The 57,671-nt window shown below is 63.7% G+C and carries 44 protein-coding genes and 1 pseudogene (1 of these 45 running past the window's edge); 28 read left to right on the forward strand and 17 right to left on the reverse strand.

Annotated elements, in window-relative coordinates; genetic code table 11:
* The 17 genes and pseudogenes from QM716_RS23050 to QM716_RS23130 form a co-directional block, all read left to right on the forward strand.
* A pseudogene (locus QM716_RS23050) lies at window positions 1-378 on the forward strand (amino acid transporter); the annotation flags it as partial.
* Between the two features lie 90 nt (window positions 379-468).
* Entirely contained in the window at window positions 469-1,650 is a 1,182-nt protein-coding gene (locus QM716_RS23055) for a thiolase family protein (protein WP_007731825.1), read from the forward strand.
* Window positions 1,651-1,653: 3 nt separating this feature from the next.
* Entirely contained in the window at window positions 1,654-2,805 is a 1,152-nt protein-coding gene (locus tag QM716_RS23060; protein ID WP_283306458.1) for an acyl-CoA dehydrogenase family protein, read from the forward strand.
* Window positions 2,806-2,917: 112 nt separating this feature from the next.
* Entirely contained in the window at window positions 2,918-3,841 is a 924-nt protein-coding gene (locus QM716_RS23065) for an MBL fold metallo-hydrolase (protein ID WP_283306459.1), read from the forward strand.
* A gap of 69 nt (window positions 3,842-3,910) precedes the next feature.
* A complete protein-coding gene (gene glf, locus QM716_RS23070; RefSeq protein WP_283306460.1) occupies window positions 3,911-5,125 on the forward strand; it encodes a UDP-galactopyranose mutase in 1,215 nt (404 codons plus the stop codon).
* Window positions 5,122-7,035 (forward strand): glycosyltransferase, encoded by a 1,914-nt coding sequence (locus QM716_RS23075; protein WP_283306461.1) that lies wholly within the window; start codon window positions 5,122-5,124, stop codon window positions 7,033-7,035. The genes glf and QM716_RS23075 overlap by 4 nt, the downstream gene beginning before the upstream one ends.
* On the forward strand, window positions 7,016-7,549 hold the full coding sequence (locus QM716_RS23080) for a phosphatase PAP2 family protein (protein WP_283306462.1): 534 nt from the start codon (window positions 7,016-7,018) through the stop codon (window positions 7,547-7,549). The genes QM716_RS23075 and QM716_RS23080 overlap by 20 nt, the downstream gene beginning before the upstream one ends.
* The gene (locus QM716_RS23085) at window positions 7,546-8,451 is read left to right on the forward strand and encodes a decaprenyl-phosphate phosphoribosyltransferase (protein WP_283306463.1); all 906 of its coding nucleotides are present in this window, start codon (window positions 7,546-7,548) and stop codon (window positions 8,449-8,451) included. The genes QM716_RS23080 and QM716_RS23085 overlap by 4 nt, the downstream gene beginning before the upstream one ends.
* Window positions 8,429-10,348, forward strand: coding sequence for an arabinofuranosyltransferase AftB family protein (locus QM716_RS23090; protein ID WP_283306464.1), 1,920 nt, complete (start codon window positions 8,429-8,431; stop codon window positions 10,346-10,348). The genes QM716_RS23085 and QM716_RS23090 overlap by 23 nt, the downstream gene beginning before the upstream one ends.
* A gap of 331 nt (window positions 10,349-10,679) precedes the next feature.
* Window positions 10,680-11,690 (forward strand): alpha/beta hydrolase, encoded by a 1,011-nt coding sequence (locus QM716_RS23095; RefSeq protein WP_283306465.1) that lies wholly within the window; start codon window positions 10,680-10,682, stop codon window positions 11,688-11,690.
* Between the two features lie 252 nt (window positions 11,691-11,942).
* Window positions 11,943-13,826 carry an alpha/beta hydrolase-fold protein gene (locus QM716_RS23100; protein ID WP_283306466.1) on the forward strand — a complete coding sequence of 628 codons (1,884 nt, stop codon included), beginning with the start codon at window positions 11,943-11,945 and terminating at the stop codon, window positions 13,824-13,826.
* A gap of 106 nt (window positions 13,827-13,932) precedes the next feature.
* The gene (locus QM716_RS23105) at window positions 13,933-14,484 is read left to right on the forward strand and encodes a DUF732 domain-containing protein (protein WP_283306468.1); all 552 of its coding nucleotides are present in this window, start codon (window positions 13,933-13,935) and stop codon (window positions 14,482-14,484) included.
* 9 nt (window positions 14,485-14,493) lie between these two features.
* A complete protein-coding gene (locus tag QM716_RS23110) occupies window positions 14,494-15,447 on the forward strand; it encodes a cutinase family protein (RefSeq protein ID WP_283306470.1) in 954 nt (317 codons plus the stop codon).
* Window positions 15,448-15,652: 205 nt separating this feature from the next.
* Entirely contained in the window at window positions 15,653-16,648 is a 996-nt protein-coding gene (locus QM716_RS23115; protein ID WP_283306471.1) for an LLM class F420-dependent oxidoreductase, read from the forward strand.
* A gap of 182 nt (window positions 16,649-16,830) precedes the next feature.
* Entirely contained in the window at window positions 16,831-18,720 is a 1,890-nt protein-coding gene (gene fadD32 / locus QM716_RS23120) for a long-chain-fatty-acid--AMP ligase FadD32 (RefSeq protein ID WP_283306473.1), read from the forward strand.
* Window positions 18,721-18,757: 37 nt separating this feature from the next.
* Complete coding sequence (gene pks13, locus QM716_RS23125) at window positions 18,758-23,692, forward strand: polyketide synthase Pks13 (protein WP_283306474.1); 4,935 nt, start codon at window positions 18,758-18,760, stop codon at window positions 23,690-23,692.
* Window positions 23,689-25,230, forward strand: a complete 1,542-nt coding sequence (locus QM716_RS23130) for an acyl-CoA carboxylase subunit beta (RefSeq protein ID WP_283306475.1) — start codon at window positions 23,689-23,691, stop codon at window positions 25,228-25,230. The genes pks13 and QM716_RS23130 overlap by 4 nt, the downstream gene beginning before the upstream one ends.
* On the opposite strand, the gene QM716_RS23135 is transcribed toward QM716_RS23130, so the two are convergent.
* The gene (locus QM716_RS23135) at window positions 25,227-26,138 is read right to left on the reverse strand and encodes a LysR family transcriptional regulator (RefSeq protein ID WP_283306476.1); all 912 of its coding nucleotides are present in this window, start codon (window positions 26,136-26,138) and stop codon (window positions 25,227-25,229) included. The genes QM716_RS23130 and QM716_RS23135 overlap by 4 nt on opposite strands.
* 73 nt (window positions 26,139-26,211) lie before the next feature.
* Here QM716_RS23135 and QM716_RS23140 point away from each other — a divergent pair, with 73 nt between their 5' ends.
* Window positions 26,212-27,150: a DMT family transporter gene (locus QM716_RS23140; protein ID WP_283306477.1), complete on the forward strand. Its 939-nt coding sequence runs from the start codon at window positions 26,212-26,214 to the stop codon at window positions 27,148-27,150.
* Here the strand turns inward: QM716_RS23140 and QM716_RS23145 are convergent.
* The 3 genes from QM716_RS23145 to QM716_RS23155 all read right to left on the reverse strand — a co-directional run bounded on the left by QM716_RS23145 (window position 27,147) and on the right by QM716_RS23155 (window position 34,129).
* Window positions 27,147-30,449, reverse strand: a complete 3,303-nt coding sequence (locus QM716_RS23145; RefSeq protein WP_283306478.1) for an arabinosyltransferase domain-containing protein — start codon at window positions 30,447-30,449, stop codon at window positions 27,147-27,149. The two genes, QM716_RS23140 and QM716_RS23145, sit on opposite strands and share 4 nt — an antisense overlap.
* Window positions 30,450-30,522: 73 nt before the next feature.
* Window positions 30,523-33,777, reverse strand: coding sequence for an arabinosyltransferase domain-containing protein (locus QM716_RS23150; protein ID WP_283306693.1), 3,255 nt, complete (start codon window positions 33,775-33,777; stop codon window positions 30,523-30,525).
* 82 nt (window positions 33,778-33,859) lie between these two features.
* The gene (locus QM716_RS23155) at window positions 33,860-34,129 is read right to left on the reverse strand and encodes a helix-turn-helix domain-containing protein (RefSeq protein WP_003943854.1); all 270 of its coding nucleotides are present in this window, start codon (window positions 34,127-34,129) and stop codon (window positions 33,860-33,862) included.
* A gap of 49 nt (window positions 34,130-34,178) precedes the next feature.
* On the opposite strand from QM716_RS23155, the gene map reads away from it, so the two are divergent.
* On the forward strand, window positions 34,179-34,943 hold the full coding sequence (map, locus tag QM716_RS23160) for a type I methionyl aminopeptidase (protein ID WP_283306479.1): 765 nt from the start codon (window positions 34,179-34,181) through the stop codon (window positions 34,941-34,943).
* Window positions 34,944-34,952: 9 nt separating this feature from the next.
* Here the strand turns inward: map and QM716_RS23165 are convergent, their stop codons facing one another.
* Window positions 34,953-36,785 (reverse strand): glycosyl transferase, encoded by a 1,833-nt coding sequence (locus QM716_RS23165; protein WP_283306480.1) that lies wholly within the window; start codon window positions 36,783-36,785, stop codon window positions 34,953-34,955.
* Window positions 36,786-37,118: 333 nt separating this feature from the next.
* Here QM716_RS23165 and QM716_RS23170 point away from each other — a divergent pair, with 333 nt between their 5' ends.
* Window positions 37,119-37,790: an MspA family porin gene (locus tag QM716_RS23170; protein WP_283306481.1), complete on the forward strand. Its 672-nt coding sequence runs from the start codon at window positions 37,119-37,121 to the stop codon at window positions 37,788-37,790.
* A gap of 21 nt (window positions 37,791-37,811) precedes the next feature.
* Here QM716_RS23170 and QM716_RS23175 read toward each other — a convergent pair whose 3' ends face one another.
* From QM716_RS23175 to dprE1, 5 genes are all read right to left on the reverse strand, one after another.
* Window positions 37,812-38,444, reverse strand: a complete 633-nt coding sequence (locus QM716_RS23175) for a hypothetical protein (RefSeq protein WP_283306482.1) — start codon at window positions 38,442-38,444, stop codon at window positions 37,812-37,814.
* A 99-nt stretch (window positions 38,445-38,543) separates the two neighbouring features.
* Complete coding sequence (locus QM716_RS23180; RefSeq protein ID WP_283306483.1) at window positions 38,544-39,152, reverse strand: TetR family transcriptional regulator; 609 nt, start codon at window positions 39,150-39,152, stop codon at window positions 38,544-38,546.
* 73 nt (window positions 39,153-39,225) lie between these two features.
* Window positions 39,226-41,079, reverse strand: coding sequence for a galactan 5-O-arabinofuranosyltransferase (locus QM716_RS23185; RefSeq protein ID WP_283306694.1), 1,854 nt, complete (start codon window positions 41,077-41,079; stop codon window positions 39,226-39,228).
* 90 nt (window positions 41,080-41,169) lie between these two features.
* On the reverse strand, window positions 41,170-41,931 hold the full coding sequence (dprE2, locus tag QM716_RS23190; protein WP_019746424.1) for a decaprenylphospho-beta-D-erythro-pentofuranosid-2-ulose 2-reductase: 762 nt from the start codon (window positions 41,929-41,931) through the stop codon (window positions 41,170-41,172).
* Window positions 41,928-43,361, reverse strand: coding sequence for a decaprenylphosphoryl-beta-D-ribose oxidase (dprE1, locus tag QM716_RS23195; protein WP_283306484.1), 1,434 nt, complete (start codon window positions 43,359-43,361; stop codon window positions 41,928-41,930). Before dprE1 ends, dprE2 begins: the two co-directional genes overlap by 4 nt.
* Window positions 43,362-43,424: 63 nt before the next feature.
* On the opposite strand from dprE1, the gene QM716_RS23200 reads away from it, so the two are divergent.
* The 3 genes from QM716_RS23200 to QM716_RS23210 are packed head-to-tail and all read left to right on the forward strand — an operon-like array spanning window position 43,425 to window position 45,852.
* Window positions 43,425-43,898: a GtrA family protein gene (locus QM716_RS23200; protein WP_283306485.1), complete on the forward strand. Its 474-nt coding sequence runs from the start codon at window positions 43,425-43,427 to the stop codon at window positions 43,896-43,898.
* A 54-nt stretch (window positions 43,899-43,952) separates the two neighbouring features.
* Entirely contained in the window at window positions 43,953-44,864 is a 912-nt protein-coding gene (locus tag QM716_RS23205) for a PIN domain-containing protein (RefSeq protein WP_283306486.1), read from the forward strand.
* A gap of 19 nt (window positions 44,865-44,883) precedes the next feature.
* Window positions 44,884-45,852: an alpha/beta hydrolase gene (locus QM716_RS23210; protein WP_283306487.1), complete on the forward strand. Its 969-nt coding sequence runs from the start codon at window positions 44,884-44,886 to the stop codon at window positions 45,850-45,852.
* On the opposite strand, the gene QM716_RS23215 is transcribed toward QM716_RS23210, so the two are convergent.
* Genes QM716_RS23215 through rfbA form a run of 4 tightly spaced genes read right to left on the reverse strand, consistent with a single transcriptional unit; the run spans window position 45,841 to window position 49,372 of the window.
* A complete protein-coding gene (locus tag QM716_RS23215) occupies window positions 45,841-46,713 on the reverse strand; it encodes an ATP-grasp domain-containing protein (RefSeq protein WP_283306488.1) in 873 nt (290 codons plus the stop codon). The two genes, QM716_RS23210 and QM716_RS23215, sit on opposite strands and share 12 nt — an antisense overlap.
* A 34-nt stretch (window positions 46,714-46,747) precedes the next feature.
* On the reverse strand, window positions 46,748-47,839 hold the full coding sequence (locus QM716_RS23220; RefSeq protein WP_283306489.1) for a S1C family serine protease: 1,092 nt from the start codon (window positions 47,837-47,839) through the stop codon (window positions 46,748-46,750).
* Window positions 47,840-47,889: 50 nt separating this feature from the next.
* On the reverse strand, window positions 47,890-48,495 hold the full coding sequence (locus QM716_RS23225) for a dTDP-4-dehydrorhamnose 3,5-epimerase family protein (protein WP_283306490.1): 606 nt from the start codon (window positions 48,493-48,495) through the stop codon (window positions 47,890-47,892).
* Window position 48,496: 1 nt separating this feature from the next.
* Entirely contained in the window at window positions 48,497-49,372 is an 876-nt protein-coding gene (gene rfbA, locus QM716_RS23230; RefSeq protein ID WP_283306491.1) for a glucose-1-phosphate thymidylyltransferase RfbA, read from the reverse strand.
* A gap of 98 nt (window positions 49,373-49,470) precedes the next feature.
* Between rfbA and rfbB the strand changes: the two genes are divergently transcribed.
* Window positions 49,471-50,475 carry a dTDP-glucose 4,6-dehydratase gene (gene rfbB, locus QM716_RS23235; protein ID WP_283306492.1) on the forward strand — a complete coding sequence of 335 codons (1,005 nt, stop codon included), beginning with the start codon at window positions 49,471-49,473 and terminating at the stop codon, window positions 50,473-50,475.
* A 3-nt stretch (window positions 50,476-50,478) separates the two neighbouring features.
* Here the strand turns inward: rfbB and QM716_RS23240 are convergent, their stop codons facing one another.
* Both QM716_RS23240 and QM716_RS23245 read right to left on the reverse strand, forming a co-directional pair.
* A complete protein-coding gene (locus tag QM716_RS23240) occupies window positions 50,479-51,432 on the reverse strand; it encodes a lysylphosphatidylglycerol synthase transmembrane domain-containing protein (protein WP_349307364.1) in 954 nt (317 codons plus the stop codon).
* 124 nt (window positions 51,433-51,556) lie between these two features.
* Window positions 51,557-52,273, reverse strand: coding sequence for a DapH/DapD/GlmU-related protein (locus QM716_RS23245; RefSeq protein ID WP_283306495.1), 717 nt, complete (start codon window positions 52,271-52,273; stop codon window positions 51,557-51,559).
* 110 nt (window positions 52,274-52,383) lie between these two features.
* Between QM716_RS23245 and QM716_RS23250 the strand changes: the two genes are divergently transcribed.
* Window positions 52,384-53,484 (forward strand): DegT/DnrJ/EryC1/StrS family aminotransferase, encoded by a 1,101-nt coding sequence (locus tag QM716_RS23250; RefSeq protein WP_283306497.1) that lies wholly within the window; start codon window positions 52,384-52,386, stop codon window positions 53,482-53,484.
* Window positions 53,485-53,486: 2 nt separating this feature from the next.
* Window positions 53,487-54,467: a Gfo/Idh/MocA family protein gene (locus tag QM716_RS23255; RefSeq protein ID WP_019746438.1), complete on the forward strand. Its 981-nt coding sequence runs from the start codon at window positions 53,487-53,489 to the stop codon at window positions 54,465-54,467.
* On the opposite strand, the gene QM716_RS23260 is transcribed toward QM716_RS23255, so the two are convergent.
* Window positions 54,422-56,632, reverse strand: coding sequence for a putative glycosyltransferase family protein (locus QM716_RS23260; protein ID WP_283306499.1), 2,211 nt, complete (start codon window positions 56,630-56,632; stop codon window positions 54,422-54,424). The genes QM716_RS23255 and QM716_RS23260 overlap by 46 nt on opposite strands.
* 144 nt (window positions 56,633-56,776) lie before the next feature.
* Between QM716_RS23260 and QM716_RS23265 the strand changes: the two genes are divergently transcribed.
* Window positions 56,777-57,586 (forward strand): glycosyltransferase, encoded by an 810-nt coding sequence (locus QM716_RS23265; protein ID WP_283306500.1) that lies wholly within the window; start codon window positions 56,777-56,779, stop codon window positions 57,584-57,586.
* A 59-nt stretch (window positions 57,587-57,645) separates the two neighbouring features.
* Window positions 57,646-57,671, forward strand: the start of a protein-coding gene (locus QM716_RS23270) for a glycosyltransferase (protein WP_283306501.1). It continues 1,849 nt past the right edge of the window; the window shows 26 of its 1,875 coding nt (coding positions 1-26); it begins with the start codon at window positions 57,646-57,648; its stop codon lies off the right edge, out of view.

The raw sequence follows: 57,671 nt of genomic DNA on the forward strand, positions 1-57,671 counted from the left end.
ATGAACTACCTCTCCCCGGACAAGGTCTTCCTGTTCCTGGTCAACTCCTCCGGTGCGATCGCGCTGTTCGTCTGGCTCGTCATCTCGGTCTCCCAGCTGCGCACTCGCCGCAAGCTCGAAGCGTCGGGCCAGGAGCTGGAGCTGAAGATGTGGTTCTTCCCGTACCTGACCTACGCCACGATCGCCGCAATCATCGCGCTCTGCATCGGAATGCTCACTCTGGACTCGACTCGCAGTCAGATGTTCGTGTCTCTGGGACTCGCAGCGGTCCTCGTGGGTATCGGGCTCTACCGCTACCGGAACGACAAAGACACCGAAGCCTCCGGAGACACCGAAGCCGAGGTCGTACCGGCGGCCGAGGGCGCTCCCACACCCTGACGCCAATGTCCCCATCTGCGAGATACTTCGATGTCCTAGTATCGGCCACGGACGAAGAAATCGACGTGAGCACAGCAGATGGGGACAATCATGACCACACCCGAACCGATCGTCATTGTCGACGGGGCCAGGACCCCCGTCGGTAGCTTCGGCGGCGTCTTCAAGGACGTCCCCGCACACGAGCTGGGCGCCGCAGCAGCCAAAGCCGCGCTGAGCCGCGCCGGCGTTGCACCCGAAGACATCGACGAGGTCGTCATGGGCTGCATCGGCCAGGTCGGCCCCGACGCCTACAACGCACGCCGCGTGGGGATCGCCGCCGGGCTTCCCGAGAACGTCCCCGCCTACACCGTCAACCGCCTCTGTGGCAGCGGCCTGCAGGCCGTGTGGTCTGCGGCGATGCAGATGCGTTGGGGCGCAGCTGCCATTACGCTCGCCGGCGGCGACGAGAGCATGTCCCGCATGCCGTTCTACGACTTCGCTGCCCGCTCCGGCTACAAGCTCGGCGATCGCAGCCTCGTCGACGGCACCGTCGCCATGCTCACCGACCCGTTCAGCAAAGCCCACATGGGCCGCACCGCCGAAGCCGTCGCCCGCAAGTACGGCGTCAGCCGCGAGCAGCAGGACGAGTTCGCCGTCGAATCGCAGCGCCGCGCCGCTACCGACGCAGCGAAGGCAGCGTTCGCCGAGGAAATCACTCCCGTCGAGACCGGTGGCCGACGCTCGGTCACCGTCACCGAGGACGAGCACCCCAAGCCCGGAACCACCGTCGAAACCCTCGCCAAGCTGCGCCCCGCCTTCGAAGAGGGCGGATCCGTCACTGCCGGTAACGCGTCGGGCATCAACGACGGCGCAGGCGCACTCGTCCTCGCGACGGGCACCGAGGCCGCCAAGCGCGGCCTCACCGGACTCGTCACGCTCGAAACCGTCACGACGGCAGCAATGGAGCCCGGTCTGATGGGCTACGCTCCCGTGCTCGCCCTCGAAAAGCTCTTTGCGCAAACAGGATTGAAGCCGTCCGACATCGGCACCGCCGAGGTCAACGAGGCGTTCGCTTCGCAGGCCATCGCCGTCATCCGCGACAGCGGCCTGGATCCGGAGAAGACCAACCCGTACGGCGGAGCCATCGCCCTCGGACACCCGGTCGGAGCCACCGGAGCCATCCTGACCCTGCGCGCGGCCCGCGACATGGTCCGTCGCGACCTCGAATTCGGCATCGTCACCATGTGCATCGGCGGCGGACAGGCACTCGCTGCCCTGCTGAAGCGAGTATGAATCATGGCGACCAAGCGTAAGCCGTCGTGGCACGACGACGAGATCACCGCAGTAGCCGAACTGGCCCGCGGTTTCTTCGATCGTGAACTGATCGCCAAGCGTGAGCAGTGGGACGCTCAGCATCGCGTCGACCGATCCGTGTGGCTCGAAGCCGGCAAGCTCGGCCTGCTGTGCTGCTCGATTCCCGAGGAATACGGCGGGGGCGGTGGAACTTTCGCACACGATCTCGCTGTCTTCGAGGCGCAGGGCTACTGCGGTGACTACGCGCTCGGAAACTCGGTGCACAGTGGCATCGTCGCCCACTACGTGCTCGAGTACGGCAACGAAGAGCAGAAGAAGGCCTGGCTGCCTGGCATGGCGACGGGCGAAATCCTAGGCGCCATCGGAATGACCGAGCCCGGAACAGGTTCCGACCTCAAGGCCATCACCACCTCCGCGATCCGCGACGGTGACCACTACGTCGTGAACGGGTCGAAGACCTTCATCACCAACGGTGGCAGCGCCGACATGATCGTGCTCGCCGTCAAGACCGATCCCAAGGCCGGGGCCAAGGGAGTCTCGCTCTTGATCGTGGATCTTCGTGACTGCGAAGGCTTTGCCGTCGGCCGCGTGCTGGACAAGGTCGGTCAGCACGGCGCCGATACGTCCGAGCTGTCCTTCACCGACGTTCGCGTTCCGGTGTCGAATCTCCTCGGCGAGTCCGAGGGTCTCGGTTTCGGTCAGCTGATGGCGCAACTGGTGCAGGAACGCCTCATCATCGGCGCGCAGGCCATCGGCACCATCGAGCGTGCAGTCGAGGAGACCGTCGCATACACAAAGGCGCGTCAAGCGTTCGGGCACAGTCTCTTCGAGTTCCAGAACACCGCCTTCGAGCTGGCCGAGTGCCAGACGATCGCACGCACCTGCCGCGTGTTCCTCGACAATTGCATCGAGGATCACCTCAACGGCGAGCTGGACGGCGCCGACGCCGCCATGGTCAAGTACTGGCTCACCGAGCAGCAATGCGCCGTCGTCGACCGGTGCGTGCAGCTTTACGGCGGATACGGCTACATGCGTGAATACCCGATCGCGCGTATGTACGAGGACTCCCGCGTGCAGAAGATCTACGCCGGTGCCAACGAAGTGATGAAGGGCATCATCGCGAAGAGTCTTTGATCACCGGCACCGAAAACCATTGACACCGACCGGGCACCCACCGAGCATTTTCGGTGGGTGCCCTTCGTGTGTGCCTAGAGGCAGTATCGAGCTGTTCGGAAGGCAATCACTGATGAGCTTCACCATCGACGTCGGATCGGCACGCGTCACCCAACTGACCGAACTGGCGCACTGGCCATTCCCGCCGCGAGAGCTTTTTCCGCACGCGGGTGAGACGGAGTTCGAGGAAGCGTCGACGCGTCTGACACCGGAATTCTTCGACGCGGGCAGCGGTGACCTCGTACTTGCCATCCACACCTACCTGGTGGAGATCGGCGGCAAGGCCATCGTCGTCGACACCGGCAACGGCAACAGCAAGCACCGGCCGAACCTCTTGCCGCATCACATGTTCGGTACCGACTACCTCTCACGCTTTGCAGCCACCGGCGTCGCCGTGGACGACGTCGATCTGGTGGTCAGCACACATCTGCACCCCGACCACTGTGGTTGGAACACCAACCTCGACGCCGAAACCTGGCGGCCCACCTTTCCCCTCGCGACCTACATTTTCGACCGCACCGAACTGGCCGAGCTCGAACAACTCGCCGCCGACGGTCCACACGAAGGAGTGGTCTCGGATCTCGCGCAGACCTTCGAGGACAGCGTCCGTCCCGTTCTGGAGGGGGCGAAGTGGGCGGCAGTCGACGACGGGCATGTCCTGGCCGAGGCAGAAGGCACCAGCGTCGTCGTGCGCAGCGCGCCCGGTCACACACCGGGTCACATCGTGATCGAGATTCGCACCGCCGACGGTGGCGCCGTCATCTCGGGCGACGTGATCCACCATCCGATTCAGTTTCTGTACCCGGACCTCAGCCAGGGCGGTGACGCTGACCCCGACATCGCCAGGGTCACCCGCTGCGTACTTCTCGAACGCTGCGCGTCGGAGGGGCTCCTTCTACTTCCCGCGCACTTTCCGGTCGACGAACCGATCACCATCGGTTTCGATACGAGGGGTGTGCCGAGTGCGGCGGGTCTGATCGGTCTCGCAGCGTCCTGACTTGCCGCATCGGCCCTGGTGACGCATCCAACCCTCGGCTTGCGAACAGGTCCGATACCCTGGTTCATCGTGACCGCTGCAAATTCAGAGACCGCCCGTGCCCAGTACGACCTGATCGTCGTCGGTTCGGGATTCTTCGGGCTGACCATCGCCGAGCGTGCCGCTACCCAACTGGGTAAGCGTGTGCTGGTGCTGGATCGCCGTCACCACCTGGGGGGGAACGCATACTCGGAGGCAGAGCCGGAGACCGGCATCGAGGTCCACAAGTACGGTGCCCACCTGTTCCACACCTCCAACAAGAAGGTCTGGGACTACGTCACCCAGTTCACGGAGTTCACGAACTACCAGCACCGCGTCTTCGCGCTGCACAAGGGACAGGCGTACCAGTTCCCGATGGGACTCGGCCTCGTGTCGCAGTTCTTCGGTCGGTACTTCACGCCCGAAGAAGCGCGCGCGCTGATCGCCGAGCAGTCCAGCGAGATCGACTCGAAGGATGCCTCCAACCTCGAAGAGAAGGCGATCTCGCTGATCGGACGCCCGCTCTACGAAGCGTTCGTGCGTGACTACACCGCAAAGCAGTGGCAGACCGACCCCACCGAGCTGCCCGCGGCGAACATCAGCCGCCTGCCGGTCCGCTACAACTTCGACAACCGCTACTTCAACGACACGTACGAGGGTCTGCCAGTCGACGGCTACACGGCGTGGCTCGAGAACATGGCAAAGGATCCGAAGATCGAGATCCGCCTCGACACCGATTACTTCGACGTCCGCGACGAACTGCGCACCGCCAGCCCCGACGCACCTGTCATCTACACGGGCCCGCTCGACCGCTACTTCGACTACTCCGAAGGTTCGCTGGGATGGCGCACCCTCGATTTCGAGACCGAGGTTCTGCCCACCGGAGACTTCCAGGGCACCCCCGTCATGAACTACAACGACGCGGACGTCCCGTTCACCCGCATCCACGAGTTCCGTCACTTCCACCCGGAACGCCAGTACCCGACCGACAAGACCGTCATCATGCGTGAGTTCTCACGTGCCGCGGAGTCGACGGACGAGCCGTACTACCCGATCAACACTCCCGAGGATCGCGAGAAGCTCTCCGCGTACCGCTCACGCGCCAAGAAGGAGACCGCGGAGAACAAGGTTCTCTTCGGTGGACGTCTCGGCACTTACCAGTACCTGGACATGCACATGGCGATCGCCAGCGCGCTGACCATGTTCGAGAACACCCTGCGCCCGCATCTCGAATCGGGTGCGGAATTGGCAGGGGAGAGCGAATGAACGCACGTCATCTACTCGAAGGCGAAGACGCCGTCACCGGCGACGAGGTGACCTACCTCGGTAAGTCCCTGCTTCAGCGGATCATCCTGCCCCGCGCCGGTGAGCCGCTCGACGTCCGCACGTTGTACTTGGAAGAGTCCTGGTCCAACAGCCGGCGGGCGCACTCCACCTCGCGCACGTCGGTAGCGCTCGGCGCCGAGACCGAGGTCTCGTTCGCCACCTACTTCAACGCGTTCCCCGCCAGCTACTGGCGGCGCTGGTCCATCCTGAAATCGGTGGTCCTGCGTCTGGAACTGTCCGGCCACGGCCGCGTCGACATCTACCGTTCCAAGGCGGATTCCTCGCGAATTCACGTGGAAGGCAAGGAATTTGCCGACGGCGATGCTGCGGTCGAGTTCGAGGTGGAACTGGCGCCGTTCGAGGACGGTGGCTGGATCTGGTTCGACATAACCACCGATACGGCCGTGGTCGTCGAGAGTGGTGGCTGGTACGCGCCCGTCGAGGCTCCCGGCGAAGCGACTGTCGCCGTTGGCATTCCGACGTTCAACCGTCCGACCGACGCGGTCAAGGCGCTCGCCGCACTGACCTCCGATCCTCTGGTGTCAGGTGTGATCAAGGCCGTCATCATGCCGGATCAGGGCACCCGCAAGGTGCGCGACGAACCCGGATTCACCGAAGCCGCTGCAGCGCTAGGTGATCGGCTCGCCATTCACGATCAGGGCAACCTCGGTGGTTCGGGCGGATACAGCCGAATCATGTACGAGGCACTCAAGACCACCCAGTGCCAGCACATTCTGTTCATGGACGACGACATCGAGATCGAACCGGACTCGATTCTGCGTGCGCTTTCGTTCTCGCGTTTCGCGAAGTCGCCGATGCTGGTGGGTGGGCAGATGCTCAACCTGCAGGAACGAAGCCACCTCCACGTGATGGGTGAAGTGGTCAACCGCGGCATCTTCATGTGGACCGCGGCACCGAACGTCGAATACGACCACGACTTCTCGAAGAAGCCGCTGCGCGAATCGAAACTCCTGCACCGCCGCATCGACGTCGACTTCAACGGCTGGTGGATGTGCATGATCCCGCGCCAGGTCGCCGAAGAGCTCAAGCAGCCTCTCCCGCTCTTCATCAAGTGGGACGACTGCGAATACGGTTTGCGCGCAAAGAAAGCCGGATACCCGACCGTCACGTTGCCCGGTGCCGCGATCTGGCACATGGCGTGGAGCGACAAGGACGACGCCATCGACTGGCAGGCGTACTTCCACCTCCGTAACCGTCTGGTGGTGGCTGCGCTCCACATGCCGGGCAACGGCCGCGGTCTCGTCGTCAACACGGTGAAAGCAACCCTCAAGCACCTGCTGTGCCTCGAGTACTCCACCGTCGCGATCCAGAACAAGGCAATCGCAGATTTCCTCGCCGGACCCGAGCACGTCGCGAACATGCTGCCGACAGCACTCGGTGAGGTCCACGCCCAGCGCAAGGAATTCTCCGACGCCGTCGTACTGCCGTCGTCGACTGCGTTGCCGCTGCCCTCCGGTGCCGACGTCGGAGACGTGAGCCTGCCGCTGTCGACCGTCGCGAAGATCACCCGGGTCCTCAGGGCCGGAGTGCACAACGTGAAGCCGGCCAAGCCCGAACACCTCGAGCGGCCTCAGCTCAACGTGCCGACCATCGACGCGCGTTGGTTCCTGCTCTCACAGGTCGACGGTGTCACCGTCACCACGGCTGACGGTCGCGGCGTCGTCTACCGCAAGCGAAACCCGAAGCTTGCACTCGAACTGCTCAAGGAAGCCACACGGTTGCGCCGCGAACTCGCCGCCCGTTTCCCCGAGCTCAAGAAGCAGTACCAGGACGCCGTTCCTTCACTGACCAGCACGGAAAGGTGGGAACGTGTCTTCGGTATCTCCTGAAGTACGGATTCTGGCCGGGATTCAATCGACCGTCGGGCAGCTGCCCGGAGCAGTTCAGGTCGCCCGCGGCATGTCGCACTTCGGTGAGCACTCCCTCGGATGGATCGCGATCGCAGCCGTCGGAGCCGCCGTGGACAAGCCGCGCCGACGCGAATGGGCCGGAGCAGCCGTCGGAGCGTTCGGCGCACACGCCGCCTCCGTGGTGATCAAACGAGTTGTCCGGCGCAAGCGACCGTCCGATCCGTCGGTGCAGGTCAACGTCTCGACGCCGAGCAAGCTCAGCTTCCCGTCATCACACGCGACGTCGACGACGGCAGCGGCTGTGCTGATCGGTCGACTCACCGGGCTACCCTTACCGGCGTTGCTGGTGCCCCCGATGATGCTCTCGCGTCTGGTCCTGGGAGTTCACTACCCGACCGACGTACTCGCCGGAGCGGCACTGGGAGCCGCATCCGCGGCGGTAGTTCGCCGGGTCGAAGAAGCCAGAGCCGAACAGAAATGTGGAGATAAATGAGCGAGGAACCGGCTACGGTCAGCGGACCCCCGAAGTCCCTGCCCGCCGGCATCGTCAAGGCGCTTCGCCCACGTCAGTGGGTCAAGAACGTCCTTGTGCTGGCAGCGCCCATCGCGGCCGGAACCGCCACCGAAGGCGACGTGCTCCTGCCCGTCGCGCTGGCGTTCGTCGTGTTCTGCATGGCGGCATCGGGCATCTACCTCGTCAACGACGCGATGGACGTCGAAGCCGACCGTGCGCACCCCACGAAGCGATTCCGTCCCATCGCGGCCGGAGTTCTGCCCGTCAACATCGCCTACGGCATGGCAGTCGTACTGCTGGCCGCTGCGATCGGACTGTCCTTCCTGGCCAACTGGCAACTCGCCGTGGTCATGGGCGTGTACATCGTCATCCAGCTCGCGTACTGCTTCGGTCTGAAGCATCAGGCAGTCATCGACATCTGCATCGTCTCGTCGGGCTTCCTGCTTCGGGCGATCGCCGGTGGCGTTGCCGCCGAGATCGATCTCTCGCAGTGGTTCCTGCTGATGATGGCGTTCGGTTCGCTCTTCATGGCCGCAGGCAAGCGCTACGCGGAACTGCAGCTGGCCGAGAAGACCGGCGCGAAGATCCGTAAGTCCCTCGAGAGCTACACGATGACGTACCTGCGTTTCGTGTGGACGATGGCAGCGACGACGCTGGTCCTCTGCTACGGACTGTGGGCGTTCCAACAGGACGCCATCAAGGGCACCAACTGGTACGCGATCTCGATGGTGCCGTTCACCATCGCGGTGCTGCGATACGCGGTGGACGTCGACGGCGGCGAAGCCGGAGAGCCTGAGGAGATCGCGCTCGGTGACCGGGTGCTGCAACTCCTCGCGATTGCGTGGATCGGAGTAGTGGGTGTCGCTGTCTACCTCGTCTGAGCCACGCACCGAGGCCGACCCGCACGTCGACACTGCGGCGAATCGCACCACCCTCAGTCGAGGAGTTTTTCTCGGCGGGGTGGTGCTTGCTGCTGCCCTCATGTTCTGGGGTGCGTGGGAGCGTCGCTGGATTGCCGACGACGGACTCATCGTCTTGCGAACCGTCCGCAATCTGCTGGCGGGAAACGGCCCGGTCTTCAATGCGGGTGAGCGTGTCGAGGCGAACACGAGTACCGCCTGGACGTACATCGTCTACGCGTTCAGCTGGCTCACGCAGATCCGCCTCGAATACGTCGTCCTGACGATAGCCCTGGTCCTCTCCACTGCGGCTGTCGTGTTGGCGATGCTCGGTACCGGTCGTCTGTACCGTGGCGTGCGGCCGTCGGCGGGAGGAACGATCCTGCTGGTTCCGGCAGGTGTTCTCGTCTACATCGCGGTTCCGCCTGCACGAGATTTCGCCACTTCCGGGCTCGAAACGTGCCTGGTGATCTTCTGGATCGCGCTCCTGTGGCTACTGCTCGTTCGGTGGGCGCAGGCGTCGACGCCGTCTACAGCGTCAATCCTGACTCTCTCGTTCGTGGCCGGCCTCGGACCCCTGGTTCGACCCGAGATGGCGATTCCCGGTGCCGCCGCGTTGATGATGATCGTTCTCTCCGCAGGGCTGACCTGGAAGATTCGCGCCCTGATCGTGGTCGTCGCCGGACTTGTCCCGGTGGGCTACCAGATCTGGCGAATGGGCTACTACGCCCTGCCGTACCCGAACACCGCGGTGTCGAAGGACGCCGGTGGCGCGAAGTGGGCACAGGGTTTTGCATACCTGTGGAACCTCGTCGGGCCATACCTGCTCTGGCTGCCGCTGCTGTTCCTTCTCATCGGTGCACTGCTGCTCTTCTGGCGAAGCCGAGCGGACACACCAGCCACCGCCACCGATCAACCAGCACGCCCGCTGTGGCAGCGCTTTCAGCAGTTCCTGCGCACGCCGCGGGCGATTGTCACCTTCATTCTCGGCAGTGGGCTGATCCTCGGGATCTACTCGCTGCGCGTCGGCGGCGACTTCATGCACGGCCGCGTCCTGTTGCCGGTGCTGTTCTGCCTGCTCATCCCTGTCGCGGTCATTCCGTTGCGGGTTCCTGCCCGGTCAGCGTTCGGCAGTAACCGCGACACCGCCATCTTCGGTGTCTCGGCTGTGCTGTGGATCGGCACGATCATCTGGGCTTTCTTCGCAGCCAACACGACGGGTATGCCGGAAGGCTCCGTGGTGGGTCGCTCGGGAATCGTCGACGAGCGCGCGTTCTACGCACTCAACACCGGTCACAAGCATCCGATCCTCGCCGAGGACTACCTCGACTATCCACGGATGCGTGCCATGGTCGAGACCATCGCACGGACCCCGGAGGGTGGGCTGCTGCTGCCGTCGGCGAGCTACGACTCCTGGTTTGTCGTCCCACCGCCCGGACCGCTCGAAGAGCCGGCCGAGCACGTCGTCTTCTTCCTCAACCTCGGTATGACGAGCATGAACGTCGGCCTCGACGTCCGGGTGCTTGATCAGATGGGGTTGGCGTACCCGCTGGCAGCTCACACCGAGCGACTGGAGGACGGCCGGATCGGGCACGACAAGAATCTCTATCCGGACTGGGTGGTCGCGGACACGGGAATGATCGACGTTCGCCCGTGGCTGCCGTTCTTCCTCGACGAGGACTGGGTTGCGGACGCAAAGCTGGCCATCACCTGCCCGGAAACGCAGGAGTTGCTGACGTCGTACCGCTCCGAGCTGACCTGGGCCAGATTCAAACAGAACTTCCAGCAGGCATTCGACTTCGCGAAGTACCGATTCGACCGGGTTCCGGCCTACGAATTGGAACGCTGCGGGCTCGTGCCACCAGAGCCACTCAAGTGATGTGATCAGCATCACCAGCGGTTGAAGGTTTCAATATTTCGATTCAGTAACACCGAATCGATTGGCCACGATGTACTCGAAGACGATTCACCTAACCTGAATCGCCCCCCAAGGGGTGACGACGGTGTCGCTCGCGGACTGGGACGTAACGGTCTGTCTATTTGTCACAGCTGAACCTGTGACATAAAGTCCAGCGAGCGCAGTGTGACTTGGAAGAGGTCCGCTGCCGACCTGAACTTGTTCAGGCTGGCAGAAAAGCCTGTTCCCCGACGGAATCCGCCGGAACCACTCACCGAGTGGGTGCCGCAGACGAAGAGAGAGAGCAGTATCCATGCGTTTTGCCAGAAAGAGGCTGACCCAGCGCCTCAAGCACCGAGCGTTGGCCATCGGTGCCGCAGCACTTGTGCTTCCCCTTGCTGCAGGTGTTGCCGGTAGTGCTGTCGCCTCTGCTGCGCCCGCGCACACTGCTCCCAGCCGCACCGTCCAGTCGGGCGGATACGAAGAGCTGTGGGTGCCCTCCTCGATGGGCAACATCAAGGTCCAGGTCCAGTGGGCCGCTCGCGGCGGAAACGCTGCCCTCTACCTCCTCGACGGCCTGCGTGCGCGTAACGACGCCAACGCGTGGAGCTTCGAGACCAATGCGATGGATCAGTACCGCAACGACAACATCACCCTCGTGATGCCCGTCGGTGGCGAGTCCAGCTTCTACAGCGACTGGTATGCACCGTCGAACTTCAACGGCCAGCAGATCACGTACAAGTGGGAAACGTTCCTCACGCAGGAACTGCCCAACTTCCTCGCGAACTACGGCGTTTCGCCCACCAACAACGCGGTTCTCGGCCTCTCGATGGGTGGCAGCGCTGCTCTGACGCTGGCTGCTTACCACCGTGACCAGTTCAAGTTCGCCGGCTCGCTGTCGGGCTACCTGAACATCTCGGCTCCCGGCATGCGCGAGGCAATCCGCGTCGCAATGCTCGATGCCGGTCGCTTCAACGTCGACTCCATGTGGGGACCGCCGTGGAGCCCGTCCTGGCTGCGCAACGACCCGTTCGTCTTCGCACCGCGTCTGCAGGGCCTGTCGATGTACATCTCGTCGGCAAGCGGCCTGCCCGGTGAATACGACCAGCCGCGCGCACCGATCGACTACTACAACACGGCTAACGGCATGGGCCTCGAAGCTCTCGCCCTGGTCAACACCCGTGCATTCCAGATCCGCATGAACTCGCTGGGTATCCCGGCCACCTACAGCTTCCCGTCCAACGGCACGCACTCGTGGCCGTACTGGTCGGCAGAGCTGTGGAAGGCTCGCGGCCAGATCCTCGACACCATGAACGCTTGGTGATCGTGCGCGATCCCGTGACCTAGTCACTTCACCAGTGCCGTTCCGGACTCCTCGAAGGAGAACCGGGACGGCACTTGTGTATTCAGGTGCTGCACGAGCGCCGGATGTCAGTAACAATTGCACCACCAGTAACAGCGCGGCTACCCCAAGCGGGGATCGTTTGCGTGTAGAAATAGTTTCAACGGGGGTCTGGCTGCTCAGGCGGCTCCACGATCGACGCGCGGACCGAACGTAAGGAAAGAGAGTGAGCTCATGCGAGTAGGCCTTGCCAGGGAGGACCGTCGCCGGTCCCGGGCAACCTTCCGGACAAAGGTCGTCGGCGCACTGGCAGCGATGCTGGTCCTGCCGATCGCCGCGGGCTTGACGACCGCCGGAACCGCGGGAGCGGCGCCGGCACCTGCTCAGGCCGCACCGGCCGTGACCCAGAACCCCACCGGAGCAGCGGTCACGAAGGTCGACTGGCTCAGTGAGCGTCGCGTCGCGTTGTGGGTGAACTCTCCCGCGATGGGCACCCCGATTCAGGTGCAGATCCTCTTGGCCCGCGATTGGAACGTCAATCCGTCGGCCAGCTTCCCCTCGGTCTGGATGCTCGACGGTCTTCGCGCGACCGACAACGAGAACGCCTGGACCTACGAAACCGACGCAGAATCCTTCTACGCCGACAAGAACGTCAACGTCATTCTTCCCGTCGGCGGTCAATCCAGCTTCTACTCCGACTGGCTCCAGCCCGACAACGGCAAGAACTACCAGTGGGAGACGTTCCTGACCAAGGAACTGCCCTCCATTCTCGAAAAGGACTGGCGGACCACGCAGACGCGCGGAGTCGTCGGACTGTCGATGGGCGGAACGTCCGCGATGTTCCTCACGGCGCGCAACCCCGGCTTCTTCAAGTTCGCCGCGTCGCTGTCCGGCATCCTCACCACCACTTCGCTCGGCATGCCTCAGGCAATCCAGTTCGCGATGACCGACGCCGGTGGATACAACTCCGCCGCGATGTGGGGACCGCCGTCCAACGCACAATGGGCTGCACACGATCCGTACGCGCTCGCCGAGAAGCTCAAGGGCGTCAGCCTGTACGTCTCCAGCGGTAGCGGTACGACCGGTCCCTACGACCAGCCGTCGGGAATTCCCGGCGTGAGCACCAACTACGCAGGCATGGGCCTCGAGATCCTCGCTCGCCTGACCTCGCAGACCTTCGCGACCAAGCTGAACCAGCTGGGAATCCCCGCGCAGGTCAACTACCGCCCGTCCGGTACCCACTCGTGGCCGTACTGGCAATTCGAGCTTCATCAGCTGTGGCCGCAGTTGGCGGGCGCCATCGGCGTCGAGGTCGAGAAGCCGGCTTGCGGCACATCGGGCGAGATCGGTGCGACGGCTGCAGCCAACGGTTGGATCGGCGACTGCATCACCCCCGAGTACAGCGTCGGGGGTGGCCTGGCACAGGACTTCCGCAACGGTCGCATCTACTTCACCAGTGGAACCGGCGCTCAGCCCGTCGCCGGTCGTATCGCCGGCGCGTACATGAACACCGGAGCAGCGGCCGGCCCGCTCGGCTTCCCGCGTACTCCCGAACTCGGTACGCCCGACGGGCGCGGACGCTTCAACCACTTCCAGAACGGCTCCATCTACTGGACCCAGCAGACCGGCGCTCACCCCGTCAGCGGCGACATCCTCGCCGAGTGGTCCGCACAGGGATGGGAAGGTGGCCCGCTCGGCTACCCGACCGCCGACGAGATCGCGACCCCCGGTAAGCCAGGCAAGGTCCAGGGATTCGAGATCGGCGCGATGTACAGCAGCGCCAACGGAACTCACGCGGTTCTCGGAATGATCATGGGCAAGTACGGCGAACTCGGCTGGGAAAACGGCTGGCTCGGATTCCCGAAGTCGAACGAGGTCCCCGTCAAGGACAACGGACGCTTCACCGAGTTCGAGGGCGGCAACATCTACTGGAGCCCCGGCACCGGTGCTTGGTCCGTCGAGAACGGCCCGCTCTTCGACGGTTGGAAGAGCGTCGGCTACGAGGGTGGACGACTCGGATTCCCGATCAGTGACAAATTCGACATTCCCGGTGGTGTCCAGCAGAACTTCCAGTTCGGCTACATCACGGTGATCGGTGACAAGACAGAAGTTCACTAACTCACAGTGGTGCACGACGGGCGGGCCCGATCACGGATCGGTGCCCGCCCGCGTGCGTTGCGTAACCTGTTGATGGACTTTCGACTGAAGGCAAGGACGGACATTGATGTCGCTTTTCTCGGGTAACCGAAACACTTGTGCACGCGCGATCGCGGTCGGCGCCCTGGCGCTCGTCACCGGTGGCGCACTTGTCGCGTGCGGTAGTGACGACTCCACTGCAACCTCCAATCCGGTCACCACGACGTCCGCTGCGGCTTCGTCCTCGAGCGGATCGGCGTCTGCGTCCGCCTCTGCGACCACGACGGCTTCGGCTACCCCCACCAGTCCGGGAGCCGCGGCCACCGCGCCGCCGGAGCAGCCACAGAGCATCGAAGGCTTTCCGGGTCCCACAGTCGTCGAGGTCAGCCCTGAGGCACAGAAGTTCCTCGACGGACTGAAGGCGAAGGGCATCACCCCGGCCGGCGACGGAAGCATCGCCGTCAACACGGCCAATTACATCTGCGCTGCCGGTCCTCAGACCGACGACGAGGTCCTGACATTCGTGACCGCCTTCGTCGGCCAGGAAGCGTCGGCGGAAGGTAAGCAGATCACTCCCGATCAGGCAGGTGCGAACGCTCAGATCTACATCGACGTCGCCAACGCCACCTACTGCAAGTAGGCGCGGGAAATGGCGAGGTCTGGAAAGCGTCGTGGGTGCCTGATCCCGCTGCTGATCATTCTTGTGGTCGCAGCGGTCGTGATCGGCGGTTGGTACATCCTGGCCGGGCGGGTGCCTTCGCCGACTCCGATCCCGCCGAGCCCGGAGCCGCCGGTGTCTCAGCCGGCCAGCTGCCCCGATGTCCAGGTAGTAGCCATACCGGGTACGTGGGAGTCGAGCGCTACCGACGACCCGTACAACCCGACGGCCAATCCGGCGTCGTTGATGCTGAACGTGACCCGTCCTCTGCAGGAGAAGTTCGATACTTCACGGGCAGACGTCTACACCGTTCCGTATGTCGCACAGTTTTCGAATCCGGTTGCGATCCCGCCGGACGGACAGCAGTCCTACAACAACAGTCGGGCCGCGGGAACTGCTGCCACCAACGACTTTCTGACGAAGCGGCACGCCGAGTGCCCGCTCACGAGCTACGTCCTGACCGGATTTTCCCAGGGTGCGGTGATCGCGGGTGACGTCGCAGCGAGTATCGGCGACGGCACCGGCGCTGTGCCTGCCGATCTGGTTCTGGGCGTCGGCCTGATCGCCGATGGTCGGCGCGATCCGGCGTTCGGGAACACCGTTGGCCCGAGCATTGCCGGTGTCGGCGCCGAGCTGTCGCTGAACGGGCTGAAGCTTCCCGGTCTCACGATGACCGGCCCGAGGCCTGGCGGATTCGGTGATCTCAACGGCCGAACCTATCAGATCTGCGCGCCCAGCGACGGTATTTGCGACGCTCCGGCCGCTGCTCTCAATCCGACTAACTGGTTGAGTTCGGCGCCGCGACTGCTCGAGTACTACAACAATCCTGTGCACGCGATGTACAACTCCTTCCAGGTCGATCCGAACGGCACGACGGCCACCCAGTGGATGGCACAGTGGGCTGCGGAGAAGATCGACGCCGCGCCGACGCCGCCTCACAGTTGAGACGCCGCCGCGCAGTTGATTCGTCACAATCGGGCGTCTCGGGAGTTCTGTCCCGGGTAATCTGCTCCTTTGGTCCCGGTAGAGTGCTGCACGGTCCGGGGGCGTCCTCTACAGTGCTCTCACGTAAGTGACTGGCGAGTAGGTTCGGTTTGTTCGAGTTTGTAGTTCGAGTACGACGTGCGTGTCCATCACAGGAGATCGATATATGAGTTCCACCCACGGCAGCGATGCCCTACGCAAATTCCGGTTTGCGGCCGGTGGCGAGGGCAACGCCGAAGAGGGTGGTGCGCGTCGCTTCGTCAAGCTTGCGCAGAAGGCCGAGGAACTCGGTTACGACTCGTTCATGATTCCGGACCACCTGGGTAATCAGGTCGGCCCGATCGCGGCTCTCGGAGCGCTCGCCGTGGCCACGGACAAGATTCGTCTCGGCACCGCCGTGTTGGCCAACGGCTTCCGTCATCCCGCTGTGCTGGCGAAGGACGCGGCGACCATCGACGTACTGTCCGGCGGTCGACTCGAACTCGGTATCGGTGCAGGCTGGATGAAGGAAGAGTTCGACAAGGGCGGTATCGCCTACGAAAGCCCGGGCGTTCGCATCGAGAAGCTCGAGGAGTCGTTGCAGATTCTCGACGTTCTCCTACGCGGACAGGAATGCACTTTCGAAGGCAAGCACTATCAGGTGCGCGGCCTCAAGGGCAGTCCACGACCGCGGCAGGGCCCGCGGCCGCCGATCATCGTGGGCGGCGGCGGACCGAAGATGCTTGCTCTCGCGGCGAAGTACGCGGACATCATCTCGGTCGCCACACCGACCAACCGTGACGGGCGACTTCTGCTCTCCGGAATCACGATGGAAAAGACCATCGAACGTGTCGAGCGGATCCGCGAAGCTGCCGGCGAGCGTTTCGATGAGATCGAGCTCAACTGGACCATCACCATGATCATGATCACCGACGATCGAGAGCAGGCTGCCGAGATGGCAATCGCCGCTCTGGACCACGGTTTTCCGCCGAACATCGAAGTGGATCGTAAGCTGAGCGTGGAGGAGCTGTTGAACTCTCCCTACCTGGCTGTGGGCACTTTCGAGGAAATCGCAGACCAGATTCGACTGGTCCGCGAGAAGACGTCGATGTCGTACGTCGGGGTCTTCCCGACGCAGATGGAAGCGTTCGCCCCGATCATCCCGTTACTGGCGGGCGAGTAGGCCGGAGAATACGGATGATGCGAATCTGTAACATGTCGATGGTTTGGGATCGATGAAGTGATTCAGGTGAGTTGCGCACAAAGTGCGGTTCGATTGATCGAAGATGGACCCGAGAGAGCGAAGGAAGTCTGGGGCGCAGGCATGAAAGGCAGTGCTTGTGTGATCGCTTCGGAGGAGATGGAATGAACGCGCTGTTCGATGGCTTTCTCGACGAGAAGGGCCAGATCCGCCTGCAACCAGGCTTCACGCTGGTCGACTACGTCGAGCAACACTCGCGTGTCAACGCGGACGAGCTCGCGTATCGATACATCGATTACTCGCGCGAGCGTGACGGTGAAGCCCTGGAGCTGACCTGGGAGCAGTTCGGTGTGCGTCTGCGGGCTGTTGCAGCCCGTCTGCAGCAGGTCACGGGGCGTGGCGACCGCGTTGCGATTCTTGCTCCGCAGGGGCTCGACTACGTCATCTCGTTCTTCGCGGCCATCCAGGCCGGCTCCATCGCGGTGCCGCTCTTCGATCCGGACGAGCCCGGTCACAGCGACCGTCTCCACGCTGTTCTCGGTGACTGCAAGCCGACCGCGATTCTGACTGCCGCTTCGTCGGCGGCCGGTGTTCGTCAGTTGTTCCGCTCGCTTCCCGCTGCCGAGCGTCCGCGCATCATTGCCGTCGACGCGATTCCCGACACAGTCGGTGAAACGTGGGTTCGCCCCGACATCGAGCTCGACGACATCGCTTACCTGCAGTACACCTCCGGTTCGACCCGAGTTCCCGCCGGTGTGGAGATCACCCACCGTGCTGTCGGAACGAATGCGCTCCAGATGGTCGACTCCATCGAGCTCAACGAGGACTCACGCGGCGTCACCTGGCTGCCACTGTTCCACGACATGGGCCTGCTGACGGTCATCCTGCCTGCCCTGGGCGGCAAGTACATCACCATCATGAGCCCGCGCGCTTTCGTGCAGCGCCCGTACCGGTGGATCAAGGAACTGGCTGCGGTTTCCGACGGCGCCGGCACCTTTGCTGCTGCTCCCAACTTCGCGTTCGAGCATGCTGCCGCGCGCGGTCTGCCGAAGGACGGAGAGACCCTCGACCTGAGCAACGTCATCGGTCTGATCAACGGCAGTGAGCCGGTCACGACGTCGTCGATGCGCAAGTTCAACGAGGCTTTTGCTCCGTACGGGCTGCCCAAGACTGCGATCAAGCCGTCGTACGGCATGGCCGAAGCGACGCTCTTCGTCTCCTCGACCAAGCATTCCGACGAGGCCAAGGTCATCTACGTCGACCGCACGGAACTCAACAGGGGCCGCATGGTCATCGTCGACCAGTACTCCGAGAACGCGATCGCGCAGGTCTCCTGTGGGTACGTCTCGCGCAGTCAGTGGGCGGCGATCGTCGATCCCGAGACGCTGACCGAGGTCCCCGACAGTCACGTCGGCGAGATCTGGTTGCACGGCGAGAACATCGGCATCGGCTACTGGGGACGCCCCGACGAGACGGCTGAGACCTTCCACAACAAGCTGGACAATCGGTTGAGCGAAGACAGCCACACCGAGGGCACACCGGCGGATGCCAACTGGATGCGTACCGGCGACTTCGGCGTCTACGTCGACGGCGAGCTGTACATCACCGGCCGCGTCAAGGACCTCGTGATCGTCGACGGCCGCAATCACTACCCGCAGGACCTCGAGTCTTCGGCTCAGGAAGCCAGCCCCGCTCTGCGTCCCGGATTCATCGCTGCGTTTGCCGTACCGGCCAACCAGTTGCCTTCTGTCGTGTTCTCCAACACGCATTCGGGTCTGAAGTTCGACGACGACGATTCCTCGGAGCAGTTGGTCATCGTGGCCGAGCGCGCTCCCGGCGCAGGCAAGGCGGATCCGCAGCCGATCGCGGACACCGTGCGTGCGGCGATTTCTTCCCGTCACGGCGTCACGGCCCGAGACATCCTGCTCGTCCCTGCCGGTTCGATTCCGCGAACGTCCAGCGGCAAGATCGCTCGCCGCGCGTGTAAAGCGAGCTATATCGAGGGAACGTTGCGAGGCGGCTATCAGCAGACCGCATTCCCCGATAGCGTTTGAGGAGCAGTCCCTTCATGATCGGTGGCTTGGTGAGTTGATGGTTGAACAAGATGGTGCGCAGGGCAAAGACGTTGTGAGCGAGATGAGTGTCGCGCAGCTGCGTGAGTGGCTTCGTAACTGGATCGCCGACGCGACCGGTCAGCCGGTGTCGACGATTGTGGACGACCGCCCGCTGGACGAGTTCGGACTCGCCTCGCGCGACGCAGTTGCGCTGAGCGGCGACATCGAGGATCTGCTCGGTGTCACGCTGACCGCCACGATCGTCTATCAACACCCCACCATCGCTTCGCTCGCGACTCGGATCATCGAAGGTGAGCCCGAGGCGCCGGAGGAGACCGTCGACGCGTCGTACTACGTCTCAGGCGGCACGACGGACGCCCACGACATCGCCATCGTCGGACTTTCGACACGATTCCCCGGTGCCGGGCACACGCCTTCGGACATGTGGGAAATGCTGGCGGCCGGACGCGACGGCATCAGCGACCTCCCCGAGGACCGCTGGGCAGAGTTCATGTCCGACCCCGCCATCAAGGCCGCGGTCGAGAACGCCAACACCAAGGGCGGGTACCTCGACGACGTCAAGGGCTTCGACGCCGAGTTCTTCGCGATGTCTCCGCTCGAGGTCGTCAATGTCGATCCGCAGCAGCGCCTCGCTCTCGAACTCGCGTGGGAAGCACTCGAGCACGCTCGCATTCCGGCCAGTGGGCTCAAGGGCAAGCAAGTCGGTGTTTTCATCGGCAGTTCCGCCAACGACTACCAGCTGCTCGCGGTCAGCGATCCGACGACGGCGCACCCGTACGCGCTGACCGGAACGTCGACGGCCATCGTTGCGAACCGGGTCTCGTACTTCTTCGACTTCCGTGGTCCGTCCATCGCTCTGGACACCGCGTGCTCGTCTTCGCTGGTTGCCGTTCACGAGGCTGTGCGCTCGCTGCGCAGCGGTGATTCCAGCATCGCGCTGGCCGGTGGCGTCAACATGCTGCTGGCCCCTCCCGGAACGCTCGGTTTCGATCAGACCGGAATGCTTGCTCCCGACGGCAAATTGCGTGCCTTCTCCGCACATGCTCAGGGAATCGTTCGCAGCGAGGGTGGCGGACTCGTTGTCCTCAAGCGCCTCGAAGACGCCGAGCGTGACGGCGATTCCATCCTCGCGGTGATCGCCGGATCCGCGATCAACCAGGACGGCCGTTCCAACGGTCTGCTCGCGCCCAACCCGGACGCCCAGGCCGACGTGTTGCGTTTCGCGTACCGCGACGCCGGCATCGTGCCGACCACCGTCGACTACATCGAGGCCCACGGAACGGGTACCGATCTCGGCGATCCCATCGAGGCCGACGCTCTCAGCCGGGTCGTCGGTCGTGGCCGCGACGACGACAAGCCGGCATTGCTCGGTAGCGCGAAGACCAACTTCGGGCACCTGGAAGCAGCTGCAGGCGCAGCCGGCCTGATCAAAGTCGTTCTGGCGATGCAGGAAAACAAGATTCCCGCAACGATCAACTACCTGGGCCCCAACCCGCACATCGACTTCGAGAAGGCGCACCTGCAGGTGACGCCCGAGGCCACCGACTGGCCGCGTTACACCGGTAAGGCCGTCGCCGGTGTTTCCGGTTTCGGTTTCGGCGGAACCAACGCGCACGTCGTGGTCAAGGAATACGTGCCTGCCGAGACGGTAGAACCGGTGCCGGTCGTCGAGTCTCCGGCGCTCGAGGACACCACCGTTGTTCTCGCCGTGTCGGGTTCTCTGCCGTCGCGTCGTCGCCGCGCCGCAGCCGATCTGGCCGACTGGCTCGAAACCGAAGAGGGAAGCAAGACGCCCCTCGCCGACGTCGCCCGCACACTCGCGCGTCGCAATCACGGACGTTCGCGCGCCGCTGTTGTGGCGAAGACGCGGTCCGAGGCCATCAGCTCGCTGCGCGCTGTCGCCGCGGGCAAGCCGGCTCAGGGCGTCTTCTCGGCCGACTCACCTTCGCCCAAGGGTGCGGTGTGGGTGTTCTCGGGCTTCGGCTCGCAGCACCGCAAGATGGCCAAGCAGCTTTACACGGAGAACGCGGCCTTCAAGGCAGCCGTCGACGAGGTCGACGCGCTGATCCAGGACGAGGCCGGTTATTCGATGGTCGAGATGTTCCTCGACGATTCGATCGAGTACAACGTCGAGACCGCACAGGTGGGAATCTTCACCATCCAGGTCGGTCTGGCTGCGTTGCTGCGCCACCACGGCGCCGACGCCGAAGCTGTGGTTCCGCACTCGATGGGTGAGGCCGCTGCCGCATACGTTTCCGGCGGTCTGAATCTGGAAGACGCTGTCCGCGTGATCTGTTCACGTTCACGGCTGATGGGTGAGGCCGAGGGCGCACTTGTCGGTGACGACATCCGTCTGATGGCATTGCTCGAGTACAGCGCATCCGAGATCGAGGCGCTGCTGCCCACGTACCCCAAGCTCGAGGTCTGCGTTTATGCAGCTCCGACGCACACGGTGATCGGTGGACCGCAGCCGGACATCGAGGCGATCGTCGCTGCCGCCGAGGCCGACGGCAAGATGGCGCGTGTCCTGCAGACCAAGGGCGCCAGCCATACTTCGCAGGTAGATCCGTTGCTCGGCGAACTTGCCGCGGAGTTGGCCGGTATCGAGTCGAGCACGTTGAAGCTCGGCGTCTACTCGTCCGTGGACAAGGACACCTTCTACCGTCCCGGTCACGAGCCGATCCATCAAGAGGCGTACTGGGTCAAGGGTCTTCGCCACAGCGTGTACTTCACCAATGCGGTGCGCGGTGCAGTTGCCCACGGCCACACCACTTTTGTCGAGCTTGCACCCAATCCGGTGACGCTGATGTCGGTGGCGGCTACCGCTTTCGATTCGGGTCTGCACGACATGGAGCTCATCCAGACGCTCAAGCGTAAGGAAGACGAGTCGGAGGGTGTACTTGCCGCTCTCGCGCAGCTGTACGTGCACGGTCATGCAGTGAACCTCGAATCTCTGCTTCCCGCAGGCGATTTTGCTTCGGTTCCGCGTACCGCGTTCGTGCGTAAGCCGTACTGGCTCGACATTCGCGTCAGTGCCGGTGGTTCGGCTCGCGTTCCCGGTTCGCACGTTGCCCTGCCCGACGGCCGCCACGTGTGGGAGGTCGACGCATCCGCCGTCACCGACCTGGCGGTGCTCGTGAGCGCTGCTGCCGCACAGGTGCTTTCGGATGTCTCTCTGACCGCCGCTGTTCCGCACGGTGAACTGGCCGGTGCTGCGACCCTGACCACGACACTCAACCCGCATCCAGGCGGCGCGTCGGTGCAGGTGCACGCTCGTGAGGGCGCTACGTTCCGTTTGCTGTTCGACGCCGTCGTCACGTCCGGTGAGCCGCTGCCCGAGCTGGTCGTCAGCGCGCCGGTCAAGACCAGCGCGCCGATGGAAACGCTGGCCGAGGTCGTCGAAGACGCCGGAGAGAAGTGGGATCCGAACGGTTCGCAGAGCCTCGACGACCGCCTCAAGATCGTCGTGGCCGAGTCGATGGGGTACTCGCCGGAGGACCTTCCGGCCGAGGTTCCGCTCATCGAACTGGGTCTCGACTCGCTCATGGCGATGCGTATCAAGAACCGCGTCGAGTACGAGTTCGACATTCCGCAGCTCCAGCTCCAGGCAGTCAAGGACGCGAGCCTGGACGAGGTCAACAAGTACCTGCGTTACGCGATCGACAATCGCGAAGAGGTTCAGGCGATGGCCGACAAGCAGGCTGCGGAGAAGTTGGCGGCCGATGCTGCTGACGACGAGGACGTTGCTCCCGCCGAGGTGGCGGTGGAACTACCTGCCACTGCTCCCGTCGTGCCGGCTGCCGCGCCCGCCGATCCTTCGCGTGCCGGAACTGCCGACGACGCCGGCTCCGACGTACCGCCGCGAGATGCGGCCGAGCGCTTGACGTTTGCGACGTGGGCCGTCGTCACCGGGAAGTCAGCCAAGGGCATCTTCAACGATCTGCCGATCGTCGGTGACGAGGTCGCCGAGAAGCTTGCTGCTCGGCTTTCCGAGCGTGCGGGCGGCGAGATCACTCTCGACGACGTTCTCGATTCCACCACCATCGAAGAGCTTGCGGACGTCGTTCGCCAGTACCTCGAGGACGACGGCAAGATCGACGGACTCGTTCGTACTCTGCGTGCCCGTCCCGAAGGCTCCACGGCCGTACCGGTATTCGTCTTCCACGCTGCCGGTGGTTCGACGGTGACGTACGAGCCTTTGCTCAAGCGACTGCCTGCCGGCACGCCGATGTACGGGTTCGAGCGGATCGAGGGCTCGATCGAAACCCGCGCTGCTGCCTACGTTCCGCTGCTTCGTGAGATCCAGGGTGACGGGCCGTACGTGCTGTGCGGTTGGTCGTTCGGCGGCGTGATGTCGTATGCGGTCGCGAAGTTGCTGCGTGAGCAGGGCGCCGACGTGCGTGTGGTCGGACTTCTCGACACCGTGATGGCCGGAGTGGTCGTGCCGGACACCGAGGAGGAACGACGCAAGCGTTGGGAGCGCTACGGCAAGTTCGCCAAGCGCACCTACAACCTGGATGTTCCGCTGCCGCTTGACGTTCTGGCCTCCACCGAAGCCGACGAGGATCAGATCCAGATCTTGATGGACATGATCAAGATGAGCGGCGCCAAGATTCCCGGCGGCATCATCGAGCATCAGCGGACGTCGTGGTTGGACAACCGCGCCATCCAGACTGCCGCGTTCAGCAGTTACGACGGAGACGTCGTGCTCTACATGGCCGACAAGTACCACGACGAGCTGATGACGCTCGAGCCTGCATTCAAGACCCGCAAGGCAGACGGTGGTTGGGGTGACTACGTGAAGAACCTCGAGGTCGTCTACATCGGCGGGGATCACCTGCAGATCGTCGACGAGCCGTACATCGCGAAGGTCGCGGCGGACCTCACCACAAAGCTGGCCCAGATCGAGACAGCCCAGACCAAAGCGTCGGAAACCGGAGTTCAGAAGTGACGACAACCACCGCGGAGAAGCTCGCTGAACTCCGCGAAAAGTTGGAGAAGGCAAAGGAACCCGGCTCGGCTCGGGCCATTGCCAAGCGCGATGCAGCAGGGCACAGTACGCCGCGCCAGCGCATCGACATGTTGCTCGATCCCGGTAGCTTCATCGAGATCGGCGCCCTGGTGAAGATGGCGGGCGAGGACAACCCGTACAGCGACGGCGTCATGACCGGTCACGGAACCGTCGACGGGCGTCCGGTTGCCGTGTTCGCGCACGATCAGACAGTGTTCGGCGGTGCCGCCGGAGAGATGTTCGGTCGTAAGGTTGCAGCTGTCAACGATTTCGCGCTGAAGGTGGGCTGCCCGGTCGTCGGTATCAACGATTCCGGTGGAGCTCGCATTCAGGACGCTGTTTCCTCGTTGGCCTGGTACGCCAACATGGGTTCACGTCAGGAACCCTTGTCCGGCGTGTGCCCGCAGATCTCGGTCATCCTCGGTAAGTGCGCCGGCGGCGCCGTGTACGCCCCGATCAACACCGACGTCGTGGTTGCGACCGAAGAGTCGTACATGTTCGTCACCGGGCCCGACGTCATCAAGTCGGTCACCGGCGAAGAGGTCAGCCTCGAGGACCTTGGCGGAGCACGCAAGCAGGCGGAGTACGGAAACATTCATCACGTCGCTCCCGACGAGAAGGCGGCTTTCGACTGGGTGCGTGAGTACCTGAGCTTCATGCCGTCCTCGTGCCAGGAGAAGGCTCCGTTGATCAACCCGGGTCTCGAGCCCGAGATCACCGAGTCGGATCTCGAACTCAATGCGTTCATGCCGGATGCCGACAATGCCGGCTACGACATGCACGACATCATTCTGCGGATCTTCGACGACGGCACCTTCCACGAAATCGGAGCCCAGGTCGCGCACAACGTGATCACCGGGTTCTCCCGCGTCGACGGCCTGCCCGTCGGTGTCGTGGCCAACCAGCCCACGTACCTCAGTGGCGCCCTCGACGCGGACAGCTCCGACAAGGCCGCCCACTTTGTGCGCCTGTGCGACGCTTTCAACATCCCGCTCGTCTTTGTCGTCGACACACCTGGCTTCCTTCCCGGCGTCGATCAGGAAAAGGTCGGCGTCATCAAGCGCGGCGGGCGTTTCCTGTTCTCGTACATCGAAGCCACTGTGCCGAAGGTGACTGTGGTGGTTCGTAAGGCGTACGGCGGCGGCTATGCCGTCATGGGCTGCAAGCAGCTCGGTGCCGACATCAACCTCGCGTGGCCGACGGCACGGATCGCCGTGATGGGCGCCGAGGGTGCCGTCAACATCATGGGACGTCGTCAGCTCGCCGAGGCGGGCGAGAACGCACCCGCGGTGCGTGCTCAGTTGATCAACTTCTACAACGAGTTCGTCGCGACCCCGTACATCGCGGCTGAGCGCGGATACATCGACGCGGTGATCGAGCCTTCGCAGACGCGTCTCGAAATCCGCAAAGCTCTGAAGTTGCTCAAGGACAAGACGATCTTCAAGAACCCGCGCAAGCACAACTTGCTGCCGCTCTAATTCTTTTTGTCACCGAGGGCGTCGAACTGGCGGCGTAGTGCTTCTATCGCCGCCAGGACGGCCGGCCTTTCGCTGTCGGTTCGCCAGGCGAGGTAGATGTCTCGGCTCAACGGCGGAACCGTGTCGAGCATTCGAACACCTTCCGGTGGTGCAACTCTCGCCAGGCGCGGGATCAAAGCGACGGCGAGGCCCTGGGCGACGAATTCGACCTGGGTGGGAAACTCTGCGACCTCGTACTCGATTCGAGGGTCGAATCCCTGCGCGCGCAGGGTCCTGACGGTGAAGGTGTGAAAATCCGTTCCCCGCGTCCACGTCGCCCAGGCATGCTCGGACAGCTCGCTGAGCGCGACGACCTTGTTCTCCGCCAGCGGATGTGACGCGGGGAGAGCGAGCAGCGCCACGTCGTCGTACACGGGCGTGAAGGAGAGTCCGTCGGGAAGTTCTACGGGCAGAGTGCTCCAGCTGTCGACCACCACGACGTCGAGGTCGCGGCGAATCAGTGCGGGGAGCAGTTCTTCGGATTCGCCTTCTTTGAAGGTGATTTCGAGCTGGGGGTGCGCGAGCCTGATCTCGGCGATGGCTCGCGGCAGAACCGTCCTGCTGGGCGAGACCAGGGCGCCGATGCGCACGCGGCCCGTCACCTCGCTCTGCAGCGACGCGATTTCCGCCTCGGCCTGAGCGAGCGTCGAGAGAACCTCTGCGGTTCGGCGCGCGAGGATCCGGCCGGCTTCGGTGAGTCGCACACCGCGGCCCTGCGGTTCGAGGAGTGGAACACCGACCTCGCGCTCGAGTTTGTTCAACTGCTGCGAAATTCCGGAGGGTGTGACATGCAAGGTGCGGGCGGCTGCCGCCACTGATCCGTTCTCGGCGACAGCGTGCAGGGCGCGGAGTCTCTCGAGGTTCAACACGGTAGAAATACTACTGAATACACGGTCTGAACATTTGCTTGTGCTGAATAGTTAGCGGCAGGAACATTGTCGGGTGACCACTCTGACCTCCGCGACCGCGCACACACCGACCCATACCCGTACTTCTCAGGGGCGCATCGACCCTCGATTGCTTGTCGTCGGAGGCGCGGCCGCGATCTCGATCAGTTCGATCCTGATCAAACTGGCTGATGTCGGGCCCTCGACAGCCGTCTTCTTCCGTTGCTCCCTGGCCTTGCCGCCCCTCGCGTGGTTGGCGTGGCGGGAGTACCGCCGGGTGGGCAAGCCGAGCAGGCGGGCGGTCGTTCTGCAGGTGTTCGGCGGTCTGCTGCTCGGGCTGGATTTTGCATTGTGGTCGCAGTCGATTCTCATGATCGGCGCGGGTATGGCGAGCGTTGTCGTGAACGTGCAGGTGGTTGTGGTGCCCGCACTGTCCTGGTTGGTGTTCGGCAATCGGGTTCCGATGCGCTTCGTGTTCGCTTTGCCGTTCATGTTCACGGGAATTGCCTTGGCGGGCGGCGTGTTCGGGGGTGGGGGAACCGGCGACGAACTGCTGTGGGGGACGGCGCTCTCGCTCGTCTCCGGAATCGCCTACGGCGGCTACATCTTCGTGGTCGGCCGTACGGGCGAGGCGGATCGGGCAGCGAGCCAGGTGTTGATCTCGACGACGTCCGCGGGCATCGCCGGCTCCGTGATCGGATCACTGTGGGGCAGGATCGATTTCGTCCCGGGTTGGGAAGCATTCGGCTGGCTCGCGGCACTGGCGCTGGTCGGCCAGGTGTTCGGCTGGATGCTGATGGGGCACTCGCTCCCTCGGCTTCCCGCCGAGGTGGGCGCGACGCTCCTGCTCATGCAACCGGTACTCGCCGTACTGCTGGCGGTTGTGCTGCTCGGCGAACGGCCCGGTATCGGGCAGCTACTCGGGTGCGTCGTAGTTGTCGGAGCGGTCTCGGCCGTCTCCGTACGTCGCACCCGAGTAGGTGGTGCAGGCTAGTGCACCCGCATCTCGCCGGGCATCCACATGCCCGAGCGGGTTGCGGTCCCCGTCTCCACCTCTGCCGGAACAGCATTCGGGAAGTACCGGTCGTAGCGCTCGAGTGAGCCCCAGTCCCGCGCCCAGTCGTCCTTCAGGTACGTCGGAACAGTCGTCGCACCGCCGAGAACCTCGGTGAATCCGAGCGGGCCGCCGTTGTCCGCGGACTGCCAGGTGTCGGTGGAGCTGACTGCGAGGGGACGGTCCGGGAGGATGCGGAAGTTCGGCATCTCGGCCACGCCGTTCTGATGTGTGAACGGACGTTGGCACGGGAACTGAAGACCGACAGCCCAGTCCAGGAGAACCGGCTGCTCGTTGCCGATGTACGAGTTCAGGGACTCGAGCTTGGGCACGCGCGGCGGCGTGAATGCCATCCACTGATCGCCCGTGAGGTTGGGATCGAACGCGACCACCCGAACGGCGTCGGCGTCTGGCGCGAGTTCGTCGATGGGGATACGGACGTTGCGCCACGACGGTGCGGGCCCGATGTCTCGCGGCATGTACGAACCCTGAACCTGCACGGTTCCGTCGGGCTGAGTCTTGCCGTACTCGACCAGCAGCGACTGGCCGTAGGTGATCGCACCGGTGTTGTCGACGGACCACACGCGGCCCGCTACGGACATGACGACCAGCGGTGATTCTTCACTGCGAGTGGGCAATCCGTACCAACTCGAGATGAGGGAAGCAGGTTCCTGCACGCCGGGCTGGTAGCTGCCCATGACCGGCGTCTTCGAAGGATCGAGACCGAAGGGGAGCTTGGCCGTGCTGCCGTTGATGCCGACGTTGCCGGTGCCGCCGCTGGTTCCGGCGCCGGAACCGGTGGCGAAGCTGGGCCCGACACTCTGGTTGTCGGTGTTCCCCATGCCCTGCTTGACCTCGATGTAATCCGCAGTCAGATCGCTGGGAACCCCATTGGGGGAGAAGCCCTTCGAATCAACCCCGGACAGCGGATCCTCGGCGTTGAATCCGGAAGCGGTCAGCGGCCGCAGATTCCCGGAATTGACGTCGGTCTCCACGAGAACGTCCTCGGCCATGCCGCAGGTCTTGCCCGCGAGTGCCTCGATGTTGCTTCGGCCCAGCGAGTACGCCGGGTACTGCGACACTGCGCCCTTGAGGAGTGAGAGCACCTCGAACAGGACCATCAGACCGGCAATCACGGTGAGTGGTGCGGCCGCGAACTTGCGAATTCGTCTGCCCTTGGCCGTGTTCGGCTTCTCGGGCGGGGCTGCAAATCCCTCACGCAGGTACTGCCAGGCGGCAAAAGCCAAGGCGAGAGCAAAGAGTGCGAGGAACAGGGTGTTGGATTCACGGCCGTCGTAGGAGATGGTCTTGTCGAACCACGGCACGCCGTAACTCGAGACGTACCAGTAGCCGTTGACGCCGGCGAACGTCAACGCCAGCATCAGGAGCAGTCCGGCCACGAACACTGATCGGTTACGACGCGAGCGCAGGGCCGACGCGGACACGGCGACGGCGGTCAGCGCGGCGAGAGAACCGGCGATGCCCGCGTACGCACCGAAGTGGTGAGTCCACTTGGTGGGGTTGAACATCATCAAGAACATCGTGCCGAAGACGACGCCGACAAGGCGCCACGACGGACCGGTTGCGGCGCCGGGGACGCGGCCGCGGCGCAGCAACACGAAGAGCGTTGTGAAGAGGCACAGGATCATCGTCAAGAATGCGAAGCGTCGGGCAACGGAGCCGTCGACCGTCTGGACGAAGAGGTAGTAGTAGCGCAGGAAGTCCTGGTACCACTCGAGGTTGGGGCCGATGATCGTTCGGACGCGGGTGGCTTCCATGACGCCGGCGAAGGTCTGATCGGCGAAGATGACCACCAGCACGATGGTTCCGGCAGCGGCGATCGGAGCGAGAAGCGGCAGTGTGCCGACCAGCCGGTGACGCTTGACGACGATGCGTACCAACGGGCGGACACCGGCGAGAAGAGCTGCGATACACATCAATCCGGTGGGCGCGGCGGCAAGAGTGAAGGCGCCGATCAAGATCGCGGTCGCCGCAGGGAAAAGGCGTCCGGTGGCGATGGCGCGCTCGATGGAGCACCAGGTGAGCAGTGCGCCGAGAGCCACGATGGGCTCGGGGCGAAGACCGTTGTTGTACGCCAGCCAGAAGGACAGGAACACCAGCCCGCCGGTCCAGAGGGCGACGTTGCTCCGGCGAACCGCCCGGCCGAGACGCGGGACGACCTCGCGGCTGATGACCATCCAGCACAGGATTCCGGCGAGCAGAGCGGGCAGACGCATGAACGGGCTCGCGGTCGAGATCTTCGCCATCACGGCCAGCACTTCGTAGTACCAACCGAACGGGGCCTCGGGAACGCCGAACCAACGGAAGTAGTTGGCCATGTATCCCGCGTCCGGCGAGACTCGGGCCATGGTGAGGAGATAACCGTCGTCGGCGGTGTTCGCGCCGATGAAGTGCCAGACGATCAGTGTTCCGACCACAACTCCGTCGATGCCGGAGAACTTCCACCAGCGTGCGGGTAGGAAGCGTCGGTGCTTGCGGCCGTCGGTGCCGTCGAGGCGGGCAAGGGCGACCAGAGCGACGATGGTCGAGAGGACGGCCACGATCATCGCTACCAGCTTCAAGACGCTGGGGCTCGACGAGAATCGTGAGTCGATCGTCATCGAGAAGCCGAGGCCCTCGGGGGCAGCGCCGTCGGGCAGGTCGCTGAAGACACCGACCACCTGCGGGCGGAAGTCGCCGTCGAGCTGACCACGAATCGGGTTGCCGTCGGGGTAGGCCAGACCGACGAACTCTGCTGTGGTCCGGTTGACGTCAGAGCTGAACGCGATGGCGCCGCAGCGACTCGACTCGACGTCCTCGCGCGACGCCGAAGCGACGACGACGTTGCGATCGAGCACGTCGACGCTGGTCGCGGACACCCGGACGAACATCGACGAGAGTGCCGCGCCGTCGCCCTGTGCAGGTGCCGTCGACAGCAAGATGCCGCCGCCCTCGGGCAGTGAGCTGACAGCGGTGCAGGGGATCGACGCGTTGACGTCGATGGCAACCTGCGCCATCAGAGGTGCCTCGACGTCGCCGATCACGCCGTTCTGCGGCCAGTTGACCGTCGCCGTCGTCTGCACGACGGGAAGCAGCGGAGTTGCCAGTGCGAGCACGAAGCCGAGCAAGCCGGCGATGATCGCAACCCATCGAGTGCGATGGAAACGCTCGCGGGCATCCTGACCAGCAGGAGGCGGCGAACTCGAAGTCTGAGGTGAAGCTGTCACGGCGTCGGGCACGGCTACCGATGGTATGTCAGGGCTGAGCGTGGACCTACCGTGCCCGGGTGGTTGATAGGTCCACGCGTAACAGTTACGACTGGTAACGAATCGGGCCCGGCGTCCAGGTGCCCGAACGGGTCTCGGTGGTGACGTTCATCTGAGCGGGAACTGCGTCCGAATCGAGCGGTGTGTACTGCTCGAGCGAACCCCAGTCCCGATCCCAGTCGTTGTCCAGGTAGGTCGGCAATGCCCTCGCCGAGAGCAGTTCGGTGGTCCAGCCGAGCGGCCCGCCGCCGTAGTGGTCCTGCCAGGCGTTGGTGGACTCCGCACCGATGCGGTCGGGCAGAATGCGCCACTCGGGGATCTCGGCGACGCCGTACAGGTGATCCACCGGACGTTGGCACGGGAAGGCCAGACCGACAGCCCAGTCCATCAGCACCGGATCGGTGGATCCGACGACGTCCTGCAGCGTGCGCATGGTCGGCACTCGCGGCGGTGTCACCGCCAGCCACTGGTCGGCGCTGATATCGGTGTCACTGGCCACCAGACGCACGGTGTCGGCGTCGGCGGGCAGTTGATCCATCGGAACGCGCAGGTTGCGCCACGACGGCGACGGGCCGATGTCGATCGGATCGACACGTCCCAGTGCGTCGACGCTCCCGTCTGCCTGCTTCTTGCCGTACTCGACCTGCAGGACCGCACCGGGGGTGACGATGCCGTCGGAGTTGACGTAGCGGATGCGTCCGGCGGCCGCGACGGTCAGTAGTGGTGCTGCGTCGTTGCGCTCGGGTAGTGAGTACCAACCGGTGGTCAGCGCAGCGGCCTGCGCCGCCCCGTAACTACCGAGCACCGGTGTTTTTGCGGGGTCGAGCCCGAACGGGAGCGCGACATTGCTGCCGTTGACGCCTGCCGTCGACTGCGAGCCACCGGCAGTGCCGGATCCGGTTCCCGGCGTGGTGGTGCCGGACTGAGAGGTCGTGGTGTCGAGGCTGTTTGCACTGCCCGCCGTCGAGTCTTCTGCATCGGCGGTGAGATCGCCTGCGACTCCGTCCGGCGAGAACCCGGTCGATTCGCTCGCACCGAACGCACCCGCGCCGGCGAGATCGGTGGGCCGATCCGTCAATTGAAGAACGCCGGCGTTCGGATCGGACTCGACGAGTACCTCGCCCGCGAGACCGCAGCTTCCGCCGAAGACCGATTCGATGTTGGACTTGCCGATCGAATACGCGGGGTACTGCGCAACAGCTCCCTTGATCAGGGACAGCACCTCGAACAGCACTACGGCTCCGGCCGCGATGGTCAACGGTGACGGGGCGAGAAGGCGAAGTCGCCTTGTCTTCTTGACGCTGTCTTCCGCGCCGTTTCGCTCGCGCGGCTCCATGACGTGGTACCAAGCGGCCAACAGCAGCGCGAGGATCGTCAGACCGAGGAAGGCCGTCGAGAATCCCTTACCGCCGATTGACGGCGGCTTGTCCCACCACGGGACGCCGTAACTCGAGACGTACCACCAGCCGTTGGAGCTGGTGAACGCCACAGCGAGGATGAACAGGATGCCCGCGGCGAACAGGGCGCGGTTTCGTTTGGAACGCATGCTCGACGCACTCACGCCGACGGCTGCGAGCACGGCAACCGTGGCGGCCAGACCGGCGTACACACCGAAGTGGTGGGTCCACTTGGTGGGTGTGAACTGCATCAGGAGCAGCGACGCGAACACGATGCCGAGGATCCGGCGCGACGGCCCGATCGCGGTGCCGGGGATCCGGCCCTTGCGCAGGATCATCATCACGCAGAAGACGAGTCCGACGATCATGACGAACATGCCGAAGCGGCGCGCCAGCGAACCGTCGGGGGAGATGGTCATCAGTGCGTCCCAACGCAACCGTTCCTCGAACCACGGAACGTTCGGTCCGACGGCCGTTCGCACCCTGGTCGATTCGAGAACTGTCGCGAGGGTTTGATCTGCGAAGACCGCGACAAGCACCACGGTTCCGGCTGCGAGGATCGGCATGATCTGAGACAGGAAGCCGACGCGTTTGCCGCGGGCGATCAGGATCTGCAGGATCGGCCGGGCGCCGGCGATCAGCGCGCCGATCGCGATCAGACCCGAAGGTCCGGCGGCCAACGAGAATGCAGCGATCAGCACCGCCATCGCGGCGGGCAACAGACGTCCGGTGGCGATGGCGCGCTCGATCGAGCACCAGGTGAGCAGAGCGCCGAGGGCGATGATGGGTTCGGGACGCAAGCCGTTGTTGTACGGCAACCAGAAGGCCAGGAACACGAGCCCGCCGGTCCAGATCGCAACCTTGTTGCGGCGCACCGCGACACCGAGTCGTGGGATCACCTCGCGGCTGATGACCATCCAGCACAGAATGCCGGCGATCAACGCGGGCAGGCGCATCCACATGCTCGCGGTGCTGACCTTCGCGAACAGCGCCAGCACGTCGTAGTACCAACCGAACGGCGCTTCGGGGACTCCGAACCAGCGGAAGTAATTGGCCATGTACCCGGAGTGCTCCGAGACTCGGGCCATGCCGAGCAGGTAACCGTCGTCGGAAGTGTTGGCGCCGAACACATGCCACAGTGCCAACGTGCCGATCACCAGGGCGTCGATGCCGGTGAACTTCCACCATCGCGCAGGCAGGAACCGCCGCGCACGACGGCCGTCGACGCCGTCGATCCGGTGCAGTGCGTACAACGAGACGATCGTCGAGAGTGCCGCGACGATCATCGCGAACAGTTTGAGAAGTGTGGGGCTGGACGAGAACCGGGAGTCGACGTCCATGTGGGCGGACAGTCCGGCGGGTGCTGCGCCCTGCAGATCGGTGAAGATGCCGACAACCTGTGGGCGGTAGTCGCCGGTCAGGGTGGTGCCGACGCCGTCGATGCCGGTGACGGCCGCGACGGTCTGCTCGGAGTTGGTCGTGATGGTGAGCGCGGTGCATCCGCCGAGTTGATCGAGCGGAGCCGAGATCAGAACCGAATCGCGAGTGAGTGCTTCGAGGCGGTCGGCAGTAGTGCGGACGGTGAGGCCTCGGGCGTTTCGGTCCGGCGCACCGTTCGCCATGGTCGAGAGCAGAGTGCCGCCGCTGCCGCCCAATTGGTCCAGGGTCGAACACGGGATGGTGATGTCCAGAGATGTGGGCGAGTAGGAGATCAGCGGCGACGAAACGCTGTTGAGGGTCCCACCCTGCGGCCAGTCGATGCTCGCTGCTTCCTGCTTGACGGGCAGGAAGGGCGTCGCAAGTGCGAGAAGCAGGCCGAGAAGGCCGGTGACTATCGCAATGAGTCGTGCCGTCCGGACTTTCTGGGAATCCGATTCTCGGGGAGCTTCGGGGCCAGTGGGCACGGGTTTCGGGGGCACTACTACTTCAGACGGCACAAGGAACGATGTTAGGCGAGTGCGGGCCCGCACATCCTGAGAGAACTACTCAGGATGCAACTTCCTGTTCGGATTGTGGTGTTTCAAGTGTTCGGGCGATGGTGTCGAGTGAAATACCCAACACTTCCGCGACCGCGCTGATGGTGAAGAAGGCGGGTGTCGCGATGCGGCCGGTTTCGATCTTGCGCAGCGTTTCGACCGAGATACCGGCGTCGAGCGCTACCTGAACCATGCTTCGGTCTCCCCGTGCCGATCGCAGGAGTTCACCCAGTCGTAGCCCTCGTTCGAGTTCTTCCGCCGTCAGCGGTACGCGCACCATGTGCTTATAGTAATACCGGTATAGTTATTCGACAAGGAAGGTGTTCGAGATGGTCGAAATCAAGACCGCAGGCGAAATCGACGCGATGGCGGCGGCGGGAAGAATCACGGCGCAGGCTCTGGCTGCGGCGCGTGAGGCGGCGAGCGTCGGGGTGACGTTGCTCGAATTGGACGCCGTTGCCGCGGAGGTTATTTCGGCGGCCGGTGCCTCGGCACTGTTTTTGAACTACCGGCCGGCAACAGCGCCGGTACCCTTCCCCGGTGCCATCTGTGCGAGCGTGAACGATGCTGTGGTGCACGGTATCCCGAATGGGTACCGACTCCGCGACGGTGACCTGGTCAGCATCGACTGCGGTGCGAGACTCGACGGATGGTGCGGCGACTCCGCCATCAGCTTCACTGTCGGGCAGGGGAGCAGTGAGGATCAGGCACTGATCGACGCGACCGATCAGGCCCTGGCACACGGCATTGCCGCCGCCCTGCCCGGAAACCGGTTGGGCGACATCGGTGCCGCGATCGGACAGTACGCGCGCGGCCTCGGATACGGCATGCTCGCCGATCACGGTGGGCACGGCATCGGCCGTGAGATGCACGAAGGACCTGACGTGCCCAACGAAGGTCGAGCAGGCAAAGGCTTCCGGCTGCGCCCCGGCCTGGTCATCGCCATCGAACCGATGCTCATCGCCGACGGAACCGACGACTACCGGCACGACGACGACGGGTGGACCCTTCGTACCGTTTCTGGCGCCAGGGCTGCGCACAGTGAGCACACTGTCGCGATCACCGAAGACGGTCCGGTGATCATGACCTGCTGATCAACCCGTTTAACCCTGGTTCGAGGTTTTGCCGCTCACGAGGTCTCTTACGTCCCACACCCACACGTCGTCGACGCGTTTGGCGTCGAAGCCGACCAGTTCCTCGACCGTGTGGCGCAGGGCGTCGTCACCGGAGAATCGCGGAAGTACCAAAACGTCGGCGTGCCAGTACCGCAGGTCGGTCAGTGCGTTCGCCCTGGTGCCCACGTCGATCAACGGAACCTTGCCGGTTTGTTTGGCATTGACCAGCAGGGTCGAGGTGGGCCGGGACTCGGCGCCGTAGATTCCGGCGCGGGTCTTCGAATCCGGACCGACGAAGTATCCGCCGGCAATCGGGAACCCGAAGTCCGCGTCGACCTGCCAGCTCAGTGCGCGGGCGTCTTCCGCGCTCGCGACGGGGACCGTCACCAGGGTGCCGTTGCTGACGTAGTTCTCCCACGAGCCGCTGGTGATGAATTCGGGCGTCGCCGATCGCTGATCGGCGTCGATGGGCGTCGGGATGAGAGGAATCATCGCGACGGCGAGCGTCACCAGCCAGACCCCGGCAGCAGTGCGACGCGGTCCACGAAGCTCGACAAAAGCGCGGTAGGTGCCGAGGGTGAGGAGCAGTCCGATCGCCGGAATCGCGCCCATGGCGAATCGGGATTCGAGCACCGATTCGAACAGCGGCAGGTCGGCGAGAAGTTTCCACGGCAGGGTGATGCCGGTCCTGTCGCCGTCGATGATCAGTTCGGAACCGAGCGAGAGCACACCCATGACCACGATCACGGCGGCGGCAGCGCGGGTCAGGCGGATGCGCCACAACCACACCGTGGCACCGAGGAGCAGGATCACCAGCGGCCAGCCGAAGTAGGCGTTCTCCTCGGTCGGGTTCATCCGGAACTCGGCGCCCTCGGGATCGCCCGCAACCGATTCGGTCGGGAACGTGGTGAGGGCAGCGGTGTCGTTGCCGGCCTGACCGTGTGAGACGCCGTCGTAGCTCGCTGGGCCGAAGAACTGCGACCACAGCGGCACGGCGGTGATCAGGAGTGTGACTGCGCCGCCGACCACGAGGCCGGGCATCGCGCGCTTGATCGCCTGTCGTGACTTGGCCACGTCGGGCAGGGCGTATGCGGCGCCGAACACCATGGCTGACATCGTGAAGATGAGGAGCGGCTCTTCGCCGAGGAAGATCTGCCACGCGACGAGTAGGCCGAGAACGATTCCGTCGCGAACCGGGCGCTTGCCGTTCGAGATGCGCACTACCTGCAAGAAGATGAACGGGAGGACGAAGAACGCGACGAAGTTCGGATGGCCGTTGGCGTGCGAGATCATGGCCGGGGCAAATCCGCAGAACCCCGCGCCGACGGCGGCGGCGACCTTGGAGCGGACCGAGACGCCGGTCAGTACGTGCCTCGAGAACGCCCAGTACCAAGCGATGGCGGTGCCGCCGAGCCCGGCGGTCAGCCCGATCGCATACGTGGCCGTCGGTCCGAAGATCAGCGTGATCGGGGCCAGCGGGATGCTGATACCGAACATCGCGGTATTGGCCATCAGGTTCACGCCGAGTGGGTAATTCTGCAGGTCACTGAACAGCGGACTGCGGAACTGGGCCAGGGCGTGGGCGGTATCGGCGAAGAACCATTCCCACATCGCCTGGTCGCGGCCCGCATTGAACAGGTAGCCGGACTGCAGATCGCTCCACAGGTTCGACATCACGTAGATCGCCGCGACGGTGAACGTCGCCATGATCGCGAGATCGACCAGACGCCCGCGCTGGACTACCGAGCGCCTGACTGCTGAACGGACTCGCCCCGGACGTGCTTCTTCGAGCAGTTGGACGTCGGGCAAGGTCTCGGTCATGCAGTCGGTGCCTTTCGGTTCTGGCGCCCATCCCTGAAGTGGCGATCTCAGAAGTTCGGGGTGGCCTCTTTAGGTCTCGATTCGATAACTTCCACTGTCAGAGTAACGAACAAAACGGTTCGCGTCTGCGAGCGGGCGCAGTCATCGGGACAAACCGGTCCACCCGACTTGTCCGAAAAGTAATGTTTTGTGCATCGTTTGACGGGTTCGTGACCGGGGTATCGCAACAAGGATCTTGCTCGCGTTTGTTCAGGCAGCCCCGACGAATCCCATCCTCGACGAAGAGTTGGAACCTACGTCCGGGGCCTATACCGGATGGGATGGTGCTTGTGCATGTCGAAGACAGCAGTTCGCAGTAGCGCAGTAGGAGCAGTGGCCTTGTTGGCCGTTGTCTTGGGGGGTGGGACGGCGTCGGCAGGCGTCGACAACACCAGTTCGATAACCGACGCCAAAGGAAATCGGATAGAAGTCTTCCAAGCGGACACCGCTATCCATGTCTTTCCGCCGCTCGACAGCTCACCGCTGAGTGTCGAGTTCTTCCACGACGGGGTTGCCGGCGTGAAGATCGACGGGCCGGATGCAGCAAGCTTCACCGGAACGAAGCTGACGATCGGCTATCAGATCGGCTACCCGATCGCGTTGACCGGTGCGACAGTTGTTCTCAACAGCCCCGGCCTCGACTGGGCGGTAACGGGCGGAACGAACCTCGGTATCGGCCTGGTTCCGGACTTCGAACTGGGACTGGACATTTCGAACGGGTTTGCGATAGGCGGCGACATCATTCCTTCCCAGGAACTTGACGTCGATCTGGCGCCGGGTGGTATCACCGACGTCGCGTTGCTCGAGGATCAGGAATTCGACGGTCCCGAAGCGGCCGTTCGACTTTCCGGAGTTCACGGCTACGTGCAGGGAGCAATCGGGCCGGTGACTATCAGGCCGTACGCGAAGGCTGTCACCTCGAATGGCGATACCGTCGTCACTTACGGTGTACCGCAGAGGCTTTAGCGGAAGCGGGTGCTCCCACCGTCACGCTGCAACAGCGTGACGGTGGGGGTTTTCCGCGTTGCGCGTGGTCGAATCGGTGCCACGAATAGGCGAAGCGTCTGCCCAATGGGCACTGCGGGAAACACTGACGAGTTTCGCGACCAGTCGTGCCGCGATCCACACGAGGTACACGGCGGTGATCAGAAGCAGAAGTGCCCAGTCGTGCGCGAAGAATCCGACTATCCCGCCGACCGTGAACGCGAGGGCGACAAAGACGACGCGTCCGCCCACGTCGGTCTCGACCAGGTACTCGGGTTCGATCGGATCGTCGGGTTCGCTCGATTCGTCGACGTCCCCAGCCGATTCGGCCTTGGACTTCTCGTGGTGTTCGGTCGGGATCTCGAGTAGCTCACCCCATTCGAGCACCGCAACGGTGTGCGCGGTGTCGGTCGGGATCGTGCGGTAGTCGCGAGACTCGGAAACGTCGATGAGAGCCCTTGCCAGAGTGAGGACTTCGATGCGGTTGCGAATCGCGACGCTCAACACTTCGTGAAAGGCCTGCTCGCGCCCGAACGGTTTGCCGCGTGCAATGACCAGAACATGCTCAGCGGAATCGAGAACTGCACGATGCGGTACAAGCTCGCGGCTGTGCGCAACGAGTTCGCTCACTGTCATCACCTACCCCACCGGTGGTTGATGCGGCCGTTTGCTCGACTGCGCTTGGAGGGGCTGAGTACCCCGGCAGTTTCGGAAACAAACTCGCCGGGTGGCGTGTCAGATTTGCGCAGCCGGTGCCGAGAGTGCTCCGAGGCAACTTTCGATCAGGTCGGCAGCGATCACGTGAGCCCGATCTCGGCTGTCGACGCGACCCTCCCACGTGGCAAACGTGACGACGGTGAGCACGGTCAAAGTTTCCGCCCGAAGTTCGGCGATGTCTGTCGGCAATGAAGAAGCGGCGATGATCCGCCGCTGAACTTCGCGGAAGCTCTCGGCCTGCATGTGATCGCGGATGGTCGACGACATGGCCGGGTCGAAGATCGACTGCACCAGGAACCGTGCGTACAACGTGCCCTCGCGGTAGATGGTCTGTTCTGCCAACGGCAGGACGAGAGCCTCGACGAGGGCACGCATCGTCGGCGGATTCGGGTCGAGATCGATCATGTCGAGGAACTCACGCCGACGCTCGGCGGCAGGTCGCATTCTGGACTCGACGACTGCCGCCAGCAAACCTTCACGTGAACCGAAGTGATACTGCGCGGCCGACTTGTTGGCCTGCCCGGCTTCGGTCTGAACGTCACGAAGCGTCAGTGCGGCCAGGCCTCGTTCGGCAACCAGACGCTCGGCTGCATCGATCATTGCCGCTCGGGCATCGGTTCGGGTCACGGTATGAAGTTAGGGGTGCGTCGGGGTCGCGTCAACGACCCCGACGGTAAGCCTTTTGTGACGTATCTCCTGGTTAGTTCACGTCAGAGCGGGTAGCGACCACAAATGGACCCTGCTCTGTGACGGTGAAACGAGGATCGTCGAACAGTTCCTTGGGGAACGTGACCGTGTACCGGCGGACGTTCGGGTCGTTGGGGTAGACGTCCTCGGCCAACCGCAGTGTGTACCCGTCGGCGCCCTGGCGGAAGACGAAGGCGTCGGGGCTGCGCCACGGCGCCGAGTCGAGCGCAGCTATCAATTCGTCAGGGGTCTTCAGTTCCGACCACTGCTCGATCAGCGCGGCGCGCGCACGGAAATCGGCGAGGGGGTTTGCGTAGTGCGATGTCAGCCCTTGGAAGCCGAAGTACGGGTAGAAGCTCAGGAAGCCGATGTCGGCGGTGAGCACCACTGTGTCATGGGGTTCGCGTCCCAACTGTTCGCGGATAATCCGGTCGATGTCGGCGTAATTGGCTTCGGCACCCGGGGGTCGCTTGTCTCCGCGCTCGCCGTTGCCATCGGTATCGCTGTATGCCACAGCGATATCCGGCGCCAGCACCTGCGGGATGTTCTGCGCGAAAGCGATGGTTCCGATGACACCGAGTGCCACCAGCACCGCTTTGACTCGGGGATTCTCGCTTGTGGCCAGCACGATCCAGCCTGCGAACTCGAAGAAACCGAACACACCGGCGGCCGCGAGAAGTCCGATCAGAACCGGCTCGAGCCGGAATCCGAGGAGCGTGCTGCCGGCAACGGTGAACGTCATGGACAGCAGCGCCCACAGGTACACGGCGATGACACCGATACCGAGTGCTCGGGCGCGGCGGGAGAACAGGAACCGCGAAATCAGCCAGACCGTGCCGAGCAGGCACAGGCCGCCGACGAGCGAGAAACTCAGCATCGGGAAGGGCAGCACCGCACCGGAATCTGGGAGGTAGTGCATTGCGGTGCCGGACTCTGCGGTGGCACCGGAGAGTGCCTTCAGCAGGTACGGCGTCCAGACGGTCAGAGCTACCAGACCCGAGATGATTGCAATTACTGCAAGTCGAATGAGGGGTCCCAGTGCAGCTTTCCAGGTGTTCTGGGCACGCGCGGCGAGCACTGCCGCGACCAGGGCCATCAGAGTCACTGCGAACGCGGCGAATCCGAGGTACAGCGTGTAGACGGTTGCGGCAAAACCGAGGAACAGGCCCGTCCCCAGTATTGCGCCGGCTCCGGCAAATCGAGATGCACCCGGGCGATCGAGCGCACCCCACGCCAGGATCAGCACCGGCGGGATCAAGAGGTTGATGACGGCGCCGTACGCCTCGGGAGAGTTGTACGCCAACACGACGGCAGTGACGGCCAATGCTGCGACGACGGCCCAATCGCGTCGAATCAGCTTGGTCCACAACACGAGTGCAACGACGGCGACGACCGCCAGGGAGCCGATCGCGTACGGCTTGAACGCTTCCCAACCGTCCATGCCCAGCAGGTTCGCGACGCGTCCACCGACCCAGAACCAGCCGGCCGGGTAGAACGGCGGCAGATCCACGTACGTCATGTCCTGCAGCGCAGCAGAATCCGTCAGCCGGGTCAGGTACTCGGTGCGGAACTGCTGATCGACCGAGACCCCGTGCAGATACAGACTTGTCGCGGCCAGGGGCAGACCGAGCGTCGTGGTGACAAAGCCGGAGAGCCCGGCCCACGAGAGGAGTTTTGCGATCCGCTCGGCCTTGCGGGCGCGGAACATCAGAACCGCAACGCCGACCACTGCGATGCAGAGCACCTGCAGCACCGTCGTGACTGCCTGCGTGACGTTGGAAGAGGTGAACGCCGGCCACTGAACTCGGCCGAAAGCAAAGAGCCCGACAGCGGCTACAACAGCGGCGACCAGCGCTCCGAGGGCCATTTCCACCACCGTCGCCGTGGCATTACGCCACGGCGACGGGGTCGAAAGGTCTGTACTCGGAGCAGTTGTTGTTTCTGGCACGGGAGGAGCTTAAACCGGCAACTTCCGGAAGATCGGGCGCGGCACGTGGCGCAGACCCATCATGACGAAGCGCCAGGGGCCGGGAGTCCAGACGATTTCCTTGCCCTTGTCCGAGGCGGCAACAGCGAGCTTCGCGACGATGTCCTTGTTGACCGTCAGCGGGGCTTCCTTGACGTGGGCACTGAACTGCGTGCGCACCATGCCGGGGCGAACGACGGTCACCTGCGGTCCGAATTCCGCGAGAGCCTCGCCGAGCCCGAGGTAGAAGCCGTCGAGGCCCGCCTTGGTGGAGCCGTAGACGAAGTTGGCACGCTTGACGCGTTCGCCGGCTACGGACGACATCGCGATGATCTTGCCGAAGCCCTGAGCCTTCATCTTCTCGCCGAGAAGAACACCGACCGAGACGGAAGCGGTGTAGTTGACGTTCGCGACCAGTACCGCCTTGCGCTGGTTCTGCCACAGCTCTTCGGAGTCACCGTCCAACGCAAAAGCGACGATGGCCACGTCGACGTCACCGTTCGAGAACGCCTGGTCGATCACCTTCGGGTGCGACTCGAAATCAACAGCGTCGAAGTCGATGAGCTCCACCGAGGTGGCGCCCTTGGCTTCGAGCTGCTTGACCGCAGCTTCGCGTCCCGGATCGCCGGGGAGTGCCGCCAGAATGACGCGCAACGGCGCCTTCTTCAGGTACTCCTCACAGATGGCGAGGCCGATCTCGGAGGTTCCACCGAGAAGCAAAACGGTTTGCGGGTTACCTACAGCGTTGATCACAGTTCCAGCCTTCTGGACATATCGGAGGCGAAAACGCCTGTGGGGTCGTACTTGCGGCGCGTCGCGATCCACTCGTCGATGCGCGGGTACATGGCGTGGAAGGTTTCCGCGGACGTCCGCGAATCTTTGGCCGTGTACAGGCGTCCGCCGAATTCGAGGACACGCTTGTCGAGTTCGGTGACGAACTCGTTCAGGCCAGGCTTGATACGGAAGTCGACGCAGATGTTCCAGCCCGGGATCGGGAAGCTCAGCGGCGCCTGGTTGCCCTCGCCGAAGAGCTTGAACACGTTGAGGAACGAGTAGTGCCCGCTGCGCTGGATGTCGACGATGATCTTCTTGAATTCGTCGACTGCCTCCGGCGGAACCACGAACTGGTACTGCAGGAATCCGTTGGATCCGTAGCCACGGTTCCACTCACCGAACATGTCGAGCGGGTGGTAGAACTGCGTCAGATTCTGGACCTTGCCGCGGTACGTACCAGCCTTGCGGTACCAAACCTCACCGACAGCGCTGAAGATCGGCTTGTTCGCCAGGCCGTTGGGGAAGACGTCGGGGAACGTCAGGAGCTGCGGTGCATCGAACTTGAGCGGGTTCTTCTGCAGCTTGGCCGGAAGCTGATCGAGCTTCGCCAACGATCCGCGCGAGACTGCCGCACGGCCGAGCTTCGGGGGCGCGGCAATCGCGTCGAACCACGCGCTCGAGTAGTCGTAGTTGGCTTCGCTGCCGTCGCTGTGCAGTGCGATGGTCTCGTCGAGGGTGTTGGTGACGTCACCGTCGGCGATGAAGTACGCCGTCTCGGTCGGTGTCATCTTGATGGTTGCCCGCAAGATGATGCCCGTCAGGCCCATGCCGCCGATCGTGGCCCAGAACAGCGCGGCCTTGGGGTCGTTGCGCCCGCCCTTGGGAGTGAGCGTGCGAACCTTGCCGTCGGCCGTCAGCAGATCCAACGACACGACGTGGTTGCCGAAGCTGCCCGCGCTGTGATGGTTCTTGCCGTGGATATCCGAGCCGATGGCGCCGCCGATCGTGACCTGGCGAGTACCCGGCAGGACCGGAACCCACAGGCCGAACGGCAGAGCAGCCTTCATCAGCTGATCCAGATTTACGCCGGCGTCGACGTCCACCAGAGCGGTGTCGCGATCGATGCGGTGAATGCGGTCGAGTGCATTCATGTCGATGACCAGGCCGCCGGCGTTCTGCGCCGGGTCACCGTACGAGCGGCCGAGGCCGCGCGCGATGACGCCGCGTCGCAGATGCGAGGGCTTGGAATCGTTCTGTTCCGCAACCTGGGCGACCGCGTTGGCGATCACTTCCACGTCGGGGGTGGACAGCACCTGTGCAGTGGTGGCGGCGGTGCGTCCCCAACCGGTGAGGGTGCGGGCTTGGGTGTGGAGAGCCGGCTTCGGCGTCTCTTCTGCTGTCGTGGACATCAAGGTAGAGGTTACCTGGGAGTAGTGCCGACGGCTCCGACTCGAGTGGTTACTCTCGTCGTCGTGCCCGAAACACCTGCAAGTCACCAGCACGAACCCCATGTCCCGCTGCCCGTCGAGATTCCTGTCACGACGGACATCGCCGACGACGCGATGGACCTGAAAACGCAGATCGTCAGGTTCGTCGCGACGGGTGGCCTGTCGGCGGTCGTGGACTACGGGCTGTACGTGCTGCTCCTGGCGCTGGGGTTGCCGCGCGTCGCCGCCAAATCGCTGAGCTTCGTCGCGGGCACCACGACGGCGTATCTCATCAATCGTCGGTGGACGTTCAAGGCCGAGCCTTCGCGGGCCCGCTTCATCGCGGTTGTTGCGCTGTACGCGGTCACTTTTGCCGTTCAGGTCGGACTCAACGAAGTGATGGTCCATGTCTTCGACGAACATTGGTGGCGGACACCGCTGGCCTTCGTCATCGCGCAGGGCACCGCGACGGTCATCAACTTCATCGTTCAGCGGGCAGTGATCTTCAAGATCAAGTAACGGTTCGGGGTGGATTAGCGCATTCGTCCGGTTTCTCGAGAGAGAATCGAGCGCATGATCATCGTTCTCGATTCTTCGGCCCTGACCAGGGGTGCACGGTTCGACACCGCCATCGCCGACGCTCGCGCACTCGGACACCGCGTCGTCGTGCCGCGGTTGGTCGTACTCGAGGTTGCGAGTCGCTACCGCGAGGAATCGGCGGAGATGATCGCGGCCCTGAGCGTCCAGGCGCGCATGTACGACCGACTGGGGTTGCGGCGCGACCTCACGAGGTTTGTCGACGCGGCTCACGACAAGGCCGACGGCTACGTCGACGACGTGATCGAAGACCTCGTCGCGATCGGCGTCGAAGTGGTCGATCCAGTCGACGTTTCGCATCTCGAGGTGGCCGAGAGGGCGATCTCTCTGCGCCGGCCGTACGTCGACAAGAAGAAACGTGACGGATATCCGGCGACGCTGAATTGGCTGACCGTGCTCGATCTCGCCGACCGCAACCCGGGCGTCGACGTGATCTGGGTCAGCTCCGACGCACGGGCGTACGGCGATGGCGAAGACGGTGTGTGGCATGGCGACCTGGCACACGAACTGGCGGCGCGTGGCCTCGAGTATCGGGTCCGGTGGGCGTCGGACATCCCGGTGATCGACGGACCGGTTCAGGTGGAGGAAGTCGCTGAGGTCGCCCCCGAGGCCCCGCAGATTGTTCAAGGTTTTCTGGAGCCGGAAGCGGTGGTTCCAGCAGAGATTCCCGAACCCGTGGCTTCCGTAGCGCCCGCGGCACCTGCAGTAGCTCCCGCACCCAAGCCCGTTCAGCGCGCAGCGCGGACGAGAGTTGCGCCTCAGCGCATCGAGCCAGCTCCGAAAGCTCAGTCCGGTGGACTGCGCGGTCTGGGCAAGGTCATCGGCGGGCGGAAACGAAAGGTCACGATCGTCGACGATCTCGACGAAGTCGACCTCTTCGGTGCCTGATCGCTTCTAATCTGGACAGATGTCTCTGTTGCCGACTGTCAGTCGTAGGACCGGAACTCGATACGGCAGGCCGAGTATCGAATCACAGGTCCTCTACAACGCGTGCCGATGGATGCTTCGGCCCGTGGTCGGGATCGCGCCGCTGACGCCTGGCGCCATGCGCCGCGCCGCAGTTCTGGACTCGGCCGCGGGTGTGCGCATTCCGTTCGGGATCGATCGGGAGGCGATTCGTTTTCCGGGTTTCGACGGTGAACTCGTGCGCACGGCAGGCTCGACGGCTGATCTGCGCGACGGTGTCGTTCTCTACCTGCACGGCGGTGGGTTCATGTGCTGCGGGCTCAACACGCATCGGCCGGTGGTTTCCAGCATCGCCAAGCGAACCGGCCTTCCGGTCCTGCACGTCGCGTATCGGCAGTTGCCGAGTACGAGCATCAGCGGGTCCGTCGACGACTGCCTGGATGCATACCGGTGGCTCCTCGAACAGGGAGCATTGCCGGAAAAGGTTGTCTTCGTGGGTGATTCGGCCGGAGGTTTCCTGGTCTTCGCGACGGCGCTTGCAGCTGTTTCCGCCGGGCTCGAGGTTCCGGCCGGTCTTGTCGGACTCTCACCGCTCCTCGATCTCGATTGCACCGCCAAATCGGTCCATGCCAACGCTCGACGTGACGTCATCGCCCCGGTGTCGGCCTTGATGGCGATCGGAAAGCTTGGCGGACAGACGAACTCACCCATCGACGGCGATCTGGCCGCGTTGCCGCCGTCGTTGCTGATCGCCGCCGAATCCGAGGTGCTCAGAGTTGATTCGGAGGTCATGGCGCAGCGACTCGCCGCCGCCGGGGTGGACTGTTCGCTGCAGATCTGGAACGGACAGGTTCATGCGTTTCCCGCCGTCTGGCCTGGCTTGCCGGAGAGCCGGGCTGCCCTACGTGACGTTGCCAGGTTCATTCGCACCAGGCTCGATACGGTCCCGCCCCAGGAATCAGAGATGTAGTGACGCGACAACCGCACGGGCGAGCGCGTCGGCGGATCCAGGGGCGAATGGCAGAAAGAGTTCGGGCTCGATCAATTCCACTTCCATGAGCAGTGGTTGATCCACCGGCCCCACGACGTCGACACGCGCATACAGCAATTCGCCGGGGACGCATGGGGCTGCGGCCAGTGCCGCGTCGGCCACCGCGAGTTCGGCGGCGGACGGTTCGTGGAGGTGGTTGGTTCCGCCGTGGAATTCCTGCACACGGAAGTCGTTGGCGGCCGGGATCTTCCGGACCGCATGGGAGTAGCGTCCGCCGATGTGGATGATCGAGCGCTCGCCGTCGACGACGTCCGAGATGAAGGGCTGGACCAATGCGTCGTTGCCACTCTCGAGGATGGAGCTGAGGTGAGCGTGGGCCTGCGCGGACCCGGAGGCAAATTTTCCGACTCCGACAGCGCCGGCGGACACCGCAGGCTTGACGATGACGTCGGCACTCTCGAAGGAAGGGAGGGTGAGTGTTTCGCTCTTTCCGGCGGTGATTCCGGCGGCGAGCACAGCGGTGGGGACGATGGGGACGCCGGCCGCGGCAAGTTCGGTCAGGTATCCCTTGTGGGCGTTCCACTTGACGATCGTGAGGGGATTGGCGATCGGGGCGGTCAGCTGATCGAGGACGGCAAGAAATTCGCCGAGGCGCTGGGTGTAGTCCCACGTAGACCGGATCAGAACCAGGTCGGCGTCGATATCGCGGAGGGACGGGCTTGACCACGGCGCCATTGTCGACGCAATGCCGTAGGTGGTGAGAGCTTCCATGACGAGTTTGCTTTCGACATCCGCCTCGCGGGCGGCGCCGTCACAGGTGAGGAGAAGGACCGTGGTCATGCCACGATGCTTTCACGGCTAGAGCTCTTGGAGGCTAGCGAGGTGGTCCCTCGTCGAGAACCAAGGACCCGGCCCCGGGCTGCCCCGTTGCGTCCACCCACGTCAGCGCGACGGTATCGCCGGGGCGGTGCGAGCTCATCGCCGCATTGAGATCCGCGGACGACGCGATCCGGCTGTCTCCGAACTCCGTGATGACCGCACCTTTGGTGAGCCCCACCCGTTCGGCTGGCGAATCGAAGCTCACGGCAACAACTTCCGCGCCGGGCGGCATTTCTGCGTGGTCCTTCACCGCGACACCGAGTACGGGTGTCGGTCCCACGCGCACGGTTTCGGAGGAGCGGCCACCGAGTACCTGCTCGACGATCGGTAGTGCCGTGTCGATCGGTATCGCGTAGGACTGAGGCGCCGGCGAGGTTTCGGTGCGGTCGGTGACGGCGTTGCCCGCGCTGCTGACGCCGATCAGTTCGCCCACAGCGTTGACCAGCGGGCCACCGGAATCGCCCGGCCGGATGTCCGCGTCCACCTCGATGAGGCCCTTCAACTGGTTTCGCGAACCGTCGGACACGTTGCGGGTGTTGACGGTGACACCGAGGTTGGTGATGACGCCGGGAGCCGGGACGGGTTTTCCGCCACCTTCGGCATTTCCGATTGCGGTGACGGCATCCCCACGAGCGGCTTCCGTGGACTTGCCGACCACTGCCACCGGCAGATCGGTGGCGCCCGCAAGGCGCAGAACGGCAAGGTCGCTGACGCTGTCGTAACCGAGGATCTCGGCGTCGTAGATCAGTCCGTTGGACATGCTGACGGCGGTGACGTCCGAGGCTCCGCTGATGACGTGGTGATTCGTGAGCACCACTCCGTCAGCGGAGAGCACGATCCCGGTTCCTGCGGTGGTGGTGAATCCGGCCGGCGCGGTGATGGTGACGATGGTGGGGACCACCCGGGCCGAGAGTTCGTCCGGAGTGAGCGGAACAACCGGCGCGGCTGGGGTGGTCGTGATGACCGTGACGGGAGCGGACTCGATCGTGCCTGGAGTCAGGGGCGGGGCGACCAGCGCGAGACCGCCGAGTCCGGCTGCGAGAACGACGGCCGTCCACAGGCCGCGTCTGCTCGCACGTTTGGTCATCCAGCCGTCCGTCCCGCCGGTGTCATGCCATCGAGTGTGAAAGGTGAAGATTACCGATTCTGCGAATCTTCGGCCACAAAACCGGGCAACAGGCCGTCTGCGCGGAGCGTCGCGAGGGATGGTGCGGCAGCGTCCTTTGCGGAGAGCTCGTAGGTGAGGGGGTTGCCGTTACGATCCCTCTTCGGCCATTCGATCGCGAGTTCCGGATCGAAGGGATCGAGGTCGCGGTCCAGGTGGGGGGAATATTCGATGCTGCACAGATACATCACTGTCGATCCGTCTTCGAGCGAAAGGATCGCGTGGCCGAGGCCTTCCGCGAGGAATACTGCTCGTCGTTCGACGTCGTCGATCACCACCGCGTCCCACTCGCCGAAGGTCGGTGATCCGACGCGCAGGTCTACGACGACGTCGAGGAAGGCACCTTTCACACAGGTGATGTATTTCGCCTGTCCGGGTGGATCGTCGGTGAAGTGGATCCCGCGGAGGCTGCCGGCTTCGGAAACCGAGCAGTTGGCCTGGGCGAGGTCGAGAGTGCGGCCGGTCGCGGCGGTGAAGGTAGAGCTTTTGAACCATTCGAGAAAGACGCCGCGATGGTCGCCGAACTGCTTCGGCGTGATCTCCCAGGCTCCGGCGATTTTCAGTGGACGAATTTCCACGTCACCATTCCTTGCCGTGCTCGAGCAGTTCGAGTAGATAGTCGCCATACCCGGATTTGCCCAATGTTTCTGCCTGAGTGCGTAATTGGTCGGAGCTGATGAACCCCTGACGCCAGGCGACCTCTTCAGGTGAACCGATCTTGAGGCCCTGGCGGTGTTCGATGGTTCGCACGTAGTTCGCAGCTTCGAGCAGGGAATCGGGAGTGCCGGTGTCGAGCCACGCCGTTCCGCGAGGGAGGACGTCGACAGAGAGTTTGCCTGCCTCGAGATAGTGCCGGTTGACGTCGCTGATTTCGTATTCGCCACGCGCAGAGGGCTTCAGAGTGCGTGCGATGGCCACGACGTCACTGTCGTAGAAGTAGAGGCCAGGGACCGCGTAATTGGATTTCGGTGATGTCGGTTTTTCCTCGATGGACACCGCCCGGCCGGAGTCGTCGAATTCGACGACCCCGTAGGCAGTCGGGTTCGACACCCAGTAGGCGAAGACCGCGCCACCATCGATGTCGGAGAAACGCCTGAGTTGGGTTCCGAGACCGGGGCCGTAGAAGATGTTGTCGCCGAGGACAAGCGCTACGGATTCGGATCCGATGTGATCCGCGCCGAGGGTGAATGCCGTTGCGAGGCCATTGGGTTCGTGCTGGATCGCGTACGTGAGATTCACGCCGAATTGTGAGCCGTCGCCGAGAACCCGGCGGAATTGTTCGGCGTCGTGTGGGGTCGTGATGATCAAGATGTCGCGAATGTCGGCGAGCATGAGAGTGGAGAGCGGGTAATAGATCATCGGCTTGTCGTAGACAGGCAAGAGTTGCTTGCTCACTCCGAGGGTGATCGGGTGCAACCGCGACCCGGTGCCACCGGCCAGAATGATTCCGCGCATGCGTGCAGTGTCCTGCACTCCTGCCCGCCGATGCAAACGGGACATGGCGAATTCGGCCGCTAAAGTGGGAGTTCGTTCGATGAGCCTGAGGAGATGAAGTGCGACTACTGGTCACCGGGGGTGCCGGCTTCATCGGTGCCAATTTCGTTCATCAGACGGTGTCGACGCGTCCCGACGTGGAAGTCACGGTTCTCGACGCCCTGACCTACGCCGGAAATCGCCAGTCCCTGGCGTCGGTCGAGGACCGGATCACGTTCGTACACGGCAACGTCGCCGACGAGCCACTGGTTGACGATCTCGTCTCGCGCTCCGACGCAGTTGTGCACTTTGCTGCCGAAAGCCACAACGACAATTCCCTCGCCGACCCCGAACCGTTTCTGCGCACCAACGTCATGGGTACGTTCTCGCTCCTGCAGGCAGTGCGTTCACACGGGGTCCGCTATCACCACATTTCCACCGACGAGGTGTACGGAGACCTCGAACTGGATGATCCGACGAAGTTCACGGAGGCGACACCGTACAACCCGTCGAGTCCCTACTCGGCGTCGAAGGCGTCGAGTGACCTTTTCGTGCGCGCCTGGGTGCGCTCGTTCGGGATCGCGGCGACCATCTCCAACTGCTCCAACAACTACGGCCCGTACCAGCATGTGGAGAAGTTCATCCCACGCCAGATCACCAATCTGATCGACGGGGTACGTCCTCGGTTGTACGGGGAAGGTCGCAACGTCCGCGACTGGATTCACGTCGAGGACCACAATCGTGCGGTGTGGGACATCCTGGACCGCGGAAGGTCCGGCGAGACGTATCTGATCGGCGCCGACGGTGAAACCGACAACCGAACCGTGATTGGGACCCTGCTCGAAATCTTCGGACGCAAGCCGGACGATTTCGACTTCGTCACCGACCGCCCCGGGCACGATCTGCGCTACGCGATCGATTCGACGCGACTCCAGCAGGAACTTGGGTGGAAGCCGCAGTACCGCGATTTCCGAAGCGGACTGGAAGCCACCGTCGAGTGGTATCGCGACAACGAGAAGTGGTGGCGTCCGCAGAAGGCCGGCGTCGAGACACAGTATTCCGCTTCGGAGAAAGTCGTCGACTGAGCCTCAGGCTTTGGTGGGGTCCGGCACCCGGGAACGCTCGTGTACGAGTGCGTTGCGCAGGACTCGTGATCCGGACAGCGCAGCCACGACGCCGGCAAAGACCTCACAGAGGGTGAACAGCAGCCTCGACGCCAGTGCGAGGCCGAGCGCGACGCCGGCATCCATGAACGGCGAAAGCGCCGCGACGATGACGGCTTCGCGGACACCGATTCCGGACGGGACGACAAACACGAGGACGCCCGCGCACATACCGAGGGCTAGAGCGCCGATGCACTCGACGAGCCCACGAATTTCGAATCCGGCCGAACTCGACGCGAGCAGCCACAACTGGATGCCGTAGAGCACCCAGCTGGCTGCGCACCAGCCCAACGCGAGGGCGATCTTGTGCATCGTGAGCGGTTTGTGCAGTGGTGCGCGGCGGAGCAGTTTCAGTGCGAGGTTCACCAGGCGTGTGAGCACCGGCGGATACGCGCAGACAAGTGCGATCGGGACCAGGATGATCACGCCGACCGCGGCTACTGTGCTGACCTCGAACAGGGCGGGCAGACCGAAGAGTCCGACGACCAACGCCGAAGTTGTACTCAAACCCACCGTGACAAGTACCGCGACGAAACCTGCCGCCCGGGACACGCCGGCGCGCCTGACAAGTTCCGTTTGCAGAACGAATGCCCAGACGCTGCCGGGAAGGTACTTGCCGAGTTGGCCGACCAGATAAGCGCGCGCGGCGTCGAATGCCGGTATCGGTTGTTCGAGTGCGCCGAGTGCGTGTTGCCAGGCACGCACTGCGGCACCCATGCCGAGGAAGATGAACACAGACGAAGCGGCAAGCGTCCACCAGTTCAGCTCTGTGATCGTGTTCTTGACCTCGGACCATTGGGACTTCACCGCGAAGACGATCGCAACGACGATCGCGAGGGTGACGAGCACCTTGAATCCGTTGACGAGAAGACCACGCAGCGCGTTCGGCGGTGCGGCCGGTTCGACGTCTTCGACCGGTTGTTCAGATTCGGGAGAGGTACTCACGCGCCTGCATCCCGCCCGTTCGTCATTTCGCAGACGATACCAACCAGGATTTGCCTCGCTACACCACGAGCGGTTTGTCGGCGCGTTCCCGCCACCAGGTGAAGGCTTCCGACAGTGAGTCCGGAATGGCCGGTGACGTACCGAAGCTGCCCGCGGAGTAGACGGCTTCGATCGCAGCGATGTCTTCCTCCGAGATACCCGATCGACTCATTCCGATTCGGTTGACACCGTGCAGTGACACCGGGTTGCCGAATGCTTTGGCGAAGGGCGGAACGTCCTTGACCACGACGGTTCCCATCCCGACCATGGATCCGGAGCCGACGACGCGTCGTTGGTGCGCGACAGTGTGCATGCCCAGGTTGACGCCGTCTCCGACGCTGACATGCCCGGCGAGCGTCGTACCGGATGACACGACGCACCGGTCACCGATCTGAACGTCGTGCTCGATTCCGACTCTGTTCATCACGAAGCAGTCCTCGCCGATTTCGGTTCGCCGTTCGCTGCCCTGGTGGACGGTGCTCAATTCGCGAATCGTCGTTCGAGCACCGATTCGAATTCCCAGACCGGCGCTGACGGACCAGGACGTGGGGTGCAGCGCGCCGAGGATCTCGGGGGGAGCTCCCAGTACCGTTCCCGCGCCGATCCAACAGTCGTCGCCGATCTCGAGTGGGCCGGTCAGTACGGCATTCGGCCCGATGGTCACACCTGTCCCGATCAGTACGTCGGCGCCGATCGCGGCGGTTGGATGGATGTGGCAGTCGGCTCGTTCAGACATGCGGGTTCCGGAATCCTCTCGAAGTATCGAATCGTGTTTCGATACGCTTCCTGGGTTGTCGGGGTATTTCGTTCCGACGACGGTCGGATGAATCTATCGGAGGTAACTCAGTGATCGCGATATCCAGTATCTCGTTCGGGGAAGAAGTCGAGCGCGAGGTGCTGGACACTCTGCGATCGGGGATCGTCGCGCAGGGACCCAAGGTGAAGCGGCTCGAGGACGAGTTCGCAGCGCTGGTCGGGACGCGACACGCGGTGGCGGTGAACAACGGCACGACCGCATTGATCGCGGCTCTTCAGGTGCAGGATCTTCAGCCCGGCGACGAGGTTCTGACCACGCCGTTCACGTTCGTGGCCACGCTCAATGCGATCCTCGAGGCGGGTGCGACGGCGAGGTTTGCCGATATCTCCGAGTCCGATTTCAATATCGACCCTGCTGTCGCTGCCGATCGAATCGGGGAGCGCACGAAGGTTCTGATGCCGGTTCATCTGTACGGCCAGTCGGCGGACATGGATGCGTTGGTGCCGTTGGCATCGAAGAATGGTCTGACTGTCGTCGAGGATGCCGCTCAAGCGCACGGAGCGACGTTCGACGGGCGAGGCGCCGGCAGCTTCGGCGTGGGTTGCTTCTCGTTCTACGCAACGAAGAACCTCACGACCGCCGAGGGCGGAATGATCACCACCGACGACGATGCGATCGCCGATCGACTCCGTGTCCTGCGTAACCAGGGGATGCGGGCGCGCTACCAGTACGAGATGGTCGGCCAGAACTACCGGATGACCGATCTTCAGGCGAGCTTGGCTCTGCCCCAGATGGCGACCTACATGCAGCAGGTCGAGGCCCGTCGACGCAATGCGGAGGCCTTGCGCGTAGGCCTGAAGGACGTCGAAGGACTGATCTTGCCGAGCGAGCTGCCGGGCCGCGGACATGTCTGGCATCAGTTCACGTTGCTGCTGGCCGAGGACGCACCGATCACTCGCGATCAGTTGAGCGAGCGTCTGGCCGCGAAGGACATCGGTAGCGGCATCTACTACCCGAAGGCCGTCTACGACTACGAGTGCTACCGCGAACATCCGCGCGTCGTCGTCGAGGAGACGCCGGTGGCCACTTCGGTGGCATCGCGGTGCCTGAGCATCCCCGTCCACGCTGCGTTGTCCGCCGGCGACGTCGATCAGATCGTTGCCGCAGTACGCGGCGCCATGGAGGCCTGAAAATGACTGCTAGCAAGCCACGTATCGCCCTCGTCGGATCCGGTCAGATGGGCTCGCTGCATGCGCGGGTCATCGCACAGTCGGCACTGTGTGAGTTGGATCTGCTGATCGAGCCGCGCGAGGAGCAGGGCAAAGCTGTTGCTGCGCGGTTCGATACGCGTTGGGCCGCAGATTTCGACTCGCTCGACGGTATCGACGCCGTGGTGATCGCCGCGGCTACGCCCGCGCACTACGAGTTGGCCGGGCGGGTTCTCGATCTGGGTAAGCCCGTCCTGGTGGAGAAGCCGTTGGCGGCGACGTACGAGCAGAGCGTCGACTTGGTCGATCGTTCACGCGCGTCCGGTGTTCCCCTGATGTGTGGACTGCTCGAACGGTTCAATCCCGCTGTCCGCACCGCCCGTGAGTTCTCCGGCGATGTGTGGCAGGTGAACGGTATCCGCCACTCTCCGTTCGTTTCCCGCATTCCGACGGGTGTCGCGACGGACCTGCTGATCCACGATATCGACCTTGCCATCGGATTTGCCGGTTCGGAACCCAGTTTGGCAAAGGGGGAGTTCGGCTACTTCCATCCGACGTCCGTGCAGAACCGGTCGGAAGATTGCGCCGACGCCGTACTGCGGTTCGGATCAGGGGCTGTTGCAACGATTTCCGCGAGCCGAATCAGTCAGCGCAAGATTCGCCAGCTGTCGTTGCTCGAGGCCGATCGACTCATCGAGATCGATCTCTTGCGTCGCGACATCACCATCTACCGGCACATCGACGACAACATGCCTACCGATCGCGACGGCTACCAGCAGCAGACAGTCATCGAAATTCCGACGATCCGTTACAGCGAGGAACCCCTGGCCGCGCAGCTGACGCATTTCCTCGGATTGGTGCAGGGCACAGGTGATGCCGACGGTGAGCGGGCGTCGATTCTGCCCGCTCACCGCGCGGTTCACGAAGTGACGGAATCTGCGTTGGCTGCGGCGTTGTCGTCCTGACCGCTGCGTCGGCGTCGGAAGGCCCAGGCTCCTTGCGAGAGTGCCAGGAGTAGTCCGACGCCGGCGACAGTCCATCCGAAAGTGCTTCCGGGTGGACTGAATTCGATGGTGAGGGCAGATCCGGACGCGGCACTCGGCGGTAGATCGACCTGCAACAACCCGCCGGGGCTCGCCTTCGTTTCGACCGTCTGACCATCTACAGTCGCGGTCCAGCCGGGCCAGGCGAGCAGGGCGAATGTCACCGTGCCGGACCCGGTGTACTCGACGGTTTCCCGGGTGTCCGTAGCGGCAGCATCGCCACGCACGTCGAGACCAGGCGTCGTTACGGATACGCGGCCGTCGGGCCACTGATGCTCGGTGGTGCGATGGCCGACGGTAACCATCCGATCCGGCGATACGGTCCACTCGCCTTCGGGTAGGGCGTCGAGGGCGCGTTTTCCACCGTACGGTCCGGAATTCTGAACTACGACCGTATCGATACGCATCGCGTCGAGCCAGGACACTCCGGTGCCCGGTGATTCGGCGAGCAGTCGGTCGACGCCGTCCGGACACTGGACGCCGCCGTAGTAGTTCAAGCACAGCGCTTGAACAAAATCGTTGTAGCTGATTCCGGCGTAGCTGTTGACGGCATTGACACCGGCCGGCTGCCAGGCGCTGCCGAACAGGAGGTCACCCCACTGCCCGGTTTCATTGTCCGGCGGAATGTTGACGGGGTCGGCGATCGCGAAAGTAGTTCCCTGGTAACGGTCCTCGAACTTGGACTCGAGGAACGCCACCTGCCTGGGGAACTTCCACGGTGTCACGTTGTAGTTCCCGGTGAACCAGAAATTGGTCTGGGCGCTGAGCACGACGACGATGCCGACAGCGAGGGCGCCGGCGAGGTAGCGCGGTTTACGGTAGGCCACAACCAACGCGAGAACGGTGAGAACCACGGTGATGAGCAGTGACGCCGAGTGAATGCCGATATCTTCCGGGACATTCGACCAGGCAAGATAGAACTGAAGTGCCAACAATCCCGCGGTGATGATTGCTCTCGTCTGGATTCGGTCACGATGTAGTCCGGCGGAGAGGGCCACCGCCGTGACCACGATGGCGGGCAGTTGACCGTACTCGAGCAGTCGCGCCGGCCAACGGAACAGCCAGAGATTCGACGGTCCGAGAAGCAGCACGACGTAAATTCCGCCGAAGACGAAGAGCGAGACGCTGTGGCGGCCCAACTTCTTCAGTGACTTCCATTGAATCCACGGTGCGAGCGGTATGAGGAACCAGGCCAGGTACACCAGTGGAATTGTCATGGCGGGCAAAGCGAAAGCGGTGACGTACGGCTGGTTCGACGGACCGGAGAGGTTGAGCAGATCACCGAGATCGGGTCGAAGCGAACCGTCGTTCGCGATTCCGGACTGGGTACGCACCGACACGCCGGTGGTGAACAGCAGTGGTAGGTACACGATCAGCGACATCATGATGATCGCTGCCGCGCTGATCATCAGTGATTTGATGCTGCCTGCGCGTTTGACGGCGATGCATTCCGCTATGACAGCGAGGTAGACGACCGCGACACCGACTGCGCCGTACGGGTTGCCGGTGGTCATCGCGAGATAGCCGAAAATGATCGGTACCAGAGGGTTCACCCGGCCGAGCGCGCTGGCGCGAGTGGACCACCAGACGTGAGGGATCCAAGCGAAGGCGATCAGCCCGGACGCCCAACTGGACGCGTCGAAATAGAGCGTGTATCCGGCGAACGGCATGGCAAAGCCGGCGATGAAAGCCATCGACCGATTGGCGCCGTACTGGCGGGCCACCAGGTAGACGCCCACCGCGAGTACTGCCATGAACTGCATTTTGACCAGCGTGATTCCGATACCCAGGTTCGGAATGAGCGCAATGGCAACCGAATCCAGAAGGATCACGGGATTGTAAGTCCCGTAAAGGGCTTCGGCGGTGACGTTGCCGCCGGCCCACAATTCGGGAATGAGCGTCGGCCACGAACCGGACAGGATTCGCTCGCCGATCGTGTGCCAACCAGGCGTGAAAGCTGCTGCGCTGTCGTCCCAGTAGTAGAACCACCGGTTGGAGATCAAGGGGATGGCGGCCACGATCGACACCAGAGCGGCGAGAAGAATTGGCGGCACCACGCGTTGTGCGAGCGATAAGTCAGATTTCACGATGTGCTTTCGTCTTCGAGTCGATGGCTGTTGTCAGAGCCTGGGTCGTGCTCTTTTTCTCGGAGCCTGGGCTGCGCCTTGTTTCTCGGAGCGTAGTATTCCGACGAGTTCGAACTGCAGTCGGGGAAGTAAGGAGATCGGGACGTGGCGATATCGCGGACGGAACCCGTTCGTGGGGAATCAGCTACGCCGGAACTCTCGGTGATCATCCCCGCATACAACTCAGCCGAGGTGCTGGAGTCGACGGTGCGTCAATTCGCCGAGTACTTCACCAGCCGCCCGGCCGAGAGCACCGGGCAAGTCGAGATCATCGTCGTGGAGAACGGTTCGACGGACAACACTGCCGATGTATGTGCCGCTCTGGCGGCTTCCTGGTCGTGGCCGGGAGTGAATTTCCGTCCGATGAGCAGCGACAAAGGAATGGGTGCAGCGCTTCGCGCCGGGACGCTTGCTTCTCGTGGACGGCGCGTGTTGCTCACTGCGGACGATCTTCCGTTCGGTTTCGGTGACATCGAAGGGGCCGACCGCGTGATGGCGGACCTAGGGTCCGTCCCGCCCGTGGTCATCGGTTCGAAGGCTCATTCGGACTCAGAGGTGGAACGGGGCTTGTTGCGTTCGGTGATGACGGGTGGATTTGCGACGCTGCGACGGGTGGTGCTGGGCACCCGCACGGGCGACCCTCAGGGAACTTTTATCGTCGACGGCGTTTTGCTGCGTCGAATCGCACCCTCGTTGACCGAGCGTGGTTTCCTTTTCACCACCGAATTGGACTACGCGCTCGAATTGGCCGGGGTGCGCCCGGTCGAGGTCCCGATCCGACTCAGTGACGATCATCTGGCACATGCGAGCCGTATCTCGCCCAAGGACGTGATCCAGATGGCGAAGGGTTTGTTGTCGCTTCGCCGGCGAAAGACCGAGCTGCAGGCCGCCGCTGCAGTGAGTAATCGCGGGTAAATCTGGTGTGACTCGGTGCCCGGGGCGCCGAGGTGCGGATTCGCGATACCCTGCGGGGCGTGGATACCGTGAACACGACCGATGA

It is taken from the genome of Rhodococcus sp. IEGM 1409 (assembly GCF_030056735.1).
GTDB lineage: Bacteria > Actinomycetota > Actinomycetes > Mycobacteriales > Mycobacteriaceae > Rhodococcus_F.

Bases quoted from the DNA above. Each gene is read 5' to 3' on its own strand.
- QM716_RS23055 (WP_007731825.1), top strand. From the start codon at position 469: ATGACCACACCCGAACCGATCGTCATTGTCGACGGGGCCAGGACCCCC.
- QM716_RS23060 (WP_283306458.1), top strand. From the start codon at position 1,654: ATGGCGACCAAGCGTAAGCCGTCGTGGCACGACGACGAGATCACCGCA.
- QM716_RS23065 (WP_283306459.1), top strand. From the start codon at position 2,918: ATGAGCTTCACCATCGACGTCGGATCGGCACGCGTCACCCAACTGACC.
- QM716_RS23075 (WP_283306461.1), top strand. From the start codon at position 5,122: ATGAACGCACGTCATCTACTCGAAGGCGAAGACGCCGTCACCGGCGAC.
- QM716_RS23085 (WP_283306463.1), top strand. From the start codon at position 7,546: ATGAGCGAGGAACCGGCTACGGTCAGCGGACCCCCGAAGTCCCTGCCC.
- QM716_RS23095 (WP_283306465.1), top strand. From the start codon at position 10,680: ATGCGTTTTGCCAGAAAGAGGCTGACCCAGCGCCTCAAGCACCGAGCG.
- QM716_RS23100 (WP_283306466.1), top strand. From the start codon at position 11,943: ATGCGAGTAGGCCTTGCCAGGGAGGACCGTCGCCGGTCCCGGGCAACC.
- QM716_RS23105 (WP_283306468.1), top strand. From the start codon at position 13,933: ATGTCGCTTTTCTCGGGTAACCGAAACACTTGTGCACGCGCGATCGCG.
- QM716_RS23110 (WP_283306470.1), top strand. From the start codon at position 14,494: ATGGCGAGGTCTGGAAAGCGTCGTGGGTGCCTGATCCCGCTGCTGATC.
- QM716_RS23115 (WP_283306471.1), top strand. From the start codon at position 15,653: ATGAGTTCCACCCACGGCAGCGATGCCCTACGCAAATTCCGGTTTGCG.
- fadD32 (WP_283306473.1), top strand. From the start codon at position 16,831: ATGAACGCGCTGTTCGATGGCTTTCTCGACGAGAAGGGCCAGATCCGC.
- pks13 (WP_283306474.1), top strand. From the start codon at position 18,758: ATGGTTGAACAAGATGGTGCGCAGGGCAAAGACGTTGTGAGCGAGATG.
- QM716_RS23155 (WP_003943854.1), bottom strand. From the start codon at position 34,129: ATGGTGCGCGTACCGCTGACGGCGGAAGAACTCGAACGAGGGCTACGA.
- map (WP_283306479.1), top strand. From the start codon at position 34,179: ATGGTCGAAATCAAGACCGCAGGCGAAATCGACGCGATGGCGGCGGCG.
- QM716_RS23165 (WP_283306480.1), bottom strand. From the start codon at position 36,785: ATGACCGAGACCTTGCCCGACGTCCAACTGCTCGAAGAAGCACGTCCG.
- QM716_RS23170 (WP_283306481.1), top strand. From the start codon at position 37,119: ATGTCGAAGACAGCAGTTCGCAGTAGCGCAGTAGGAGCAGTGGCCTTG.
- QM716_RS23175 (WP_283306482.1), bottom strand. From the start codon at position 38,444: ATGACAGTGAGCGAACTCGTTGCGCACAGCCGCGAGCTTGTACCGCAT.
- QM716_RS23185 (WP_283306694.1), bottom strand. From the start codon at position 41,079: ATGGCCCTCGGAGCGCTGGTCGCCGCTGTTGTAGCCGCTGTCGGGCTC.
- dprE1 (WP_283306484.1), bottom strand. From the start codon at position 43,361: ATGTCCACGACAGCAGAAGAGACGCCGAAGCCGGCTCTCCACACCCAA.
- QM716_RS23205 (WP_283306486.1), top strand. From the start codon at position 43,953: ATGATCATCGTTCTCGATTCTTCGGCCCTGACCAGGGGTGCACGGTTC.
- QM716_RS23210 (WP_283306487.1), top strand. From the start codon at position 44,884: ATGTCTCTGTTGCCGACTGTCAGTCGTAGGACCGGAACTCGATACGGC.
- QM716_RS23215 (WP_283306488.1), bottom strand. From the start codon at position 46,713: ATGACCACGGTCCTTCTCCTCACCTGTGACGGCGCCGCCCGCGAGGCG.
- QM716_RS23220 (WP_283306489.1), bottom strand. From the start codon at position 47,839: ATGACCAAACGTGCGAGCAGACGCGGCCTGTGGACGGCCGTCGTTCTC.
- rfbA (WP_283306491.1), bottom strand. From the start codon at position 49,372: ATGCGCGGAATCATTCTGGCCGGTGGCACCGGGTCGCGGTTGCACCCG.
- QM716_RS23245 (WP_283306495.1), bottom strand. From the start codon at position 52,273: ATGTCTGAACGAGCCGACTGCCACATCCATCCAACCGCCGCGATCGGC.
- QM716_RS23255 (WP_019746438.1), top strand. From the start codon at position 53,487: ATGACTGCTAGCAAGCCACGTATCGCCCTCGTCGGATCCGGTCAGATG.